56 protein-coding genes, 1 tRNA gene and 1 pseudogene (1 of these 58 running past the window's edge) are annotated in these 57,671 nt (G+C 38.6%); 39 read left to right on the top strand and 19 right to left on the bottom strand.

Annotation, left to right across the window (positions count from 1 at the left end; translation table 11 throughout):
* The 4 genes from kynU to M3206_RS10050 all read left to right on the top strand — a co-directional run.
* Nucleotides 1–1,207: the 3' portion of a kynureninase gene (kynU, locus tag M3206_RS10065; protein WP_251312393.1), read on the top strand. It extends 65 nt beyond the left edge of the window; the window shows 1,207 of its 1,272 coding nt (coding positions 66–1,272); the start codon falls outside the window, past its left edge; its stop codon occupies nt 1,205–1,207.
* A 10-nt stretch (nt 1,208–1,217) separates the two neighbouring features.
* Entirely contained in the window at nt 1,218–1,841 is a 624-nt protein-coding gene (gene kynB, locus M3206_RS10060) for an arylformamidase (RefSeq protein WP_251312392.1), read from the top strand.
* Between the two features lie 140 nt (nt 1,842–1,981).
* Nucleotides 1,982–2,287: a hypothetical protein gene (locus M3206_RS10055; RefSeq protein ID WP_251312391.1), complete on the top strand. Its 306-nt coding sequence runs from the start codon at nt 1,982–1,984 to the stop codon at nt 2,285–2,287.
* Between the two features lie 7 nt (nt 2,288–2,294).
* Complete coding sequence (locus M3206_RS10050) at nt 2,295–3,422, top strand: conserved virulence factor C family protein (protein WP_251312390.1); 1,128 nt, start codon at nt 2,295–2,297, stop codon at nt 3,420–3,422.
* Between the two features lie 42 nt (nt 3,423–3,464).
* On the opposite strand, the gene M3206_RS10045 is transcribed toward M3206_RS10050, so the two are convergent.
* The 4 genes from M3206_RS10045 to M3206_RS10030 are packed head-to-tail and all read right to left on the bottom strand — an operon-like array spanning nt 3,465 to nt 7,959.
* Nucleotides 3,465–4,529 carry a Ger(x)C family spore germination protein gene (locus tag M3206_RS10045; RefSeq protein ID WP_251312389.1) on the bottom strand — a complete coding sequence of 355 codons (1,065 nt, stop codon included), beginning with the start codon at nt 4,527–4,529 and terminating at the stop codon, nt 3,465–3,467.
* Nucleotides 4,526–5,632, bottom strand: coding sequence for a GerAB/ArcD/ProY family transporter (locus M3206_RS10040; RefSeq protein ID WP_251312388.1), 1,107 nt, complete (start codon nt 5,630–5,632; stop codon nt 4,526–4,528). Before M3206_RS10040 ends, M3206_RS10045 begins: the two co-directional genes overlap by 4 nt.
* A complete protein-coding gene (locus M3206_RS10035) occupies nt 5,619–7,100 on the bottom strand; it encodes a spore germination protein (protein ID WP_251312387.1) in 1,482 nt (493 codons plus the stop codon). Before M3206_RS10035 ends, M3206_RS10040 begins: the two co-directional genes overlap by 14 nt.
* Nucleotides 7,087–7,959, bottom strand: a complete 873-nt coding sequence (locus M3206_RS10030; RefSeq protein WP_251312386.1) for an alpha/beta fold hydrolase — start codon at nt 7,957–7,959, stop codon at nt 7,087–7,089. Before M3206_RS10030 ends, M3206_RS10035 begins: the two co-directional genes overlap by 14 nt.
* Nucleotides 7,960–8,989: 1,030 nt before the next feature.
* Between M3206_RS10030 and M3206_RS10020 the strand changes: the two genes are divergently transcribed.
* The 3 genes from M3206_RS10020 (at nt 8,990) to yugI (ending at nt 13,078) form a co-directional block, all read left to right on the top strand.
* Complete coding sequence (locus tag M3206_RS10020) at nt 8,990–10,372, top strand: class II fumarate hydratase (RefSeq protein ID WP_251312384.1); 1,383 nt, start codon at nt 8,990–8,992, stop codon at nt 10,370–10,372.
* A 300-nt stretch (nt 10,373–10,672) separates the two neighbouring features.
* Entirely contained in the window at nt 10,673–12,589 is a 1,917-nt protein-coding gene (gene asnB / locus M3206_RS10015) for an asparagine synthase (glutamine-hydrolyzing) (protein ID WP_251312383.1), read from the top strand.
* 78 nt (nt 12,590–12,667) lie between these two features.
* Complete coding sequence (gene yugI / locus M3206_RS10010; protein WP_251312382.1) at nt 12,668–13,078, top strand: S1 domain-containing post-transcriptional regulator GSP13; 411 nt, start codon at nt 12,668–12,670, stop codon at nt 13,076–13,078.
* A gap of 46 nt (nt 13,079–13,124) precedes the next feature.
* Here yugI and M3206_RS10005 read toward each other — a convergent pair whose 3' ends face one another.
* Nucleotides 13,125–13,361, bottom strand: coding sequence for a DUF378 domain-containing protein (locus tag M3206_RS10005; RefSeq protein ID WP_251312381.1), 237 nt, complete (start codon nt 13,359–13,361; stop codon nt 13,125–13,127).
* Nucleotides 13,362–13,555: 194 nt separating this feature from the next.
* Here M3206_RS10005 and M3206_RS10000 point away from each other — a divergent pair, with 194 nt between their 5' ends.
* The 3 genes from M3206_RS10000 to M3206_RS09990 all read left to right on the top strand — a co-directional run bounded on the left by M3206_RS10000 (nt 13,556) and on the right by M3206_RS09990 (nt 16,942).
* Nucleotides 13,556–14,719 carry an iron-containing alcohol dehydrogenase gene (locus M3206_RS10000; protein ID WP_251312380.1) on the top strand — a complete coding sequence of 388 codons (1,164 nt, stop codon included), beginning with the start codon at nt 13,556–13,558 and terminating at the stop codon, nt 14,717–14,719.
* A gap of 321 nt (nt 14,720–15,040) precedes the next feature.
* Complete coding sequence (locus M3206_RS09995; RefSeq protein WP_251312379.1) at nt 15,041–16,390, top strand: glucose-6-phosphate isomerase; 1,350 nt, start codon at nt 15,041–15,043, stop codon at nt 16,388–16,390.
* 147 nt (nt 16,391–16,537) lie between these two features.
* A complete protein-coding gene (locus M3206_RS09990) occupies nt 16,538–16,942 on the top strand; it encodes a YugN-like family protein (protein ID WP_251312378.1) in 405 nt (134 codons plus the stop codon).
* Between the two features lie 26 nt (nt 16,943–16,968).
* On the opposite strand, the gene M3206_RS09985 is transcribed toward M3206_RS09990, so the two are convergent.
* From M3206_RS09985 to M3206_RS09975, 3 genes are all read right to left on the bottom strand, one after another.
* Nucleotides 16,969–17,742, bottom strand: coding sequence for a potassium channel family protein (locus M3206_RS09985; protein ID WP_251312377.1), 774 nt, complete (start codon nt 17,740–17,742; stop codon nt 16,969–16,971).
* Between the two features lie 104 nt (nt 17,743–17,846).
* Nucleotides 17,847–19,403, bottom strand: a complete 1,557-nt coding sequence (locus tag M3206_RS09980) for an anti-sigma-I factor RsgI family protein (protein WP_251312376.1) — start codon at nt 19,401–19,403, stop codon at nt 17,847–17,849.
* A complete protein-coding gene (locus M3206_RS09975) occupies nt 19,403–19,831 on the bottom strand; it encodes a hypothetical protein (protein WP_251312375.1) in 429 nt (142 codons plus the stop codon). Before M3206_RS09975 ends, M3206_RS09980 begins: the two co-directional genes overlap by 1 nt.
* A gap of 132 nt (nt 19,832–19,963) precedes the next feature.
* Between M3206_RS09975 and M3206_RS09970 the strand changes: the two genes are divergently transcribed.
* Nucleotides 19,964–20,269: a hypothetical protein gene (locus tag M3206_RS09970; protein WP_251312374.1), complete on the top strand. Its 306-nt coding sequence runs from the start codon at nt 19,964–19,966 to the stop codon at nt 20,267–20,269.
* 140 nt (nt 20,270–20,409) lie between these two features.
* On the opposite strand, the gene M3206_RS09965 is transcribed toward M3206_RS09970, so the two are convergent.
* Nucleotides 20,410–20,760 (bottom strand): hypothetical protein, encoded by a 351-nt coding sequence (locus M3206_RS09965; RefSeq protein ID WP_251312373.1) that lies wholly within the window; start codon nt 20,758–20,760, stop codon nt 20,410–20,412.
* A gap of 189 nt (nt 20,761–20,949) precedes the next feature.
* Between M3206_RS09965 and M3206_RS18990 the strand changes: the two are divergent.
* The 4 genes and pseudogenes from M3206_RS18990 to M3206_RS09945 form a co-directional block, all read left to right on the top strand.
* A pseudogene (locus M3206_RS18990) lies at nt 20,950–21,225 on the top strand (ATP-binding protein); the annotation flags it as partial.
* A 213-nt stretch (nt 21,226–21,438) separates the two neighbouring features.
* Nucleotides 21,439–22,224: a transporter substrate-binding domain-containing protein gene (locus tag M3206_RS09955; protein ID WP_251312372.1), complete on the top strand. Its 786-nt coding sequence runs from the start codon at nt 21,439–21,441 to the stop codon at nt 22,222–22,224.
* Nucleotides 22,225–22,306: 82 nt separating this feature from the next.
* Nucleotides 22,307–22,966: an amino acid ABC transporter permease gene (locus M3206_RS09950; RefSeq protein ID WP_251312371.1), complete on the top strand. Its 660-nt coding sequence runs from the start codon at nt 22,307–22,309 to the stop codon at nt 22,964–22,966.
* A gap of 11 nt (nt 22,967–22,977) precedes the next feature.
* Entirely contained in the window at nt 22,978–23,712 is a 735-nt protein-coding gene (locus tag M3206_RS09945) for an amino acid ABC transporter ATP-binding protein (protein ID WP_285876886.1), read from the top strand.
* Between the two features lie 50 nt (nt 23,713–23,762).
* Here M3206_RS09945 and M3206_RS09940 read toward each other — a convergent pair whose 3' ends face one another.
* Complete coding sequence (locus M3206_RS09940) at nt 23,763–24,668, bottom strand: DMT family transporter (RefSeq protein WP_251312370.1); 906 nt, start codon at nt 24,666–24,668, stop codon at nt 23,763–23,765.
* A 98-nt stretch (nt 24,669–24,766) separates the two neighbouring features.
* On the bottom strand, nt 24,767–25,651 hold the full coding sequence (locus tag M3206_RS09935; RefSeq protein ID WP_251312369.1) for a formate/nitrite transporter family protein: 885 nt from the start codon (nt 25,649–25,651) through the stop codon (nt 24,767–24,769).
* Between the two features lie 131 nt (nt 25,652–25,782).
* Here M3206_RS09935 and M3206_RS09930 point away from each other — a divergent pair, with 131 nt between their 5' ends.
* On the top strand, nt 25,783–25,968 hold the full coding sequence (locus M3206_RS09930) for a hypothetical protein (RefSeq protein WP_251312368.1): 186 nt from the start codon (nt 25,783–25,785) through the stop codon (nt 25,966–25,968).
* A gap of 86 nt (nt 25,969–26,054) precedes the next feature.
* Here M3206_RS09930 and M3206_RS09925 read toward each other — a convergent pair whose 3' ends face one another.
* Nucleotides 26,055–26,414 (bottom strand): DUF4383 domain-containing protein, encoded by a 360-nt coding sequence (locus tag M3206_RS09925; RefSeq protein ID WP_251312367.1) that lies wholly within the window; start codon nt 26,412–26,414, stop codon nt 26,055–26,057.
* A gap of 300 nt (nt 26,415–26,714) precedes the next feature.
* Between M3206_RS09925 and M3206_RS09920 the strand changes: the two genes are divergently transcribed.
* From M3206_RS09920 to M3206_RS09905, 4 genes are all read left to right on the top strand, one after another.
* Nucleotides 26,715–27,905: a M14 family metallopeptidase gene (locus tag M3206_RS09920; RefSeq protein WP_251312366.1), complete on the top strand. Its 1,191-nt coding sequence runs from the start codon at nt 26,715–26,717 to the stop codon at nt 27,903–27,905.
* 444 nt (nt 27,906–28,349) lie between these two features.
* Nucleotides 28,350–28,649: a hypothetical protein gene (locus tag M3206_RS09915; protein WP_251312365.1), complete on the top strand. Its 300-nt coding sequence runs from the start codon at nt 28,350–28,352 to the stop codon at nt 28,647–28,649.
* Between the two features lie 16 nt (nt 28,650–28,665).
* Nucleotides 28,666–29,001 carry a spore coat protein gene (locus M3206_RS09910; RefSeq protein ID WP_251312364.1) on the top strand — a complete coding sequence of 112 codons (336 nt, stop codon included), beginning with the start codon at nt 28,666–28,668 and terminating at the stop codon, nt 28,999–29,001.
* Nucleotides 29,002–29,226: 225 nt separating this feature from the next.
* On the top strand, nt 29,227–31,347 hold the full coding sequence (locus M3206_RS09905) for a YhgE/Pip domain-containing protein (protein ID WP_251312363.1): 2,121 nt from the start codon (nt 29,227–29,229) through the stop codon (nt 31,345–31,347).
* 58 nt (nt 31,348–31,405) lie between these two features.
* Here the strand turns inward: M3206_RS09905 and M3206_RS09900 are convergent, their stop codons facing one another.
* Together M3206_RS09900 and M3206_RS09895 are read right to left on the bottom strand one after the other, a co-directional pair.
* On the bottom strand, nt 31,406–32,677 hold the full coding sequence (locus tag M3206_RS09900; RefSeq protein WP_251312362.1) for an MFS transporter: 1,272 nt from the start codon (nt 32,675–32,677) through the stop codon (nt 31,406–31,408).
* 27 nt (nt 32,678–32,704) lie between these two features.
* Nucleotides 32,705–34,015: an ectonucleotide pyrophosphatase/phosphodiesterase gene (locus M3206_RS09895; RefSeq protein ID WP_251312361.1), complete on the bottom strand. Its 1,311-nt coding sequence runs from the start codon at nt 34,013–34,015 to the stop codon at nt 32,705–32,707.
* Nucleotides 34,016–34,208: 193 nt separating this feature from the next.
* On the opposite strand from M3206_RS09895, the gene M3206_RS09890 reads away from it, so the two are divergent.
* Nucleotides 34,209–34,601 (top strand): hypothetical protein, encoded by a 393-nt coding sequence (locus M3206_RS09890; RefSeq protein ID WP_251312360.1) that lies wholly within the window; start codon nt 34,209–34,211, stop codon nt 34,599–34,601.
* Nucleotides 34,602–34,621: 20 nt separating this feature from the next.
* Here the strand turns inward: M3206_RS09890 and M3206_RS09885 are convergent, their stop codons facing one another.
* The gene (locus M3206_RS09885; protein ID WP_251312359.1) at nt 34,622–35,362 is read right to left on the bottom strand and encodes a hypothetical protein; all 741 of its coding nucleotides are present in this window, start codon (nt 35,360–35,362) and stop codon (nt 34,622–34,624) included.
* A 196-nt stretch (nt 35,363–35,558) separates the two neighbouring features.
* Here M3206_RS09885 and M3206_RS09880 point away from each other — a divergent pair, with 196 nt between their 5' ends.
* The 3 genes from M3206_RS09880 (at nt 35,559) to M3206_RS09870 (ending at nt 37,869) form a co-directional block, all read left to right on the top strand.
* Nucleotides 35,559–35,747 (top strand): hypothetical protein, encoded by a 189-nt coding sequence (locus tag M3206_RS09880; protein WP_251312358.1) that lies wholly within the window; start codon nt 35,559–35,561, stop codon nt 35,745–35,747.
* Nucleotides 35,744–37,339, top strand: coding sequence for a sodium:solute symporter family protein (locus tag M3206_RS09875; protein ID WP_251312357.1), 1,596 nt, complete (start codon nt 35,744–35,746; stop codon nt 37,337–37,339). Before M3206_RS09880 ends, M3206_RS09875 begins: the two co-directional genes overlap by 4 nt.
* Before the next feature lie 80 nt (nt 37,340–37,419).
* A complete protein-coding gene (locus M3206_RS09870; protein WP_251312356.1) occupies nt 37,420–37,869 on the top strand; it encodes a YndM family protein in 450 nt (149 codons plus the stop codon).
* Nucleotides 37,870–37,929: 60 nt separating this feature from the next.
* Here M3206_RS09870 and M3206_RS09865 read toward each other — a convergent pair whose 3' ends face one another.
* Nucleotides 37,930–38,202: a hypothetical protein gene (locus tag M3206_RS09865; protein ID WP_251312355.1), complete on the bottom strand. Its 273-nt coding sequence runs from the start codon at nt 38,200–38,202 to the stop codon at nt 37,930–37,932.
* Nucleotides 38,203–39,296: 1,094 nt separating this feature from the next.
* On the opposite strand from M3206_RS09865, the gene M3206_RS09860 reads away from it, so the two are divergent.
* The 4 genes from M3206_RS09860 (at nt 39,297) to M3206_RS09845 (ending at nt 43,555) form a co-directional block, all read left to right on the top strand.
* Nucleotides 39,297–39,968, top strand: a complete 672-nt coding sequence (locus M3206_RS09860; RefSeq protein ID WP_251312354.1) for a response regulator transcription factor — start codon at nt 39,297–39,299, stop codon at nt 39,966–39,968.
* Nucleotides 39,956–41,065, top strand: coding sequence for a HAMP domain-containing sensor histidine kinase (locus tag M3206_RS09855; RefSeq protein WP_251312353.1), 1,110 nt, complete (start codon nt 39,956–39,958; stop codon nt 41,063–41,065). Before M3206_RS09860 ends, M3206_RS09855 begins: the two co-directional genes overlap by 13 nt.
* A 47-nt stretch (nt 41,066–41,112) precedes the next feature.
* Nucleotides 41,113–42,600: a serine hydrolase domain-containing protein gene (locus M3206_RS09850; protein ID WP_251312352.1), complete on the top strand. Its 1,488-nt coding sequence runs from the start codon at nt 41,113–41,115 to the stop codon at nt 42,598–42,600.
* Nucleotides 42,601–43,162: 562 nt separating this feature from the next.
* Complete coding sequence (locus M3206_RS09845) at nt 43,163–43,555, top strand: hypothetical protein (RefSeq protein ID WP_251312351.1); 393 nt, start codon at nt 43,163–43,165, stop codon at nt 43,553–43,555.
* A gap of 28 nt (nt 43,556–43,583) precedes the next feature.
* Here M3206_RS09845 and M3206_RS09840 read toward each other — a convergent pair.
* Nucleotides 43,584–43,659: transfer RNA gene (locus tag M3206_RS09840), tRNA-Ala, on the bottom strand.
* A gap of 318 nt (nt 43,660–43,977) precedes the next feature.
* Between M3206_RS09840 and nagZ the strand changes: the two genes are divergently transcribed.
* From nagZ to nagE, 9 genes are all read left to right on the top strand, one after another.
* On the top strand, nt 43,978–46,056 hold the full coding sequence (gene nagZ, locus M3206_RS09835; protein ID WP_425590724.1) for a beta-N-acetylhexosaminidase: 2,079 nt from the start codon (nt 43,978–43,980) through the stop codon (nt 46,054–46,056).
* Nucleotides 46,057–46,069: 13 nt separating this feature from the next.
* On the top strand, nt 46,070–47,332 hold the full coding sequence (locus tag M3206_RS09830; RefSeq protein WP_251312350.1) for an exo-beta-N-acetylmuramidase NamZ family protein: 1,263 nt from the start codon (nt 46,070–46,072) through the stop codon (nt 47,330–47,332).
* Nucleotides 47,333–47,450: 118 nt separating this feature from the next.
* Nucleotides 47,451–48,638, top strand: a complete 1,188-nt coding sequence (nagA, locus tag M3206_RS09825; RefSeq protein WP_251312349.1) for an N-acetylglucosamine-6-phosphate deacetylase — start codon at nt 47,451–47,453, stop codon at nt 48,636–48,638.
* Complete coding sequence (gene nagB / locus M3206_RS09820) at nt 48,635–49,354, top strand: glucosamine-6-phosphate deaminase (RefSeq protein WP_251312348.1); 720 nt, start codon at nt 48,635–48,637, stop codon at nt 49,352–49,354. The genes nagA and nagB overlap by 4 nt, the downstream gene beginning before the upstream one ends.
* 8 nt (nt 49,355–49,362) lie before the next feature.
* Nucleotides 49,363–50,082 carry a GntR family transcriptional regulator gene (locus M3206_RS09815; protein WP_251312347.1) on the top strand — a complete coding sequence of 240 codons (720 nt, stop codon included), beginning with the start codon at nt 49,363–49,365 and terminating at the stop codon, nt 50,080–50,082.
* Between the two features lie 53 nt (nt 50,083–50,135).
* Nucleotides 50,136–51,515, top strand: coding sequence for a PTS transporter subunit EIIC (locus tag M3206_RS09810; RefSeq protein ID WP_251312346.1), 1,380 nt, complete (start codon nt 50,136–50,138; stop codon nt 51,513–51,515).
* Between the two features lie 17 nt (nt 51,516–51,532).
* On the top strand, nt 51,533–52,579 hold the full coding sequence (locus tag M3206_RS09805; protein WP_251312345.1) for a DUF871 domain-containing protein: 1,047 nt from the start codon (nt 51,533–51,535) through the stop codon (nt 52,577–52,579).
* Nucleotides 52,580–52,621: 42 nt separating this feature from the next.
* Entirely contained in the window at nt 52,622–53,527 is a 906-nt protein-coding gene (gene murQ, locus M3206_RS09800; RefSeq protein ID WP_251312344.1) for an N-acetylmuramic acid 6-phosphate etherase, read from the top strand.
* Between the two features lie 15 nt (nt 53,528–53,542).
* Nucleotides 53,543–54,952 (top strand): N-acetylglucosamine-specific PTS transporter subunit IIBC, encoded by a 1,410-nt coding sequence (gene nagE / locus M3206_RS09795; protein ID WP_251312343.1) that lies wholly within the window; start codon nt 53,543–53,545, stop codon nt 54,950–54,952.
* 46 nt (nt 54,953–54,998) lie between these two features.
* Here nagE and M3206_RS09790 read toward each other — a convergent pair whose 3' ends face one another.
* Together M3206_RS09790 and M3206_RS09785 are read right to left on the bottom strand one after the other, a co-directional pair.
* Nucleotides 54,999–55,175, bottom strand: a complete 177-nt coding sequence (locus M3206_RS09790) for a YjcZ family sporulation protein (RefSeq protein WP_251312342.1) — start codon at nt 55,173–55,175, stop codon at nt 54,999–55,001.
* Nucleotides 55,176–55,300: 125 nt separating this feature from the next.
* Nucleotides 55,301–55,972 (bottom strand): hypothetical protein, encoded by a 672-nt coding sequence (locus M3206_RS09785; RefSeq protein ID WP_251312341.1) that lies wholly within the window; start codon nt 55,970–55,972, stop codon nt 55,301–55,303.
* 335 nt (nt 55,973–56,307) lie between these two features.
* On the opposite strand from M3206_RS09785, the gene M3206_RS09780 reads away from it, so the two are divergent.
* Entirely contained in the window at nt 56,308–56,952 is a 645-nt protein-coding gene (locus M3206_RS09780) for a 3'-5' exonuclease (protein WP_251312340.1), read from the top strand.
* A gap of 219 nt (nt 56,953–57,171) precedes the next feature.
* Nucleotides 57,172–57,399 (top strand): hypothetical protein, encoded by a 228-nt coding sequence (locus M3206_RS09775; protein WP_251312339.1) that lies wholly within the window; start codon nt 57,172–57,174, stop codon nt 57,397–57,399.
* Nucleotides 57,400–57,671: the final 272 nt, after the last annotated feature.

Here is a 57,671-nt window from a genome sequence, read left to right as displayed (position 1 = left end):
AAATGAGTTTTATGTAAAAAATGATTCAATATACTTAGATGGGAATTCATTAGGGTTATTATCTAGACGCGCGGAACAATCCTTACTAGAAGTGCTTGATGATTGGAAAACCCATGGAATCGATGGATGGATGAGTGGTAAATATCCTTGGTTCACGTTGAGCGAGAAGTTAGGAGAGAAGTTAGCCGTTCTAGTAGGTGCAGAGGCGAAAGAAGTGATCGTGACCGGATCAACAACCGTGAACCTGCATCAGCTCGTGGGAACTTTTTTTGATCCAAAACCAGGCAAGACCAAAATTTTAGCGGATGAACTGACTTTTCCTTCAGATATCTATGCTCTTCAAAGTCAGCTGAAGCTTAAAGGGCTTAATCCTGAAACAGAATTGATCCGAGTGAAGAGCAAGGACGGAATGACTTTAGATGAACAAGATATTATTGATGCGATGACAGATGACGTAGCGCTTATCGTGCTGCCTTCTGTTCTGTACCGCAGTGGTCAGCTGCTTGATTTAGAACGTTTGACGAAAGAAGCACACAAACGAAACATTCCGATCGGGTTTGATCTATGTCATTCAATTGGTGCGATTCCTCATGAATTATCCAAGTGGGACGTTGATTTTGCCTTATGGTGCAACTATAAATACGTAAATGCAGGACCTGGAGGAGTAGCTGGTATCTATGTAAACAAAAAGCATTTCACAAAGACACCTGGACTTTCAGGATGGTTCGGCAGCAAAAAAGAATCACAGTTTGATATGGATCATACTTTTGATGCTGAAGAGTCAGCTGGCGGGTTTCAAATTGGCACCCCTCATATGCTTAGTACGGCACCATTGATCGGCTCTCTTTCCATTTTTGAAGAAGCGAAGATCGAGCGAATCAGAAGTAAATCCTTACAATTAACAAAATTATTGATGGATCTCTTAGAACAAGAATTGAAAGATGTATTTAAGATTGTTAACCCAATAGACGACACAAAGCGAGGCGGGCATGTAGCATTGATGCATAACGATGCAGCTAGAATTTGTAAAGCGTTAAAGGATAATGGCATCGTACCGGACTTCCGTGCTCCAAATGTGATCCGACTTGCTCCCGTAGCACTTTATAATTCATTCCGTGACGTTTATGATGCTGTACACATCTTAGCCAAAATCATGAACACGCGGGAATATGAGAAATATGAAAATAAACGGGAAGTCATTGCTTAGGGAGATGAATATGAAAATATATGATATTTCTATGCCGCTATATAACGGGGTTCCAAATTGGCCAGGTGACACTCCTTATGCATTTGACCTGCCTTGGACGAAGGAGCAATCAGGCTCTGTTAACGTTGGCAGACTAGAGATGAGTACGCATACCGGTACACATATCGATGCCCCTTTTCATTTTGATAATGAAGGAAAAAGAGTCATTGACTTGCCTTTAGATCTATACACAGGTCCTGCTTTAGTTATTGACGTTACAGGAAGCAAGGAGATTACAGCTGAATCAATCGACGGGCGACTTACAAACGGCACAAAACGTGTGATTTTTAAGACGAGTTGCTGGAGTGACCGCACTACATTCCCTGATCAAATTGTCCCAATATCTTCAGAAGTCGTTCCGCTTTTAAAAGTGCAGGGAGTTGGCTTGATTGGCGTGGATATGCCGTCCGTAGACCCTCTCGACAGCAAGGAACTGCAAGCACACCATGCGCTTCATCAGCATAACATCCATATTTTAGAAGGCTTGCTGCTGGATGACGTACCAGAGGGGGAGTATGAACTCATTGCACTTCCCCTTCCGCTACAAGAGGGAGACGGCAGCCCTGTGCGTGCTATTCTTAAAGAACGGAGCTAATCTTCAAATCTTGTTAAAGCTTAAGCAAAGATTAAAAACAAGCACATCTTTATGTGTTTGTTTTTTTGTTAAACAGCATCTTTTGAGATTTGATGGGTTGTTCCTTATAATAGGAAAGAGATGCTTATTGGAGGAAAATGATGTTTAAGTATGGATTTACAAATTACTTTGAAGGAATACTCAACTTTACAGGCTATGAAATAAACAAAGTTGGCCCGTGGTTAAATGTATATCTATCATTCGAGATTGAAAATGTAGAAATTCTTCCTGAAGGATTAAATGAGCCAAGTGCTCTAGTTGTGTATGATCATGAAGGGGAGCTTCAGGATATTATCGCACAGGATGAAGGTGTAGATTGTGAATACAAGTTTACAGATAAAGAGAAAGAACAAATCCAAACCTATTTAGAACGAATAAATGAAAAACACCCCATCAAAGGAGAGTGAAAGATAAATGAAGATCACAGGAATCGAACCAACACCGAGCCCCAACTCCATGAAAATAAACTTAGATGAGACATTGCCGGGAACAGAGCGTCATAATTATACGAAAGACAACGCGGAGAACGCTCCTGAATTCATTCGAGAAATCTTGAAAGTAGAAGGCGTAAAGAGCATCTATCATGTTGCTGATTTTATGGCTCTCGATCGGAATCCTCGTTCAAAATGGGAAGATATTTTAGCTGGAGTCCGAAAAGTATTTGGACAGGAAGAAGAAGCTGCAGAAGAACAAAGTGAGGAAAAGGAAGAGGAGATTACTGAGATTACAGTTCTCATTCAAATATTCCGTGGACTTCCAATGCAGATTAAACTTAAAACAGAAAAAGAAGAAAAACGTGTTGGACTTCCTGAACGATTTGCAAAAGCCGCATTAAAGGCACAGGATGCTTCCGATAACCTTGTAATGGAGCGGCAATGGGAAGAGCAAGGTGTTCGTTATGGAACGTTTGAGCAAGTAGGAAATGAAGTAGCAGAAGAAATTTCAGCTGTCTATCCGCAAGAAAGGCTTGATCAGCTAGTAGAACAGGCTTTTAGCTCAAATAAGGGCCAAGATGTAGAAGAAGAAACCGTTTCTACTTCTGAGGTAGCGGAGAAACTCTGCGATAGTGACTGGCAGACCCGTTATGCCGCACTTGAAAGAATGAATCCTACCCTTGATGATGTCATGGTATTAAAACAAGCATTAAAGGATGAAAAGCCATCCATCAGACGTTTAGCTGTTGTATATTTAGGAATGATTGAAGACGAAGCGGTTCTTCCGTTATTATATCTTGCCTTGCAGGATAAAAATGTATCTGTAAGACGTACAGCAGGTGATGCCTTGTCTGATCTGGGGAACCCAAAAGCGATACCAGTCATGTGTGATGCACTATCAGATAAAAACAAATTAGTTCGCTGGCGTGCAGCACGTTTCCTTTTTGAAGTTGGTGATGAGACAGCAATTCCGGCATTGAAAGCTGCACAGGATGATCCAGAATTTGAAGTAGCCTTACAGGTAAAAATCGCTTTGGAACGAATTCAAAGCGGTGAAGAAGCAGCAGGAACGGTTTGGCAACAGATGACGAAGAGCAGAGAACAATAAGCATGATAGGATGAGCCCGCTGAACATTCAGCTGGCTCATTTTTATTGGGATACACCCGATTCAGTAATCTTAAGATGATAGACAACCTCAATATCCATATCTTGATATTGATCCTTATACTGTTTCAGATTAAAACCTCTCGTTTGGGAGCGGACATGCTCTCCAATTCCGAGCGGATCGATATTCAGCTTTTGAAATTTCCTTGTTAACTTTTGAGCATTATGTTCAAGTTCTTTTTTGATGGTTTTTTCAATACTTTTTACTACTTTCGGGTCACCTGCATTTACTTTGGTATATTCGGTTAACCGTCCTTTAACATCTACAGTGATCCTAACCCTTTTATAAGGTTTTTCTATAATTTTAATATCTAAATGACTTTTTAAAATTTCAAGATTTCCTTTATATGCTTTATTAGAAAATTGAAAGCTTCCTTCTTTAAAATCTTGAAACAGGGTCTTAAATATTAGGATTTGTTGTTCGTCTATGGTTCCAACCATCTTATCCTTTTTAAAGATAGCGAGTCCTATTATTTTTACGGCATCCTTTTGTTTTGATAAATAAGGCAGGACAGGATCCATACTATCTGCGAAATACGCGTACAAAAACGTATGGAAATTTAATAAAGGGAGATTAGAAAAGTTTTCATTTTGTTTGATTAAGTTACTAAAATAGTTGCCGTCGGAATTTGTATAGTTATAATCATCAGATAAAATATGCTTAGCGCTTTGTTTTGTAATCCCTAAATATATGGCTCTTCCCACACCTGGATCCCTTTGGAGCGTATCCAATGTTTCCATGATTCCTTCTTTTGCAAGCTTCTCGCTAAATAATATGGTATTTAATTTCCCGATAAAGATCGGTTTCGCCGTCATTTCGTTTAGTTCGTTTCTGATTTCTTTTGATGTTTCCCCTGATGCCGTTAAGTATTTCATTTTAAACGTTTGTTCGTTGATAAAAATCGGATAATTGATTGTTCCTTTTATTTCATTCTTTTTTGATGCTTTATCGAATCCAAGTGTTCTTACGATTGTAATATCATCTAAAATCTCTTTTTCTGCACATGCACTTAATAAGAGACACATAAAAAGGAGTAGTAATTTCTTCATTTTTTCGCTCCTTTTTTGAATATACTTATGATGAAAAGCAGTGGTATGTAGGCGTAGAGGAAATAGAATCCTATTTTTCCTGTATAATTGTTTAGTTCATCGACTTGAAAACGGGTTGTAAAAAAAGCTGGAGCAAGGAACAGTATAAGAGAAACAGGAATAACAGATAATCGGATGTTAATGTCAAATATACGGTTTAACGCGCGACAGGATGCCCAGATTGCGAGTACCAGGTTGATTAGGATTACGATACAGAAAAAGGATATTCCTATATATTCAAACCGCTCAACAAAAGGGAATGTAACGATTTTCCATTCTTGAAGTGTCGGCCACGTTAAACTTTGCAGTTGCTTAGGACTAAAGTACATAAGTGTTGAGATGGTTGTAATCAGGTAAATAATTGTTGTTGATGCAGAACCATAGTGAGCCCATTTTTGTGCTTTTTTAGGATCTTGAATATGAGGATAATAAGCAAGTAAATATTCAAATCCAATAAAACTTAAAACCATTACTTTAAAGGCTTGATAAAATTCTCCTAATTTATGGTCAATAAAAGGCATAAGATTAATGAAATACCCATGCTTTATAGGAAAGTAATGGGTAAACACAATCCATACGGTTAAGACAAAAGAAAAAAATGCGATTCCGGTAATAACGCGGAATCCTTTCGTAACAATATAAAGCGTTAACACTGCGAAAAATAAAGAAAGTGTCCATGTAGGTATACCTGGAAACATCCAGTTTTGCACAGCCTCAATAAATGTACGCAGAATGACAATAGCTGTACCTAAGTAATAGATAGAAAGCAGAGAACTTAGAGGGATAGACAGCCACTTTCCAAAGAATTGATGATGGATATTAAAAATATCTCCACCATGTTTGTTCAGAATAGAAAACATCATCCAAATGATAAGATGGACACCTATACCTCCTGCAAGAACAACGAGCCAGCTGTCTTGATTAACAAAAATTGCAATATATCTGACGAAACCAAGAATCCCCACTCCGATTTGCGCACCAATCACTAAAAAGAAAACAAGTTGTGGTGCAATTTTAGCCTTTTCATGAACTTGAGGAGGAAATTTACTTTTATTCAAATTCATCGATATCCCTCTTTTTCCACCAGCTCATTTTTTGTTTTTCTTTGACCATTAATTGTTTAGGTCTCTTTTTTTGTACATAAAAAGGAAGCCTTATGAACGAATCTTTCCAATCTGAAAGTATTGGGGGATAAATTGGTGCTAGATAGGGTCTTCCTAAAGATGTTAGCCCCAGCAAATGTGAAATAATCATCATCAATCCAAGTGCTAAACTTAGGAGTCCCCAAAAACCAGAAAGAATAATCATTGGAAACCGAACAAGCCGAATTGCATTGCTCATTCGATATACAGGAGTCGTAAAAGAAGCCAGTGCAGATAAAGAAACAATAATTAATAGAACATTACTGGTTAACCCTGCTTCTACTGAGGCTGTCCCGATTACGATCCCCCCAACGATACCAATCGTTTGACCGACTTTTGTAGGCAGTCGAGCTCCGGCTTCTCTTAATAATTCAATCGTCAGTTCCAGGAACAATGCTTCAAGCACTGGTGGAAAGGGGATGTCGGTCCTGGAAGTAGTAAGCGTTGATAAGAGGTCATCTGGGATCAATTCAGGGTGAAAGGTGATGACTGACACATATATAGGTGTAGCAAAAATAGAAAAAAAGACAGCAAACATCCTCATTAACCGGAAAAGAGAAGCGATGTGCCAAGATAAAAAATAATCGTCAAACGCAGCAAAGAATTCTAAGATCGATACAGGTCCATACACACCATGTGGAGAACCTTGCGTAAGGAAAGCAACCTTGCCTTCGATTAAGGAGGCTACAATTCGGTCCGGTCTTTCTGTGTCTATGAATTGCGGAAAAATAGACATCTTATTGTCTTCTATCATCTGAATCAAGTAAGAGCTGTCCAAAATGTGGTCATATTCAATCCCTGCTAACCTTTTTTTCAGCGTTTCCACATTTTCTTCATTCGCGATATCTTTTAAATAAAGAACAGCTACCTTCGTTTTTGTTCTTAACCCAATCTCAATAAATTCAATCTGTAAGGCGGATGTAGGAAGTCTTTTTTGAATCAATAGCAGATTGGTTTCTAATTCTTCATTAAACGCTTCTTTTGGACCGATTACGCTAAATTCGATTTCAGGGACATTTATGGATCTTGCCATTTCTTCCTTCATGATGTGAATGAAAAGCATCCCTGATGATGAACGCTTTTTCAGGGCAACGCACCCTTGCAGAATCATCTCATTGATCGTTTTGTTATCAGGCTCATCTTCCCAATATTTATTTCCGAAAGGAAGTTGTTCAAACATTTCTTTGCTGGAGAGCTGTTGATGGTCTTGTAAAAAACGAAGCACCTCTTTATTAAACCGTTCCTGTGAAATCAAAGACTCAATATAGCCGGATTCCCAGTCCGAGATACCGGTTTCTTGCCACAGAATATTTGTATCTAAATGTTTATTCTCTTTTTGTTCTACAGCAGGGTTAGATTTTACCGATTTTTCTGTTTTAAAGAATCTCATATGTCATCCTTTCCGGCTGTCCGATAAAACGAAGAATTTCGTTTGTGATTTCCTTGGGTTTTTCTTCCATAACAAGATGGCCACATTTTTCATATACCACTAGTTCTGCGTTTGGAAGATCGTGTTTAAGCTTATAACCGGTCTTCAAAGGAATCACTTTGTCTTCCTTCCCCCAAATCATCAAGACAGGCTGAGTAATTTTTTTTAACTCTTCTGAACTCATATCCCCCTCCCGGTGCCTTAAAAGCCGGACGAGACAATGAATGAATGCTGCTTCGTTTAAGGGTTTGCTGTAGCCGTCAATCATTTCTTGGGTGACTAATTTTGAATCGTGCAACACAGCCAATAAGTTTTGTTTTACATCCTTTTTTTTAATCCAGCTTTTCATGCCCCACGTAAACAATGGTAGATACGAGCAGGCGATCAAAGAACGGCTGGCACGTTTTACATAGGAACAGCAACCAAGAAGGATCAATTTCTTAATCCGTTCTGGTGCTATTTTGGCCGCATGCAACGAAATTTGGCCTCCCATGGAATGACCAATCAATATAGCTTCTTGAACGTTTAGCTTATCTAAAAAATCGATGATGAGTTGTCCATAGTTACTAAGTTTATAGATAAAAGTTGTAGACTTTTCACTTTGACCGAATCCTGGCAAATCGAGCGCAATCACTTTAAATTCTTTTGTGAGATCGGGAAGTAATTTTCTAAAACTGATCGTAGATGATAAGAACCCATGAACGAGCACAATTACTTTTGCATCAGGGTTTTCATGATCGAAGTATTCGTAATAGACGTCGACATTGTTTACATTCAGTCGATATCCCGGTACAAAAGGATGCTGATTATTTACCGCCATGAAAGTCCACCTCCGTCCGCAAAAATCATATTCGTAGTTTTACCAAACCAAACTCAGATACAATGTGTAATTATTTCCTGTACTTGTAAGGTTGTTTTATCCCGGAAATACTGGATTCCCATCAAAATTTGTGCGTTTGTCTCTATTCCTCTTTACATACTTCGTACATATTTTAATAAGGAGTAAGAACGCATTAGAAAAGAAATGAAGGAGGTAGCAGGATGGCATTTCCATATTATCCTTACTATTATCCCTATGCTTACGGTGGCTATGGCTACGGTTGGGTATGGGCCGTAATAATAATCTTGTTTATTCTCATCTTGATATTTGGTGGCTGGTGGTGGTGGAACACCAGAGATTGAGGGATGAAGGCTTGGAGGTAGGGTCTTCAGGCCTTTTTCGCTTCAAGTATGAATGAAAGGCTATGCGGGGATAATGAAGTAAAAAATGGAGAGATGATATGCACAGTCGTCAAACAGTTCGCTATATTTGTGAAGAGTATACTAGCGGAAACTGTTACTATTACAAAAGTGAAATTATTACTCATGATAATTGGAAAAATCTTGACTCCCTTTCCTGGTCAAGGCCCCGTCCAATATCAAAGAGAACCTTCATGAAACAAAAAAAAGCAGGCTATAAAACAGAGCATAAGTTTATAAAAAAAGAACCTGCTGTGGTGATAGCCTTGCCTCATTCTTAAAACCGCCTGATTCATGGCGGTTTTGTTCTGTTCAGAAGCGTAAAATGCTGTTTTGTTTCTAAGAAATGGTCACCTTGAGCGGAAAATGGAGATTTTGAGCGAAACAAGGGTAATTTTGAGCGTAGCGAGAGAATCTTGAGCGTAACTCGGCGTTTTTGAGCGTAACTCAAGAAATCTCAGCGAACGTGTAATAAATAAAAGAACACGTACCGTATACAATCTAAAAACAAAGTTCATGACAAGGCTAGTCAATAAATTGAAAATAGGATTACATACATTCGGCTGATGGGAATACAAGTCATAAGAGGCTATTAAAAAGGAGTGAAGGACGTGGATGAATTTCGAATTGCTAAAGACACATTGGGTGAAGTAAAAGTACCTAAAGAGGTTTATTATGGCGCTCAAACACAAAGAGCGGTTAATAATTTTCCGATAAGCGGTCTTAGACTGCCTTTTTCTTTTATTAAAGCACAGGCGATCATCAAAGCTAGTGCAGCTGCAGCCAATAAAGCATGCGGTGTGTTAGACACGAAAAAAGCAGACAGTATTATTCAAGCCGCAGAAGAAATCATCGATGGGAAATGGAAGGATCAATTTGTAGTGGACGTCTATCAAGCGGGTGCGGGCACCTCACAAAATATGAACGTTAATGAAGTGATTGCCTCAAGAGCAGCTGAAATTTTGGGTGGGGAAAAAGGAGATTGGAGCCTCGTTCATCCAAACGATGATGTAAATATGTCACAGTCTACAAACGACACCATTCCAACTGCTATAAACCTCTCAATCGCAGACCAGCTGTATGCAACTCTGTATCCTGCAATTGACCACTTATTAGAAGTCTTGGGACAAAAAGAAAAAGAGTTTCATTCTGTTGTCAAAGCAGGTCGGACTCATTTGCAGGATGCCGTGCCAATCAGGCTAGGGAGTGAATTTAAAGGATATAAAGGAGCCGTTCTCTCAGTAAAAAAATCGTTAAATGACGCTAAAAAGCATTTGTTTGAACTCGGTCTGGGTGGAAATGCCGTTGGGACGGGAATTAATGCGCATGAAAAATATGCCGCTGTTGCCATTAAGGAGATTGCGAAACGGACAAACCTACCATTCACACAAAGCGAGAACACCTATATGTTCATGCAAAATACGAATGCTGCCATCCGTATTAGCAGTCATTTGAGAGAACTAGCAATTCATCTCATCAAAATCTCTAGCGACCTGCGTCTGTTGAGCAGCGGACCGAAAACGGGGCTTGCAGAAATAACATTACCGGCAGTCCAGCCAGGTTCATCAATCATGCCAGGAAAAATCAACCCGGTTATTTTAGAAAATCTATATATGATTTGTTCACAGGTTATTGGCAACGATTCCTGTGTGACGACGGCTGCGATAGGAAGCCAGCTTGAAATCAATCCGATGATGCCTGTAATTGGTTACAATGTGCTGCAATCGATTACGATCATAAGCAATGGGATGAATGTGTTTACAGATAAATGCTTGAAGGATATCAAAGCTAATGAGGAGAGGATCAAAGGTTGGCTTGAGCAAAGTCTTTCTCTTGTCACAGCATTAAACCCTCATATTGGCTATGAAAAAGCGGCAGCTCTAGCAAAGGAAAGTTTTGAGACAGGAAAAACATTGAAAGATCTTTTGATTGAAAAAGAAGGGTTTACACCAGAAGAAGCAGAACGAGTTTTAGATCCTAACTTAATGATTTAATCTTTAAAAGTGGTATTCTGCTCCCAACAACATATCAGATATATTTTAAAAGCTGCAATCATTTAAAAAAAGATTTTTCTAATTCATGTAACCTTTTTTTGTTTTTCTCGACAAATATAGTACAGATTCCTTGTTTTTCATTTATTTAACAAAAATGTAGTGAATAGTTAAAAAAAGGCGTTATAATTAAGAGGTAATTCTCAAATAAAGGTAATTGTTTAATATACTGGTAAACCTTTTTGCCTTGGGGAACTATGAAAAACTTTAACTTGGAACTGCAGGTTTGGGAGGAACGTTAAAATGTGCGGCTTTATTGGATATATGTTAAATACACCTGAAACGGTTGAGCAGCAGGAAACTGAAAAATTAATACAGATGACAAATATCATCAAACATAGGGGTCCGGATGATAGTGGGCACTTTGTTGATCAATATGTCCGTTTTGGTTTTCGCCGCCTAAGTATCATCGACTTAGAAAGCGGGAAACAGCCTTTATCGTATGAAGATGACCGCTATTGGATCATCTTTAATGGGGAAATTTATAATTATGTTGAAATAAGAAAAGACCTCGAAGAAAAAGGTTTTGAGTTTAAAACTCATTCAGATACGGAAGTCATACTCGCGCTTTTTAGTGAAAGACGCGAAGAGGCGATGAAAGAACTTCGAGGGATGTTCGGATTTTTAATCTGGGATAAAGAAACGAAAGAGCTTTTTGGCGCACGCGATCCCTTTGGAATCAAGCCTTTCTTTTACTTAGAAGATGAAGATGGTCTGTACTGCGCTTCTGAAAAGAAGAGCATCACGCTCGTGGAACAAGAGCAGGAAATTGATGCTGAAGCACTCCATCATTATTTAACCTATCAATTCGTACCTGAACCGATGACCTTAACGAAGGGAATCAAAAAACTCGAACCCGGCCATTATTTTGTTAAAAAAGCAGGCAGACCTTTAAAGATCAAATCTTATTGGAAGCCAAAATTCAGTCCGAAAAATATGGCACTAGCAGAAGCGAAAGATGAAATTCGCTCAGTCCTGCGCGATTCAGTCAAAGTACACATGCGTTCAGACGTGCCGGTTGGGGCTTTTTTATCTGGCGGTATAGATTCAAGTGCCATTGTAGCACTGGCAAGCGAACTTCATCCATCATTAAAAACCTTTACAGTAGGATTTGAAAGAAAAGGTTTCAGTGAGATCGATGTGGCCGTCCAAACAGCAGCAGCACTAAACGTCGAGAACATCCACTATATTGTAAAACCTGATGAGTATATAAGAGAGCTTCCGAAAATCATCTGGCATATGGATGATCCAGTTGCCGATCCAGCAGCGGTTCCTTTGTATTTTGTCGCACGTGAAGCAGCTAAACACGTAACGGTTGTATTATCAGGTGAGGGAGCTGACGAGCTTTTTGGGGGTTATAACATCTACCATGAACCGCACTCTTTACGTCACTTGTCTTCCATGCCAAAAGGAATCTCAAAAGGACTAGCGGCTATTGCAAGTATATTTCCTGAAGGGATCAAAGGAAAAAGCTACTTAGAGCGGGGCAGCATGTCGATTGAAGAACGTTATATCGGTAACGCAAAAATGTTCTCGGAAAGCGAAAAGAGTAAACTTTTAAAAGAGTATCGATCCGCTTATAAATATAAAAATGTAACGAGACCTCTATATGATCAAATCGTGGAGTACCATGATGTACACAAAATGCAATATATCGACCTCCATACGTGGATGAGAGGAGATATACTTGTAAAAGCAGATAAGATGACCATGGCTCATTCCTTGGAACTGCGAGTACCCTTTTTAGATAAAGAAGTTTTCAAGGTGGCTTCAAGGCTTCATCCTGATTTAACGGTAACAAATGGAACGACGAAGTATGCCTTGAGAGAAGCGATGCAGGGTATCGTACCTGATTCAGTTCTACACCGAAGAAAATTAGGATTTCCTGTTCCAATCCGTCATTGGCTGAAAAATGAATTGTATGATTGGGCTAAACAATTGATCCATTCGAGTGAGACCGATCAATATCTTAATAAAGATTTGGTGATTCAGCTGCTTGAAGGACATGTAGCGGGAAGAGGAGATTACAGTAGAAAGATATGGACTGTATTGATGTTCATGCTATGGCATCAAATCAATATTGAAAAAAGATACGATTTTGAAAAGAACGAAAAGGTCCATTCAAATATCGAGCAAGAATTAACATTAACTGGACGATAACACTCCATTTATTAGTTTTGCTTGTCCTGTATAGTTATGTTATACTTAACAGGTTAAAAAATAGTTAGGAGTGTTTTCATGAATTTTGAAGTAGGTAGCATTGTTGAAGGTAAAGTTACAGGCATTAAGCCTTTTGGTGCGTTCGTTGCATTAGATGATAATGTACAAGGTCTTGTGCACATTTCTGAAGTTTCTCATGGCTTTGTTAAAGATATTAATGACGCTTTAAGTGTTGGCGACGTTGTGTCAGTAAAGATTCTTTCTGTTGATGAAGACAGCAAGAAAATTTCACTTTCCATCCGACAAACACAAGAAGCACCAGCACCGAAAAAAGAACGCCGTCCTGGTGGTTTCAACAACAAGAAAAATACAAGCAACAACAATCAAGATGCTAACAAAGGTTTCAACACACTTGAAGCTAAGCTTAAAGACTGGTTGAAAGAGTCAACAGATCGTCAAGCTCAACTTAACAAGCGTCTTAAGAAGTAATTTTTAAAAACCTCTCATTTTGAGAGGTTTTTTTTATAGGTCATGATTACACGCGAGTATGTTCAGGAGTTCTTTCGTCGCTTAATTCCCCTGACGGTTTAAATAATAGAGTTAAGCAGTACAAACCAGAAAGACCAACCAGGCCGTAAACAATGCGTGCTAAAGCAGAGTCTTGCCCGCCGAATATAGCTGCAACAAGGTCAAATTGGAAAAATCCGATTAAGCCCCAATTAATAGCTCCAATGATCACTAAGGCTAACGCAAATCGCTGTAATCCACTCATTTGAATTCCTCCAATTCATTGATAAATACTACCTTATCTTGCCAAATTTTAACTATATTTATACATACCCTGACATGCAAGGGATGAAACCAGCCATGTTGATACATCCTAATATTCGGTAAGCGGATTACTTTACTTTTGTTAGCAAAGTCAACCATAATACGGATTAAGCACTGTAAGGAGGAGATAGGATAATGAACGAATTTATATACTATAACCCTACCCGACTAGTATTCGGTAAGAATCAAATCAAGGCATTAAAAGAGGAACTTGGCCGTTACGGTAATAAAGTACTCGTCGTATATGGCGGAGGAAGCATAAAACGAAACGGTTTATATGATGATGTGATGAGTGAGTTAAACGAGATAGGAATGGAAGTCAGTGAGTTATCTGGAGTAGAACCTAACCCCCGGCTTTCCACTGTAAAAAGAGGCGTAGAACTTTGTAAAGAAAATAACATTGATTGCTTATTGGCTGTAGGTGGCGGTAGTGTTATTGATTGCACCAAAGCAATTGCAGCAGGAGCTAAATATGACGGTGATGTTTGGGATCTCATTACTCTAAAAGCTCAGCCGCAGGAAGCCCTTCCTTTTGGGACGGTTCTTACATTGGCTGCTACAGGTTCAGAGATGAACTCAGGATCTGTGATCACTAATTGGGAAACCCAAGAGAAGTATGGCTGGGGAAGCCCATTAGTGTTCCCGAAATTCTCCATATTGGATCCAACTTACACGTTCTCTGTTCCAAAAGATCAAACAGTTTACGGAATTGTGGATATGATGTCACATGTGTTAGAGCAATACTTCCATAATACTGAGAATACACCTTTGCAAGACCGTTTTGCGGAATCTATTCTAATAACAGTTATGGAAGCGGCACCTCGCCTTTTAGAAGACCTGGAAAATTACAAGCTCCGTGAGACCATTCTTTATAATGGAACCATGGCGCTAAACGGAACACTGCAAATGGGTCTTCGAGGAGACTGGGGCAGCCATAATATTGAGCATGCTGTTTCTGCTGTCTATGACATTCCCCATGCTGGCGGTTTAGCTATTCTTTTCCCAAATTGGATGAGACACAATATAGGTACGAATGTAAAAAGATTTAAGCAACTAGCTGTTCGGGTACTTAACGTTGAAACAGAAGGGAAATCAGATAAAGAGGTCGCTTTAGAAGGAATCGACCGTTTATCAGCTTTCTGGACATCATTAGGTGCACCAAACAAACTAGCGGACTACGACATCGATGACTCGAAACTTGACCTAATAGCCGATAAAGCAATGGCTAGAGGCGAGTTTGGAAACTTCAAAAAACAAAACAAAGAAGACGTATTAAACATTTTAAAAATGTCATTATAAAAGAAGGGGATATGTCCCTTCTTTTTTATTAGGATGTTTGTTAATTTAAAGTTAGTGGTTGATTTCCGCTCCAGGTTGCAGGCTTCTGCGGGGCGGGCAGTGAGCCTCCTTTCGCTTTGCGCCATTAGGCGTCTCACCTGTCCCACTCGGCCGCAGGACAAGGATATCTCCGGCAGCAAAACAACTAAAAAATATCCGTATAAAAGTATAGAATATTTCGTCTTTTATAACGAAACCGTTTACATAGATGAGGTTTCTTGATTTGATGAGTAGCTAAGTATAAAGTGAAAGAATAAATGATTGATTTTAGGAGGCGTACATATGACAAAGAAACTTAGTTTTGATTATAGCAAAGCCCTTTCTTTTATTGGGCAGCATGAAGTAGATTACCTCGCGGGAGCTGTGAAATCAGCACATGAGGCAATTCACGAAAAGACAGGTGCAGGCAATGACTTTTTAGGTTGGGTCGATCTGCCTGAGAATTATGACCGCGAAGAGTTCAGCCGAATTGTTAAAAGTGCTGAAAAAATCAAGAGTGATTCTGATGTATTGATCGTTGTTGGAATCGGTGGCTCTTATCTTGGAGCACGAGCAGCGATTGAAATGTTAAATCATTCTTTCTATAACCTGTTATCAAAAGAAGATCGTAAGACTCCACAAGTGTTCTTTGCTGGACAAAACATCTCCTCTACTTATGTAAAAGAACTTTTTGATGTCCTAAAAGATAAAGATGTTTCTGTTAATGTGATCTCTAAATCTGGTACAACGACAGAGCCTGCTATCGCGTTCCGTATCTTTAGAAAGTTCCTAGAAGAAAAATACGGAAAAGAAGAAGCTCGCAAACGCATTTATGCAACGACAGATAAAGCAAAAGGCGCATTAAAAACATTAGCAAACGAAGAAGGTTATGAATCATTTGTTATTCCCGATGATGTTGGCGGACGTTATTCCGTATTAACAGCTGTTGGTCTTTTACCGATCGCTGTAAGCGGAGTTAACATTGAGGAAATGATGAAAGGTGCTAAAGATGCCTCTGTAGATTTTAATAATCCGAACCTTTCAGAAAACATCGCTTACCAATATGCTGCCGTTCGAAATGCCTTATACAACAAAGGGAAAACCATTGAGCTTATGGTTAACTATGAGCCGGGTCTTCACTATGTTTCTGAATGGTGGAAACAGCTTTATGGAGAGAGTGAAGGGAAGGATTACAAAGGAATCTATCCTGCATCGGTTGACTTTACAACAGATCTCCATTCCATGGGACAATATGTGCAAGAAGGGCGCCGTGATCTTTTTGAAACCGTTCTTTATGTAGATTCCGCACGTGAAGAAATATCGATTGAAGAAGATGATCAAAACTTGGACAAACTAAACTTCCTAGCAGATCAAACGATGGACTTTGTTAATAAGAAAGCTTTCCAAGGTACACTGCTTGCACATACAGACGGTGGAGTGCCTAACTTAATTGTGAACATTCCAGAAATGTCTCCGTACCACTTTGGCTACATGGTATATTTCTTTGAAAAAGCATGTGCGATCAGCGGATATCTTTTAGGTGTAAATCCATTTGACCAGCCGGGTGTAGAAGCTTATAAGAAAAATATGTTTGCTTTATTAGGTAAACCTGGATTTGAAAAAGAAAAAGAAGAACTCGAAAAGCGTTTATAAGAATGAAAAGTCTGGTCAAACGGCCAGGCTTTTTTTGTTGTGATAAAAGAGTTTTCTTCATACTCATATATATGAGAAACACGATGATTTTTTATAATCTATCTATAATTTGGAAAGGCTAAGCATTAGAAAAGAAGGAGGGTGAATATGAAACCGATAAAAAGCAAACTTGAAAATGAATTCATTGCCTTGAATGAAGCGGAAGATGTTCTTAAGAAAATGGGCTTTTCGTATGGAGGCAATTGGGATTATGACCATGGATATTTTGATTATAAACTTGATGATGAAGTAGGTTATACCTTTCTAAGAATTCCATTTATAGCTGTTGAAGGGGAGTTGGATAGAAGAGATACAACGATTCAAATGGGTGAGCCGTTCTTGTTGGCCCATAAATATCAGATCGGTCTGGATGATCATGCTGAGGCAGGGAATATATCTGGAAGTGTTAATCAATTTGCAGAGCCCCAAGATCCTGATGCTACCATTGATAAAAAGTGGATCGGCATCGCGAAAGAACTCGTTCAAAAAGTGGAAGCACAGTTATTAAAGTAAAAAATAGATGGGCAAAGTTTGCCTATCTATTTTTGCATGAGTTTATTACATAAACAATTAACCATCTCGTTAGCGGCCAGGTTGGAAGTTTGTATGATATGATCGGCTCCCGCTCTTATTGCATTAGATGATTGTTCAGAAGTTAGTATTTCCGCATGAATCAGAACTTTTTCATTTAATCCGCGGGCCGTTAGAATCGATAGGATCGTGTTCATATCCGCATCACTTTCTCTTAAATTAGCGTCTGCCGTAATAAGAACGATCTGTGCATGCTGAATATTAGCTTTCATCCAACTACCATCTTCACTAGCTTTTCCTTGAATAAAATGAACCCCTTCTTTATATAACGGATTCGAGTATAAGGAGTCATCCATTAAAACCACTTCATTCATTTCATTATTCTCCAAAAGGGCATAGATCGTATTCCGTGCACGTTCGTTCCATCCAACAACGATATAATGGTTTTTACTTTTAGTCATATTTTTCCCCTCAAAATAACGATTTTCTTTTTTTACGACAGCACTTGCAAAGTGTACAGTCGTGAAAGCTAAAAAGGACCCGCCTGTAAACACAAGAAATATCGAAAGCACTCTTACGACTGATGAATGGGGAGTATAATCGCCATAACCTACTGTTCCTGCAGTCATAACAGCCCAATAAAAGCCTTCAAAAATGGTTGGGAAAGTCTCTTTTTCTAAGAAGTGGGCTAAGATTGCGCTCAAATATAAGATCAGCATCAGTATGATGACTAATCGAACCAACATAGGCAGTCTTAAATAGGTCTGATACATTTTGGGCATGTGCACCCTCCTTCTATTATCACTATTGCCAATATGGAGAGCCTTATACGAATAATCCAACGGAAAAAAAGAAAACTCCGGAGATGATCCGGAGTTTTCTTTCATTACGATGCTTTATGGAAAGTGCAATCAGAAATGGCTTCTTCTGATTCAGTTTGTTTTTCCTCTGAAGCGGTCTTCGTAATCGTTTGATCGTTGATGGATGAATTTTTTACTTCCTCAGTGGAAGCGATCAAAGGATGATTTTGTAGTGCTAAATGATTTTGATTAATAATAGCTAAAATTTCTTTCTTTATCTCGTCTTTTACTACATGAGCATCACTTTTGATCCTTACTGTAATCACCAAGTTATCAAGGACGATTTCAATATAGATCCATTCTGTTGTTCCTGGTTTTGTTGTTGGTTCTGGTTTCTCAGGAACAGTTTCTTTTGGCTCAGATGGCTGCGGCTCAGCTTTAGGCTTTTCTTCAACCGGTTTCTCTTCTTTAGGTTTTTCCTTATGTGGCTTTTCTTCAACAACTGGTTTTTCCTGTTTTGGAAGTACAGCTGCCGGAGGAACATCTTTAGGTGCAACCGGTCGCTGTACGGTGTTTTCTTTTCCAGGTGCTGTTGCCGTTAACGGTGGATTCTTTGGCTTTTCTTCCTTTTTTGCAGGATCTTGTTTAGCAGGTTCTTGAGCTTGTTTTTCTTTTTTAGGTTCCGCTGCAACAACAGAACGAGCATTCTGAGGTTTTGCTGATGACTGATCTTTACGGATGGTCTTTTCTTTTTCCTGTACCGGTAAAACAGACGTTTCTTTTTCTGCTTTCGCTTCTTTCTTGTCATCTAGAATAGGAAGTAGCGGTTCGTATACTTGATTGATTTCTTCAGTGTGAGTTGAAGCTGTAATCGTTTCAGCGTTTTCTTCTAAGAGTTCCTTGATCGGTCCAACCTTTTCAGAGATTTCTTTTATGGTTTTAGTGGATACCTCTTTTGCACTGATTTTAATGCCAGACTTCTTTGCTGCTGTATAAATAGCATAACGGCCTGGTGAGATATTCATTTTTTTTGCTTTTTTACGTTCCTCTGAACTCATAACGATTGTTGTCATTTCAACGGATTTCTTTTTTGCTGTAACGTTCATGACTTCATTGACTCGTTTTTTCATTTCCTTTTCCTTATCCTCTGGAATATCTTCAGAAAGAGTTGTTGTGATAAGAACTTCCTCTTGTGCTTTTAGATAGCCGAGGTTTTCACAAGCTTCAAAGATAAGGTTGGTCACATAGCCAATCTCTTTATTCTTCCATTCACCCATGTGTTCAAGAACATTTTTACCTTGTTCATTGTAGGTAGAAATATCAAGAACCTTCATGGCTTCGTTTATTTCAAGTTCGAGGCTTGGGTCCATTTCCATTCCTACATAAGCATATGCTCCTGATCCTGGTAAAGGAGAAAATACTTGGAAGAATAATAAGAAGATGGCTAAAGCAGTTGCGGTTACCGTTTTCCAATTAATAAATACAGAGAAGAAAGAACTTTTCTCCTCTTGTAAAACAGGAATTGAGATCTCTTGACCGACTGTATAATTTTGATTCGTATTCTTGATTTTTTTGAATTCTCCGCCTTCAGCCAGAACAATGAGGTGGCGGCTGTTCACTTCTACAATAATCGCTTTGTTCATTAGTGTTTTCCTCCCGTGCCTGGCACATATTGCATTAACACTTGGTAATTTTCAATGAAAATTAAGGTTAGTGCGGTTATGTATTCACGCTGCCTTTTCATGGTGAGTTTTTGAACTTGTGATTGCTCATCATGAAGTAGGGGCAAACGTTTCCATGTTAAAAAGTAGTTTCTCATTTCAGGATCTGCTGCGATTTCTTCTGCGACTTGAATCGCTTGAAGCCTATTTTCAGTTTCTTTAGGTGTACTAACTGCTAACTGGCTAAATTCAATACCGAAATCCTTTAATCTGCTTTTAAAATGAGTGATCTCACTAACAGGGTCTGGGTTTGCAGCTTTTGTGCATAAACCTGCCGCTACTTCAGCGGTGTGAACGTCCTGTATAGGCTGCGGGGATTTCTGCTTTTTGGTAAACCATCGGCGAATCAACTTTGCCCCTCCTTCCTTTACATTTTATTTATGTAAAATAATATATTTCAAGATAATAATAACCAAATTATTATAGTATACTTTTGCGAGAAAAAATAGAGAAAAAAGTCACGTCTCTCAAATATTAGGAGTTTGATAGTAATAAGAGATGGAGAAACTGATGAGTGGGTGATAAACGTGAAATATAATAAAGAAGACCGAGAAAAATACAGTGATGCCATCGATCGAATGCAAGAAGGGCTCGACAGCATGATTGACTTATATAATGAAGCAGAAGATGATGAAGAACTTATTGAATATGAGGAAGAGGTCATCGCGGCTATTAAGGAAGCAAAAGAAACCTTCGGAAGCGACTTCATCGACCAAAAGATCAACACCATCGTCAAAGAAGTCCTCTCACTGATGCAGGGGGGACAGACCCCAGACAAAGACAAATAACCATTTTGTGCATTTGGAGCGCACACTATCTAGATATCAAAACGATAAAAGCACCTGATGGATTAGTAATCCATCAGGTGCTTGTTTATCTGCCTCTATACATCAGCTTAATATCCTTCAAATGCAATTACCAACCAAGTTTAAAAAATATACATAACGATCGGAAAGATGTGCCAACAGAACCACAGGGTTACAACGAAAAGAAGAGATACAGGTATAGAAACGGTGTACTTAACCCACGCAGGCATGTTTTTGTTTTGCTCCCAAAGCTTTCGTACTACGAGGATCAAGACAGGTGCTGAAAGGAGAAGAAAGAATAACTGTATCCAGAATACGTATGTAGGAGTGTCTGGTTGTATCGAAAGAAATCCTATTAAAAAGGTTACATCGATGACCCCATAGGCTGACCAGGTGATCTGTTTAAACCGTAATGTGTCTTCTCTGGTCAATAGATAAAAAGCTGTTAAACAAATAATAGTAAAAAGGAACATCATAAAACCTCCATTAAGCCGTTTTTATTAAACTATTAACTTCTTATGTATTTCATACCGAATCCCTTCTTAAATAACACTATACTTGCTTTTACCTCTATTTCAATAAAACAAATCAGAACTACAAAAATAATACTTGAAATTTAATTGTATTTAATAGAAGAATAGAGAAAATACAATTCTTGTAAATCTATGTCGCATAGTGGAACAATTACGATTGAAACCGGAACGTTTGATGAGGGTTATGTATTTGTAAAAGTAACAGACGAAGGAGCTGGAATCAGTGAAGAGCGACTTGCAAGATTAGGAGAACCCTTTTATTCAAATAAAGAAAAAGGAATTGGTTTAGGGTTGATGGTAAGCTTAAAAATAATCGAGAACCATCAGGGGAATATCACATTTGAAAGTATGCTGGACTTTGGCACTACCGTCACAGTTTTGCTGCCTACTAAACTATTACCATAAAAAAACCGCTCTTCAGCCGAGGCTAAGAGCGGTTTTTTTGCTTGCTAACTAGGTGTTTAAGTCTATTTTGAAATGGGTAAATAACGCATAGGAGCTTGGGAGGAATTACATTATTATCGCTGTAAATTTGCGGAAAATTGAGAAATATCACTTTTCATGCTACCATTGTCATGTAGGGGCAACCTATTAAACGGGATTTCAAGGAGGATAAGAATGAAAGATATCAAAAAGAAAATTAGTATTTTAGCAGTCATTTTTTCAATGATGGTACTGGCTGCATGCGGCAGCGGTGAATCAAGTGACGGTGGCCCAGAGTTGAAGAATGAAGGAGAATTTAATTTTATTGTATCGGGAGAGTTTCCTCCATTCAGTTCAGTTGATAAGAACGGTGAATTAACCGGATTTGATGTTGCAGTAGGTAAAGCAGTTGCTAAGGAACTAGGATTAAAGGCTGTTCCTGAAAAGTTCAAGTTTCATGGTGCTGTTTCTGCAATAAAGGCAGATCGTTTTGACGCAGCAGTGGCGAGTCATACAATCACTGACGAACGTAAAAAAGCAGTGAATTTCAGCGAGCCATATTATTATTCAGGTCCTGTCATTTTTACGAGACCGGACAGTGATATTAAGACGAAAGAAGATTTAAAAGGAAAAGAAGTTGCTGTTTCAAAAGGTTCTACCTATGAAAAATCTGCGCAGGATTTTACAAATCAGATTAAAAACTATGATAGTGATGCAACCGCATTACGTGCATTGAGTGAAGGAAAACATGATGCCGTAATTACGGATGCAGTTACGGGTAAACAAGCGATTGAAAAAGGATTTAAAATCGTAGAGAAAGAACAGTTAGGAACAAGTGAACAAGCGATTGCTGTTAAAAAAGAAGATAAAGAACTCTTAAAAGCTATTGATAAAGCGTTAAAGAAGCTCAAAGAAAATGGAGAGCTTAAAAAGCTTAGTGAGAAATACGTCGGTGCTGATATCACACAAAAGCCTGAATAACCTATGTGAGCCGTCCGCATGACAATAGTGCAGGACGGTTTTCTTTTAAAAGAGAATAGAGATAAGAAGGGGAGAAAACTGCATGTTTGATATAGCACATATTCTAGATGTTCTAATAGAAAGCTATCCTCTCTTCATGAAGGGGCTATGGATAACTTTAAAACTAACCGTTATTTCCATCCTGATTGGAACTGGAATCGGACTCATTTTTGCTCTATTTAAAATATCAGGAATCAAGGTACTCAATTGGATCGCGAACATTTATATCGCACTAATCCGCGGAACACCACTAATCGTACAGATCTTTATTTTTTATTTTGGTTTAGCTGAACTAGGAATTTCCGCATTCTGGTCGGCAGCTTTTGGTCTGGCTATGCATAATGGTGCTTATATAGCAGAGATATTCAGAGGATCAATCCAATCTGTAGACAAAGGACAGATGGAAGCCGGCCGTTCTTTAGGAATGCCGTATGGTTTAACAATGCGCAGAATCATTTTGCCGCAAGCCTTCAAACGTGCACTTCCTCCTCTTGGAAATCAATTCATCATCGGACTTAAAGATTCTTCCTTGGCTTCGTTTATCGCTCTATCTGAGCTATTCAGTATTGCGACTACACAAGGGTCGAGAACGTTTGATGAGATGACTTATTTAATCATTGTTGGTTTATATTATCTAGTCCTAGTCCTTCTTTTCACTCTTCTCGTTAATATGTTGGAAAAGAAACTTTCAGCTGGGGAATAGGAGGAGACAATATGAAAAGAGAAATGATTCGAATCGAGAACCTAAAAAAGAGCTTCGGTGACTTAGAAGTTTTAAAAGAAGTTAATCTACATGTTAATGAGAGTGATGTTGTCGTATTGATCGGTGCTAGTGGATCCGGGAAAAGTACGCTATTACGTTGTATTAACTTTTTGGAAATTAAGAACGGCGGTAAAATTGTGATCGAAGGAGAAGAAATTGATCCGAAAACACATAATTTAAATGAGGTACGCCAAAAAGTAGGAATGGTATTTCAACATTTCAACCTTTTTCCTCATAAAACCGTCCTTGAAAACGTAATGGAAGCGCCAATTATGGTGAAAAATGAAGATAAGAAAGAAGCTGAAAAAAATGCCAGAAACTTGCTTGGTAAAGTAGGTTTATCGGATAAAGCAGATGTCTATCCTGCTAAGCTGTCCGGGGGGCAGAAGCAGCGGGTAGCTATTGCTAGAGCACTTGCCATGAAACCCGACATCATGCTATTTGACGAACCAACATCAGCTCTAGACCCTGAACTAGTCGGTGAAGTATTAGCTACGATGAAAGAACTTGCTCAAGAAGGAATGACAATGGTTGTTGTGACTCATGAGATGGGCTTTGCCAAAGAAGTAGCGGATGAAGTGGTTTACATGCATGACGGTCAAATTTGGGAAAGAGGAATACCATCTGAACTGTTTAATCATCCAAAAGAGGAACGAACAAAAGACTTCTTAAGTTCCATTCTTTAATAGAAAAGGGTGCAGCATTGTGCTGCACCCTTTTCGTTTGCCAACCGAGTTTATAAGGAAGTATTCATCACTGGCTTCGTTTTTCTTTCTTGTATAAGCAGTACGGCACTTAGTACAAGCAAAATACCTGTAACCTGAATCAATGTCACGGATTCTTGATAAAGGAATAGTCCCATGATAGTTGCAACAACGGGTTCTACAGTCGAAACGATTGACGCTTTACTCGCTTCCACTTGATTTAACCCTTGTGTATAGAACCAATAAGCCAGAACCGTTGGAAATAACCCAAGTCCTGCTGTGTATAAGAGTGCATGTGAATGAAAAGCAACCGTTTCCGACGAAGTTATCCCGCTTATAGGAAATAATGCGATCATCGCAAACAAAAAGGTGTAAAAACTGATCGTTAAGGTTTTGTACGTCTTCGATGCCAGTTTCCCAAAAATACTATAGAGGGAATAACCGAATCCCGCTCCGAGTCCCGTTAGTAATCCTGTCCAAGAAAGCTCGGAAAAATTTCCTGAAAAAATACCGGAAACAAACATACAACCTAAAAAAGTAATGAACAACGCCGTTATCTTTTGCCATGTTAACCGTTCCTTAAAAACAAAAAGAGAGATCAACAAAACAAAAACTGGAGCTGTGTATAACAGGATTGCTGCGATGGCCAAAGAAGAATGTTGAATCGTTGTAAAGTAGCACCAGTTAAAAAAGGAAACACTCAGCACACCTGTACCGAAAAAATACCATATATCTTTTAATTGTAATTTTAAAAGTCCAGGGCGGTAAAAGATAATCCATAAAAAAAAGAAAATAAATGCACTGATGGCACGTAAAAAAACAATTTGTAAAGGGGTATATCCGATCTCAGCGAGCTCTTTAACGAAATATCCAATGATTCCCCATAAAGACGCCCCGATTGCCACAAATAGAAATGCAATTTTAGTTTGATATGACATCCTAATAAAACATCCTTTGAATGATAAAATAGTATCTATTTGAACTTTAACAAAAAACACCTTCACTGTATATGACAGTGAAGGTGCGTTCTGGTATGCTACTTATGAACTTTCTCAGAAATTTTTTCAGTTTCATTATCATCTTGAATGATATCTTCATCAATATCATCCTTGAAAGCAAAAGATAAGAGAAGTGATACTAGTATTCCGCCACCGATTAGGTTTCCAATGGTAGCTGGAACCAGATTGAGCAAGATGAACTCATACCAGCTGTACTCAAACCCTTCAAGGACCGAGATACTGAAGTAACCCATATTTGCTACAGCATGCTGAAAGTTTCCTGCTTCAAAAATGATGACCGGTAATAAAATGCCAAAGATTTTTCCTGTCACATCCCGAGCAGCGGTCGCGAGTACAGCCGCTATACCGATAAGCCAGTTTGCGAGTATTCCAGAGAAAAGAACCTGAAACCATCCCCACGTTCCCCGCTCTGTAAATTCCATCTTCTTTTCCATGAATTTAAGAAGTCCGTCGTAAAAGTCCTTATCAAGAGAGCCGGATAAATTCAGTAATAATCCCACAAAAAGTGCGCCCAAGAAATTTCCAATATAACAAATTCCCCAGAAACGCAAAACTTTTCTGCTGAGCCAATATTTGCTCTGTAAAATGTAACTTGGAAGCAGAACATTAATTTCCGTAAATAAGATGGAGCCAGATAAGAATATCATGGCGTACCCAATGGCAAATCCAACGCCAGATAACAAATTATAAGGTCCATGTGAATGAACCTCCATAGATAAAAGAACGGAACCAAGGGCTCCAAATGCAATGAATGCACCCGCCATAAAAGATAAAATAAATTGCGCTAAGTTCGTTATCTTTAAGGATTCTTTACCTTCTTCGATAAAATACTCAATAATTTGAGCAGGAAAAAAATACTGCCGATCGGGTACATCTGGTGTCTTCTTTTTGTTTATTCTCATTATTTTCCCTCATATTTCATCATACTTATTTTATTACTCTTCCCAAAACGAGAGGACCAGAAACTATTTTAAATCTAATCTAATGCTCATCCATGATTTATGGTAGAATAGAGAGGAAGGGAAGTGCTCACTTGAAAGGATCAGGGAACATTTTTAATCAAGGGGATACAGTAACCGTTTTAAAAACAGGTGAATCCTTAACGATCTCGAAATTTCAATATGTAAAACATATGAAGAAATATTGCTACAAAGTTAGTGAACATCCTAGTACTTTTTTCTTTGAAGAAGAATTCAAAACGGATAAAAAGAAACGTTGAACTTAGTTGAACTTATATGATTCGATATATAGAAAAGAGGAGTCCGCTTTAGTATGCGGACTCCTCTTTTTCTTGCAATAAAATCGTTATCTGGATGCTGTATGCCCAGCAGCTGCCGATGCATGAGGTCTAAATCCAACATATAAAGATGAAAAAGCAATTGCGAAATGCAGAATGTTGGTTGCGACCATAAACATGATTCCTGCAAATTCGTGTGTGAATAAACCTATTATAGCTACTAAAAGGTAAACAACACCAAAGATTCTGGCATAGAGGATGCTTTTTGCTTCACTCGTACTCATAACTAGAGCCATAATACCAGAAACAAGGTGGATCACATTATGGATCGGTGTCAGATGAAATAATCCTTCCATAGGAAATACGAAACCAATAACACCTAAAATAAGAAATACGATACCTAAAACTTTTACAAACTTATTTGCCATCTTAATTCCTCCTACTTTCAAATAGCATTATAAACATTTATTTCCACAAAGGTACCCTTTGTAAACCTAATGTATAATATTTGTTAAATGAATTTTTGAGAATGCAAACCTTATTATTCCAATGCGAACCTTATATTTTCATTTTTGTATGAATATTACCAATTATTCATGAGTATGGGCTTAGATTAAGTAAACAAATTGAAACATTAATGACGACTAAACTCATGCGCAGAATTTTCCTCTCCTCGATATAATTTTAATATATTCAAATAATTATAGATTTTGTAAGGAGATGAAGATTTGAAAAAGAGACTAAGTCTATTTATGGCTGTAATGTTAGCTGGAATAATAGTTATAAGCGATAAAGCCCAAGCGGAAAGCTATGTCAATCCGAACCAAACGTATACATATGAAACCATGACGAGTGACATTAAAACTCTTGCACAAAAATATCCAGGCTTGGTTCAATACCGTTCCATTGGTAAAACACCATATGGAAGAGACATATGGGCAGTAAAGCTTGGCAGAGGGGATGCAACTGTCCTGTATAACGCTTCACACCATGCTCGGGAATGGCTCACCACGAATATTGTGATGGAGATGATCGATCAGTACAGTGAGAAGTATGAATTAAATGGAACGATGGACGGATACAATGTTTCACATGTTTTGAACAACACTTCCATATGGTTCGTTCCGATGACGAATCCAGATGGCGTCACTCTTCAACAAAAAGGATTGTCAGCCTTCCCGTCTTCAGCACATGCCAACTTGATAAAAATGAACGGTGGAAGCAAAAACTTCAAACGCTGGAAATCAAATGCGCAAGGCATCGATTTAAATCGTCAGTATCCAGCGCGATGGGAAGAAATCGAAAATAATGCAAAAGCTCCATATTACAAAGACTATAAAGGCAAAACTCCACTTCAGACGAATGAAACAAAAGCGATCACGGCTCTTACAACTCTAGTCGATCCTGAAATTACAACCTCTTATCATACTGCAGGAAGAATTTTATATTATCATTTTAACTATGGCACCAATACATACGAAGGGGATAAAACATTAGGGACAACACTTTCGGGAATGACAGGATACCGATTAATTCCACCTGACACGAATTTATCGAGTGGAGGCGGATATAAAGATTGGTTCATTCAAACATACAACCGCCCTGGTTTTACATTCGAACTTGCTCCATATCCTGGTGAAACGAATCCACCGCTCTCAGTTTTTTCAGAAGAATGGAACCGTAATAAAAAAGCAGGTCTTTATATGGCGATCGAAGGGGATAAGAGATGGGAAAAGCGAATCACTTCACTTTCGAAAACCATTACGCTAACACAAAAAGTACCGCTTCATGACCGCCCAAACAATAATCATAAAATGGCCGCCGCGAGTCTGTATCCAGGAACATATAAAGTGAATGCTTCCTTCGGGAACTTTTATCGCATACAAACCATACTTGGGCCTAAGTGGATTTTAAAATAAAAACAAGCTAAAACAAGCAGCTGATGGCTGCTTGTTTTTTGTGGATGAAGAGATCAAGTAGTGGTTATAAGTGCGAGAAACTTTTCGATGTGTGTGATGTGCATAGAACCATTCAAACGGTGCATAGAAGTCAAGTTTATATGCATAGAAAAGCGTTCTGTGCATAGCGCTTTATTTTAAGTGCATAGACTTATCCTTTTTGTGCATAGAAGTCGAACATTTATCCATAGACCTTATCAGAACAGTGCATAGAATTTTCTTTCATACTACCCAAAGGCTAAATGCGTACAACTTGGCATCAGCCAAGTTTCATTATAGGTAAGAATTCCCGCTTTTTTAGAGAAAAACGGAGCAAAAAATCTTGGCCAGTTCTACAAAACATGAATAATCTCAAGGAAGTAGAGAAATCTAATATGGTAAAAATATGAAGGAGGTTATTTGTTCATGCAGCAACAGAATCAAAATCAGAATCAGATGCAAAATCAGCAGCAACAGCCTGTATATCAAAACCCGCCGCAGGTGATCACAGGAAAAGATCTTAATTATGTAAGGGATATGCTTTCATGGAATCTGCTTGGAATGAAAAAAGCCCATTTTATGGCATCTCAATGTCAAGATCCTGAAGTGAAAATGACATTAGAAAAAGTATGCCGTATGCATGAAAGTCACTATCAAAAAATCATTGGACATATCTCCCCTCAACAGTCAGCTATGAATCAGACTCAATCTAATTTACAAAGCTAGAAAGGAGCTAAAAAGAATGAATCAGCCTAATAAAATTCAAAATCCTGAGTCTCCGGTTCCCAAAACGCCAGAAATGAATGACCGGGATTTTATAAATGATGTATTGTCTTATGAAAAGTATATGACAGATTCGTATTCAGTCGCTTTGAATGAAGCGAGCCATGAAGCTCTCTATCAGGATCTGCTTGCGGTTTTTAATGAAACGCAAAATATGCAAAGAGAACTTTACAATATGATGTTCAAAAAGGGTTGGTATGCACTTGAAGCAGCGGATGCACAAAAAATGCAACAAACCTATCAGCAATTTACAAATTATATGAATCAGTTTCCGCATCAAGGCCCAACTCAATAATATAATGAACCGGTAGGATGATCTTAGGAGATCGTCCTTTTTTTATACTTTTTGCCTACATGAGTTGTCCTTTAAGATACTACTTTCTGTTTAGGATTAACTAGTAAAGAATAAGTGTTTTTTTCAATGGACTAGCTTTCTAATCATTATTTGAATATTATGATAATTAAATGAATGGTGACTCATTCATTTTTATGTCTTACATCCACTTGGAGGGGATTCTAAATGAATATATTGAAGTTGCTTTCCGCAGAGTTCAGTAAAATTGCTGCCAATAAAGCTATTCTTTTTTCCGTGATCGCAGCTTTACTGGTGCCAGTTGTTTATGGCGGAATTCTTTTATCGGCAACTTGGGGACCGTATGACAACCTTTCTAACTTGCCTGTTGCAGTAGTTAATAATGATAGAGGGGCTTTATCAGGTGATCAGCCGATCAATGTGGGCAGTGATCTAGTAGCGAACATGAAAGAAGGAAAAGACCTTGGCTGGAAATTCGTTGATTCAGCGGAAGCCATGAAAGGGATTCAAAGGAACGATTACTATATGGCCGTTATCATCCCTGAGGATTTTTCTAAAAGAGTCACAACCGTAACGGGTTCAAATCCCAAAAAGCTTGAATTAGAGTATATCCAGAATGAAGGGCTAAATTTCTTGGCTTCGAAAGTAACGGAAACGGCTGCGCAAAAAATGCGTGAAAAACTGGCAGATACGATCACTGAAAGCTATGCTGCGAATATATTAGGTGAAGTCTCGGATGGATTCGGAGAGGCTGCAGATGGTTCATCACAGCTCGCTGCCGGAACCGATCAGCTACATAAAGGAACGAATGAGCTCTTAAACTCTGTAACCTCCAAACAATCAGATATTACAAAACTTGCAAATGGAACAAAGGATTTAAAAAGTGGAACAGAACTATTATTAAATACGCTTAATGAAAAATCTGGTGATATAAACAAATTAGCAGATGGTTCAAAACAGCTGCACGAAGGGACGATCAGTCTAAAGGATGGATCATCACAAATCCTTGCCGGCCTTCAAAAAGCGGAAAGCGGCAGTGAAGAACTTAAGAATGGTGTGGCGGAACGACTAGTTCCCGGAAGCAGAAAGGTCGCAGACGGGACAGGCAGGCTTAAGAATGGTTCTGCGGAACTTGCAGCTGGTGCACAAAAGTTAGTGGCAGGACTTGAAGAATATAAGAAAGCTAATCCAACTGTAAATATCGGACCCTATTATCAGCAAATTATTGATGGAGCAAAAAAGATATCAAGCGGATTAGATAATCTTTCCACAAAATCAGTCGCTTTGAATGAAGGGGCAGAATCGGTAGCGGATGGTATAGCTAACAAGGTCGCACCAGGTACCGTAGCCCTGAATGATGGACTTAATCAGCTAGTGGCAGGGCAGACAAAACTTAATCAAGGAGCAGGAAAGCTTGAATCTGGAGCGGCTCAGATTGCAGATGGAAATGCAAAGGTAGATAAAGGATGGAATGAATTAATAGCGGGAGTCACAAGATTAGATGATGGAGCAGGTAAAATATCAGATGGAAATGCGAAGGTGGATGAGGGATGGAAGAAGCTGTCCCAAGGTGCGACTAAGCTCAATGATGGAGCTGGAAAAATTAACGATGGAAGTGAGAAACTCTCATCTGGTCTTAAATCAGGTGCGGATAAAACAGGAGGGATGAATGACAAAGATAATATCAATATGCTTGCCTCTCCTGTGAAGTTAAAGAGCAAAACGGTAAATGGATATGAACACTATCGAGACTCTACGGCGCCTTATGTAATGACACTTGCGTTATTTGTAGGAATCTTGATCATGTCTCTGTTTATTGATTTTAAAAGACCGCCGTTTATCTCAAGTTTTAAATGGTTTACAGTAAAGTTTCTACATCTAGCATCCCTTTCTGTTGTTCAGGCAACCTTGCTTTTAATCGTAGTCTTACTTTTAAAAGTCAATGTAACTAATTTTGGTGGATTGATTTTCATGACACTTATTGCTAGTTTAACTTTCTCTGCCATCGTTCTATTCTTAACAGCGTTAGGCGGAAACTTAGGACGGTTTATCGCATTAGGATTTGTCATCATGCAGCTTTCCATAACAGGAGCAAACCTTCCGATCGAGATGCTTCCAGAAAATTATAGAAGTCTTAGTCAATTCCTGCCATTTACTTATTCAATCGCAGGTTTCAAATCGGTCATTTCGTTAAACGATTTTGGAGCTGCTGTATCCAACATGAGTATCTTATTAACATTCCTCATCGTTTCTGCTCTGCTATCATTTGTGGTGTTTATCTTCAAAAGAGACAGAGCACAAAGTCAGGATACAGGTGTAACAGCATAGAAAACAAAAAGGAAGCCAGACCAACAAATTGTTAGGTCTGGCTTCTTTTTTGAAAGGATTATGCACTGATTGAATGATTAGTATCTATTTTAGGTTCGGGAACAAAGAACAAAATCGTAATGCCGATGATAAACAGAACAACAAGGCTGAATACAGCACTCGCTGAGTTCCCGGTAACTTGTGCTGTAACGGCAACCAGTAAAGGTCCCATAATAGAAGCGAACTTACCGAAAATGTTATAGAAACCAAAAAACTCATTTGCGTTTTTCTTCGGTACCAACTTAGCAAAGTAAGCACGGCTTAATGCTTGGATGCCTCCTTGTGAAGTGGCTACAAGCATCGCTAAGATCCAAAAGTCGAGTGTCGTTTTTAAAAAATAAGCATAGATACATACGATGATATAAACGCCGATCCCTACATACAGCATCGTTTTTCCGGTAAATCTTTCTGCTAATCTACCATACAGAATAGCAAACGGGGCGGCGACAACTTGTGTCACAAACAGGATAATCAACAGGTTCGTCGAAGTGATGCCTAAATCTGAACCATAAGCTGTAGACATGGTAATGATGGTACCTACACCATCAATATAAAAGAAATAAGCGAGTAAGAATAAGAACAGTGCACGGTATTTTCGGACTTCTTTTAACGTATTTCCAAGACGTTTAAAACTGTTTAAAATCGGTTTAGGCTCCCGTTCGATACCGTATCGCTGATATACATTTTTCAGCATGGGGATGGTAAAGACACCCCACCATATGGCAGTAATAAGAAACGCTATCTTACTAGCAACCGTGGTCGAAAACGGCAACACTTCATTTTGAGCTAAAATGATGATCGCAATGCTGATAATAAAAGGAATCGTACTTCCGATATAGCCAAGACCAAAACCTCTTGACGATACTCTGTTCATTCTGTCTTCCGTCGTTACATCTGTAATAAATGCATCATAGAAGACGTTTGCTCCGCTAGATCCTATAGCTGTCAGTGTATAAAAAATTAATAATAAGAGCCATTGATCACTTGGTATGAATGCTAGCGCAGCTGTAGAGACCAATCCTAGAATAAAAAAGAATGTAAAAAATCGTTTTTTTAGTCCCTTATAATCCGCTATCGTACCTAGTATTGGACTAAGCATGGCCAGAATAAAAGTGGCAACAGCAATCGTATAACCGAGATAGGCTGTGGAATCGGAAGCACTAATTCCGGCTTTCATGGCTGCAGCCTTATAAAATAAAGGGAATACGGCTGTCGTAATAATGATGGAGTATGCAGAATTCGCCCAATCATAGAACATCCAGCTATTCTCTTCTTTCGTAAACCGTTCCATTAGGTTGATCCTCTCTATAACGATTTTTTACTTTTCCATTATAAGTTCTTCAATGACAGAACCGTCTGTACTACCTAAATCAAGTCCAAGAAGTCTAGCGAAAGTGGGTCCTTCATCAACAAGATGCATGGATGGAACGACAACATTTGGGCGAATGCCTCTACCTGCTGCCATAATAACCGTTGTGTAATTTTCTTTTTCAGGTGAATACCCATGTGATGCTAATGTATAGCGTTTTGCTCTTACATCTCTGTCGGTAATAGAATCGATAAACTCTCCCTCTATCTGTTCCTTGATGTAAAAGCCGTATCTAGCCTCTACCATAAAAGCACAATTCTCATCTGCTCCCATAGCTGCTGCTTCCTCCTTATTGATGACTTTTTCGATACCGCTAGATTCGTCTCCTACTAGATTCTTCAAAAGCTCTTCGACTACCTCCCTTGTAAGATGATCTGTTGGGTCATTTAAGTAAATATATGCGGATCCATCACAACTCTTGCAATAGGCTTTCCAGTTTTTCACCTTTCCACGTTTATCAACATCTATCAACCCTTTTTCTTTAAACAACACATTGAGTTTTACCGCTTTGGATTCATCAAGGGCACTATGATCGCCTAAAGCCACGACGGTCGCACTTTCATAGATCCCGCTGTCTTTGAGTGCTTGGATAATTCGTCCCAAACGAACGTCATGTCTTTTGATAGCAGCCATTGCTTCTTCCGATGAAAAACCATGGTAATGACGCTGTGAATCCAAATCTACAAAATGAACGAGAAGCAATCCAGGTTTTTTCGTGATAATCGTATGAACCGTGGATTCCAGAACGAAATCATCGAGTTCAGGTTGATTAAGTCCGTTTCGAAGATGACCAAACCGTTTGTTCATCTCTAATTGATAGCGGAAACTTCCATTTGAAAGAGAAACAGGGATCTGATGGTGCCAAGAACGGTTAGCAAATATTTCAGGCATATTGTAATCGATGTTAGCCCTTGCTGTTACCGGCCATAATAAGGCAGCTGTCTTCATACCGGCTATTTTTGCTTCATCATACAAAGTGGTACCTTTTATATGTTTTCGATGCCAATACCAGTCTGGAGATAATCTGCCAGGCTGAAGAAAGGTATTATTAACGATTCCATGACGCTTTGGGTAATTTCCCGTCACAATGGTAGCGTGGCATGGATAAGTAACAGAAGGATAGATGGTTTGAACTTGATTACAGTAGGAACCTCTGTGTAAAAGTTCTTTAAAATTTGGAAGTTCCTGAAGTAGAGGAAAATCCAGTGAAGATAAGCAATCAAAAGAGATGACGATTAAATGATCAGTGAGACGCGACATAATGACCTCCAGCTTAAAAAGAATCTACTCTTATGGTAAATAATAGCATACTAGAATGAAGCGAATAGAAAAGGAAAACAATCTTTTATAAATCTAGCGTTCTGCTTTCCAATCCATGGAAATTATGTTATGAATAAAATATCTAATAGAAGTTGGTGATAAAATGCTTTAGTGGTGGCTAGGTGTAGTACTTATGTTTTTTATAGCAGTGGGTGTAATTAGTTATGTATCTGTTATGGACTATGCTTCTGAAAAAGCAATGAGCCAGATTTTTAAAGAGTTATCTACCAATGAAGATGAGATTAATAAACTTCTTGAAGACCCTGAGATTAGAAAACACATAGAAACGGGAGAAAAGAATTCCAAAAACCTTCCATTTACCTCAAGAAAGGAAGCGGTACAGCTTATCTCTGAAAAATATTCGGTAACTGAATTGGCTAGAACAAGAGAACAAGTTAGCGCGAGCCTAACTGAAGAAGAGAAAGAAGTTGTCTATGAAAAACTACTAGAAAAATTCACAGAAAAAGAATTGCTTGCTTTTAAAGTTGTTGCTCTTAAAGAAATTAACAAAAAAAAGGCCCTCTAGATGGGGCCGCTTCTTATAGATTAAAAAGAAAGATATATTTTTCCGTTCTTATTTGAAATATGGTAGCTTTGGAATTCACCAAGTTCAATAGTTGTTTCCTTACCAGTCTCTACCACGTCTTTAATCTGATCTTTAATTTCAGGATGCATGTCATAAAGGATAGCTGCATGCTCAACAGGAACAGATCTTATACCTGTGCTGAACATGATCAACATCTCACCAGTTGTATTTGAAAACATGGCAAATGAGTCACTATATTCAATCGCATATAAAGCGGCATTATGCTTTTTGGCTATTTGAACTAAATGCGTTATATTTTCTTCTTTAGAATCTGTGATATTTATATATGTAGAACCACCAATCACCCTAGTTTCAGGATTAATCGATGCAGTTTCTTTTTCTGCTTGCTTGATTTCCTCTTTCTCCACTTTCGCTGGTTTTGAACGGATCACTTTTTCATTCCCAGGAACCGTTTCGCTACGTTTTGTTTGTGGATCAGTGTCTTTTTCTACTGGTACAACTAAATTTTCATTTGAACGATCTGGGAGCTTTATTTCATTATTTTCTTTCACGGAAACATTTGAAGCTACTTTGGGTTTGCTTTCATCATTCATTTTTTCTACGGGTACGACCGAGTTAGTCTCTTTCATACCAACATCCGACGTAGCTTTTGCTGTGCTTCCAAAGTCATTATAAGTCCATACACCCGCTGTTACTAGTACTGAAAGAGTAATCATTCCTATACGCGTTCTTTTCTTCATTTTTAATTCCTCCCTTAAATGCTTGTTCACTTATTAGACGACGTCCTCCTTACATAGGTTTCAATTATTACAAATATATTTCAAAAATGTTACATAAATAGATAACAAGAGGGATATCGTGGCCTTAAAAGAAATCTAAAAATTATGACATTTTACGATAAAAAAATCAGAAGGAGGAAAATGGAGGCGCTGTAAAATGAAAGCGTTAACATTGTTTGGGGTCCTATGGAAAACTTGTACGCAAATTAAAACAAAGGAGGAGATGGGGTTGTTAGGGATGGAAGACGGAATCATTACGTTTGTTTGGATCGCAACTGTAGTTTCTGCTGTAGGGTGTGCTATTTTTGGAGCAGTAATGTGGAATAAAGGGGGTGAGCCAAAATGAATTTTGCGATCTTAGTTCCAGTATTGATCGTTTACATGGGAATCATGTCCTGGCTCGCTTACTATGGTTACAAAAAAACGGTAACAGAATCTGACTATTTAGTGGGTGGACGAAACATTCATCCTTCGATTATGGCGCTTTCTTATGGAGCAACCTTTATCAGTACCTCCGCAATTGTTGGGTTTGGAGGAGTTGCAGCTGCACATGGATTCAGCTTACTATGGCTAGCCTTTTTAAATATTGTTTTAGGAATTTTTGTAGCCTTCGCTATTTTCGGAACGAGAATTAGAAAGCTTTCGTTGGAACTAAATGCAACCACGTTTCCTACACTTTTAGGTAAAAGATATAACTCAAAATTTATTACCGTATTTGCAGGAATTATGATCTTTGTTTTGATGCCCGCTTATACGAGTATTGTCTTGATTGGTGGAGGAAGGTTTCTGCAAGAATCGATGTCCATGAACTTTAACCTTGCGCTCATTATTTTAGCAGCAATCATCGCTATATATGTCGTCACAGGAGGCATCAAAGCAGTTATGTACACGGATGCTTTTGGTGCTGTTATCATGCTCATTGGTATGGCTATCTTCTTGTTCGTAACCTATAAAGCGGTGGGTGGTATCATTGACGGACATAGCGGATTAAGTGCAATGAAAGATCTTGTACCTCAAGCTCTTGTTGATCAAGGTCATCGAGGGTGGACAAGTATGCCGGAATTTGGTTCACCACTTTGGTGGACGATTGTCAGTACGATCATAATGGGGGTAGGTGTTGGAGTTCTAGCACAGCCACAGTTGGCGATGAGATGTATGACGGTAAAGGATGACCGTGCCTTATACCGATCTGTTCTTGTTGGAGGTATTTTTATCTTCTTCATGACGGGTGCAGCATTTGTCATTGGCCCTTTGAGCAACCTTTATTTTTACAATGGTTCAGGAGAAATATCATTAAGTGTAGCAAAAGGTAACGTTGATTTAATCATTCCCATTTTTATTAATCAGCTTATGCCGGAGTGGTTCATCTATTTATTTACGTTAACTCTTCTTTCAGCAACAATCTCAACAATCAGTTCATTAATCCACGTGCAAGCTACTGCTTTTGGACAGGACATCTTGAAGACACTGGGTGTGAACAAATTTTTGAAGATGAATCCTTCAAGAATCGGTGTATTAATAGGAGTAATTGCAGCTGTCATTCTGGCCTATCTTCTTCCAGCAGGAATTATTGCGCAAGCGACCGCGTTTTGGTTTGGAATCTGTGCTGCTGGCTTTTTACCCATATTGATCGGGGCCCTTTACTGGAAAAGATCCACAAAGAAAGCCGCTATAGCTAGTATGATCACAGGTTTTACTGTTAGTATTATCGGATTTTTATTTTTCCATCTAAAAGAAGCATCGGCTATCGGCCTTTCGCAGGCTATCTTTGGTAAAGCTACACTTTTACCGTTCCCTTGGACCCATGTTGACCCATTATTTTATGCTCTGCCTCTTTCAACATTTGTATTCATTGCTGTGACACTAATGGATAAGAGTGCAAACGTAAATAAACAGCAGCCTGAAAAGGCAAAGATAATTCCAGCAGTTTCTGAATAAAAAATACGTTATAAAATTTTCCATAAGTATAACCTTCTTATTTTGTAGCAAAATAGAACAGAATAAGGAGGTATTTTTCATTGGAAAAAGCTAAAGGCATCTTAATCAAATTTATTGTTTCATTAATCGCGTTTTCTGTTGGGTTAGATTTGTTTTTTGACGCCACAATCAGTGATATTCTATCATTTGCTGTAGCCGCTACGGCTATTTCTTATATCTTAGCAGACCGGATTCTTTTACCACGGTTTGGTAAAAAGAATACCCTAATGGCGGAATTTATTTTAATCTATATGATTGTATGGATTTTTGGTTCTATCCTTTTAGATGGGTATCTTCAAATTGCGTGGGGAAGCTTAATTTCTGCCGGTATTATTACAGCTGGCGAAGTTTTCGTTCATCAATACTTACTCAAACATATGCCAGAACGAAAAAAAGGAAAACATCAGCATAGAAGATTTCGACAACCACGTTTAAGGTATGCAACTGAATTTGCTGAAGAAAAAGACCCGAGAGATCATAAGAAAAAATAAAACGTTTGATTAGACAGCTTGTACAAAAAGATACCATGAGAAACTCATGGTATCTTTTATTTATCTTCTGTTAGTTAGATAAGCAGGTGGAGCCACTCTTCTTAACCAAGGGCCATTAGTTCCTGAAGTTAATGTTCTGCCTCCTACTAAACCTTGTCCTTCTCCCGCGATCGTGTCCGTTACACTATTAATATGAATCGTAATCGGTGTGATAATTGTACTTTGCTGGATAAGCGAATTGGTAATATCTACGGTTGTGAGATTGTGGTTTCCATTTAGAATATCTTGAGCGATTGATGTATTACCTGCAACAATTGGTTGTTGGATTTTCATAAAAAAATAACCCTTTCTACCCAAATTATGAAGCATAGAGCTTCATTTAATATAGTATGTATTACAACATTTTTCGGAAGAGTCAATAGACTATCAATTTATAAAATTTGTTTGATAGAGACTTTGTTAAGAATGGAAACTTTTTGTGTAATATTGTGCCATCCTTTTAAAAAATGATTTGCTATCATTTTAAGGAAGTACACACAAAAGAAAAAACCCTTGAATCCTCAAGGGTTTTCGACTGTTATGCATGGTGGAGACTAGCGGGATCGAACCGCTGACCTTTTGGCTGCCAGAGGAAATCATGTATAAAAATTGAGTTAAATAAGATTATTTAAAATTAAATAAGTCTTATTTTTATAAGTATTGTTGAATGTTCGCGGACAATCTAGGTCAATCTAATTCAATGAAATTAATTAAGACTGTGCACTAATTCGTGCACTCCTTTGTCCTTCTTTTTGGTATTTTTAATTTACTTAAGTTAACCGCCTTAAGGAATTTTTTGCCACCAAGAGTGAGTATGATTGTATTTACTATGTCCGATTATTGGAGAACAATTTCTTATATATGCTTTGCAATATCTAAGAGTACTGCTCATTTTACCTAAAGTAGAATCAGAGGCACAGAGCCACCAGTCAATAATTGCTTTATAGCAATCTGATGTAATGAAGTCTTGATATCTATAACCGTTGTCATCTAAGCAATAAGGCCATCCTCCACCTGAAATCTTTCCATCTTGTGAAATCATTTGAATGATCAATATAAATTTGAGATTTATTTAGGAATTTTAACAGCTGCTTCAATTTCTATTTTCTTTGCTATCGGATGATTGCTTTTTCCTAATTCCTGAAAAGCTAATAATAAGTTATCAAAATCACTTTTTTGTACTTTTGTTTAATTTTATTCAAATCATCTTCACTAATTCCGAAGTCCTTCGCTTCAGAGTTTAAAATTTCATCTGCTGAATAAAATTTTTCACCTTTTGAATCGGGCCAGATTGTGGAATAAGACTTTTAATAAGAAAATGGATATTTATGTTATCATAAATAGAAAAAAGTGTAAAAAAGAAAAGTTTCGGGAAGCAGGGAAAGTATATGAAAAGGATACTTATAATAGATGATGAAGGCGACCTTCGTAAACTACTAACGGACTATTTTGAAATTAACGGATATTTTGTAATAACTGCGAAGAACGGGAAAGAGGCGTTGCTGCAAATTGAAAAGCAACCTGATCTCGTCTTGTTGGATATCAATATGCCAGAAATAAATGGTCTTGAATTATGCAGAAAAATTCGGGGCTTTGTGTCCTGCCCGATTTTATTTCTAACAGCACGTATAGAGGAAACCGACAAAATATCAGGGTTTAAAGCTGGAGGGGATGACTATATCCTAAAACCGTTCAGTATCCATGAACTTGGTGCAAGAGTAGAAGCTCATTTAAAGAGGGAAATGAGAATTCTAAATAGATCTGAAATAAAGTTTAGGGGTGACTTGGTTATTGATTATTCGGAACGCACCCTTCGTTACCGTGAAGTGGAAATTACTTTAACAAAAAAGGAATTCGATATCGTAGAGCTGTTGTCTTCCCATCCCGGGATGGTTTTCGATAAAGAACATATATATGAAAAAATTTGGGGATTGGATAATGACGGGGACAGCACTGTGATTGCTGAACATATCCGGAGAATTCGTTTCAAAATGAAAAAGTATGACTGTGAAAACAGAATAGAGACTGCTTGGGGAGTAGGTTACAAATGGAGAAAATGATAGGTTGGCTGAGACTAAAGAATATGACCTTACTACAGTCTTTTATTTTCTTATGCAGCTTTATGCTACTCATGGTTCTCTCGGTCATCGTGTTAGAATTTAAATGGGCGGAAAGCATAAGACAACAGTATCCAGATCATCCTTTGGTAAACAAATGGGCATTGCCTTCACTTGTTGCCATCGTAATGATAACTGTTGCCGTTAGTATTCTATTAATGGCCAGCCTCTTTTATAGATGGAAGTTGAAAAAACCACTTGAAATACTGATGAAAGCTTCTAATAAAATTTCTGCGAACGAATTAGATTTTCATATATATTATGATGGCAAGGATGAGTTTGGCGAACTATGCCTAGTATTTGAAAAAATGCGCAGTCAGTTGGAAAAGAATTTTAAGACGCTTTGGCGATCAGTTGAGGAACGTAAACAAGTGAATGCGATTTTTGCCCATGATCTGAGGACACCACTATCTGTACTGAAGGGATATTCCGAGTTATTAACTACTTATTTGCCCCGTAATAACATATCCGAAGAAAAACTTTTAGATATGATTCAAACGATGAAAGTCCACATTATTCGTCTTGAAAGCTACACGGAGGCTATGAATTCGATTCAGAAGCTAGAAGACATGCCGGTTCAAAGACAAGCGATAGCCTTGGAAGAGATTACTTCCTTGCTGAATGATAGCGCGCAACAAATAATGAGACAATGTGACAAGAGGTTCGTCTCTACTATTAATGCAGATTCGAATAATATACGCGTCGATTTAAATTTGGTTATGCAGGTTTTTGAAAATGTAATCGCTAATGGAGCACGTTATGCTACTAGCCAAGTCCGAATTGATTACAGCGTCTCCAAAGATTTTTTTTCCATAACAATCATGGATGACGGAGCTGGTTTTTCTGAAACAGATCTACAAAAGGCTGTTCTTCCCTTTTATCGGGGAGAGGTATGGGATACAAATGGTCATCATGGGTTGGGACTTTATATTTGCAAAATACTATGCGAAAAGCATGATGGAAGCTTGCATGTGGAAAACGGCTCTCATGGTGGCGCGAAAATAACAGCAAGTTTCTTTACGAAGTTGATAAAAAGTTGAGAATTATCAATTAGCATTGCCTTATCAAGTGATTAAGGAGTGCTAATATGAAAAGCGTGCAAAAGATATTATGTTTATGTATGAGTTTTTTACTCATGTTGTCAATCTGGTTAAAACCTGTTTCTGCCATTGAAGTTCGAAAAAAAACTGAAATCCTACAAAAAATCGATGATTATGTCAAAAGTAATATGAAAGTAAATCATATAAAGGGTGCTGCTCTTGCAATATCCAATAAAGATGGGGTGTTTTATACAAAAGGTTACGGTTCATCTTCAGATGGCCGCGCTATCACAAGTAGAACCCCATTTCCTATTGCTTCTTTAAGTAAATCTTTTACGGCACTCGCCGTCTTGCAGCTGGTGGATAAAGGACTAATTGACCTTGATGCACCATACACATCATATTTTCCCGAGATCTCACCTAAAGACGAACGTGTTTACAGTATTAAAGTCAGGGATTTGTTGAATCAGACAAGCGGCCTTAATGATAAAGTTGATCCTGACATGACGAATTTCCCTCAGTATGTATCGCTCCAAGAGATTAACCAAACGTTGAATAAGGTTCGGCTTTCTAGTAATCCTGGAACATCTTATAGCTACCACAATCCTAATTATCAATATTTAGCTCTTCTCGTGGAGAAAGTTAGTGGACAGAGTTTCTCCAGTTACTTGGAAAATAATATCTTTTACAAACTAGGGATGAGCCATTCCTTCAACCTCAATAATTCACAACAAATCAATGAGAATTCTGCCATACCGCGTGGGCATTTTATAATGTTCGGCCATGCTGTAAGTAAATCCGAGCCATCTTGGTTTATTGAGGGTCCTGCCGGGATAATTTCAACTGCAGATGACATGGCAAAATGGATGTTTGCCCAATATAATGACCATCTTCTTAGCCCAGAGCTTATGGGAAAATATCATTCATCTGGACCTGTCAGCCAATATGGAATTGGATGGATGGCAAAAGATAATAAAGAGTGGGGTCGAACGATTTCGCATAGCGGAATTTTTTGGACGTACAAATCGGAAGAAACAATATATTTGGATCAACATTTGGGCATCACAATGATGTTTAACTCTGGTTTAAATGCTTTTGTCGATTATGCAGCTTTTATTGATGGGATCGCTCGGATTATAAACGGTAAAACGGTCGAAAGTTCTTATTTTAATAGTAGAAACATGGAGATTGTTATGATTCTACTGGTGATTACTACCTCATTTTGGGGTGTAAGATCTGTGTTCCGTATCAATAGGATTAAAAAAAGCATCACCTTTGGAAAATTGATTCTTTCATCGGTCATTAGACTGCTACCTATTTGGATTCTCTTATTCCTTTCACCAATTACTACATTTATTGGTGCTGGAAGGGTTGTACCTTGGTTTGGACTATGGACTACCATGCCATCTATAATCATATGGCTTGCAGTATTATCGCTAATAAATGTAACGTATTTGGTTAACAGTTTCAGAGTATTTTACAGATCTTCAAAGAGGAACTTTTTATCTCCATCACTTTCTGAATTGACGGACTAAATGGCTAGCATTCCTGTATTGAAGTTTTTTCAGGACCGAGTGCATTTCTTCAGAAGGAGAAGTGCACTTTTTTATTGGCGTGCCCAGGCAAGCCGTTAATTGCTAACTGGTGAAAGTCCAGTCTAGGTAAGAACCAAGTCGCCTAGTAGCTAACAGGCAACTGGTGGAGAAATCCTAAGGTTGAAGTCCTGTGATGCAACTTTACAGGTTGTAACATAAAGTGAATCCTGCCGTCACGACAAAGGCAACCTGGAAACAGGACAAAGAGAAGTCGAACCTTGCGATAAAGGGTGAAGACCATGGAAGGTGTACAGAACTTGGAACAACACCGAAGAATCTCTCGGGGTATGGGGAGCGACATGTAAAGAAAGTAGTTAACGGAACTGGGGAGACCCTTCTTTACCCTCACTGAGGAGAGAGAAAGCCTATAAGCATTAGCGAAATGGTGGAATGTAAAGAGGGAGTCGGAGGAGGTCATAGTACTAATGATTATCATGACAACACAACATGACATAGGGAAGGACCTCTAATTTGTTCATGTGTTCGAAGGAGGTAAGAGTGAGTGAATGCTATCAAATTAGCTAACTACACCGATGTAAAAGCTCAAGAACTTTGGAAGACACTATATCTTTGTGCCAAGGATAATCCGAAACGTAAGTTTCATGCATTATATGATAAAGTATATCGTCCCGATATATTGCTAGAAGCATGGAAACGTGTGAAAAGGAAGAAAGGTAGTGGGGGAATAGATGGTCAAACGATTGAAGAAATCGTTATGAACTACGGAGAAAAGGAATTCTTAAACGAGTTATATACTCAGTTAAAAGAAAATAGGTACAATCCAAGTCCCGTAAAGAGAACATATATCCCAAAAGAAAATGGAAAGGTGAACCTATACTATTTAACAATTTTATTCAATAAAAGTTTGCCCATTATAAAAAAACAAAACCCTTGATTCCTCAAGGGTTTTTGACTGTTATGCATGGTGGAGACTAGCGGGATCGAACCGCTGACCTTTTGGCTGCCAGCCAAACGCTCTCCCAGCTGAGCTAAGCCCCCATAAATGTGCTAACAAATAGAATTATATATGGTTGAAAAATAGGCCGCAAGCTTTTTCACTAATATTGAATAAATATATTTTCATTTCTAACAATATATTAAAATGACTTACTAAAAGCTTTGTCCATAGAGGAGGGAGCTTTAACATGAGGCTATTTTACCTAAGAAAAAGTATATTTAAAATTGGTATAGACAACTAGTCCTAGTAATTAAAAGGACTTAAGTTCTGTTTTTACATCAAGTGACAGGAACCTCCTTTTTTCTACCGAAAAGTGTCAAAGAAAGAAAGCGCTACCAAAATTAGAGGAGGCTAGGAAAGTGAACACATATAAAACAATTCGTTTTTTAGTTTTAGTGGCTGTATTGCTCATTCCTTTGTTTAGAGGATTAGGGGTAAACGACTCTGTTTCTGCGAAAAAAGGGAATAACGGCTGTTTGATCATTGCACAAAATTTGCCACAGCTGGATGATGAAATTAAAGGGAATACCCTGGATCTCTCAGCATTATTTGCTTACGAAAACGGTAAATATGTTGAGGTGAAAGAAAATCTACATTGGAAATCATTGAATAAAAATGTAGCAACGGTTTCAAAGGATGGAGTTGTTACATTGACCGGGAAAAATGGTAAAACATTTGTTGTTGTCACAAATGGAAAAACATACGACAAAATAGGTATTCATGTTAAGCACGGCAAAGCAAAAATTGAAAAACAAAAGAATCGCAAATATGATCTGATTTCTAAAGCTATTAAATCAATGACAGTTAAAGAAAAAGTGGGACAGATGCTGATGCCTGACTTCCGTAACTGGAATGGACAGCCTGTTACAGAAATGAATGATGAGATAAGAGATCTAATTAAGAAATATCATCTTGGTGGAGTCATTTTATTCAGTGAAAATGTGGTAACAACAGAACAGACTGTTAGACTTGTCGATGAATATAAAAAGGCTAACGAGGACTATGGTTTACTCCTTTCAATCGACCAAGAGGGAGGAATTGTGACACGTTTGCAGAGCGGTACCGATTTCCCAGGAAATATGGCGCTTGGTGCAACAAGATCAACGGAACTGGCGGAATCTGTCGGACATGCAATCGGGTCAGAGTTGCATGCATTAGGAATTAATATGAACTTAGCACCTGTTTTAGATGTAAATAACAACCCTGATAACCCGGTTATTGGAGTTCGTTCGTTTGGTGAAGACCCGCAGCTTGTTGCGGACTTAGGAACCTCTTATACAAAAGGTCTGCAAAACTCAGGTATGGCAGCAACTGCAAAGCACTTTCCTGGTCACGGTGATACGGCAACAGATTCACATTTAGGCTTGCCTTCTGTTCCGCATGATAAAGAGCGTCTTTTAGAAGTTGAACTTTATCCTTTCCAACAGGTCATGAATGAAGGTATAGATGCGATCATGACAGCACATGTTACGTTCCCTAAGATTGATCCGACAACTGTTATTTCCAAAAAGGACGGAACAGAAATCGCGCTTCCTGCAACATTGTCTTATGAAGTCCTTACAAACCTAATGAGAAATGAAATGGGATTTGATGGTGTCATTTCTACGGATGCGTTAAATATGAAGGCGATTGCTGATCACTTTGGTCCAATCGATGCAGTCATCCGGGCAGTAAATGCGGGAACAGATATTATCTTAATGCCTGTAGGTTTAGAAGAAGTAGCATCTGGATTATATGAAGCAGTAGAACGAGGTGAAATTACGGAACAAAGATTAGACCAGTCTGTTGAAAGGCTTTTGACATTAAAAGCGAAGCGTGGAATTTACAAACAAGTGAAAGAGACTCCAATAGAAGAAAAGATTGAACATGCTGAAGAAGTCGTTGGAAACCTACAGCATAAAGAAATTGAACAAGAAGTAGCTCGGAAATCAGTTACTTTAGTTCAAAACAATGGGTTGTTGCCTGTAGATAAAACAAACCTAGATTCCATTATAATAATCGGATACACCTATAGTGAAAATCTAAGAGACGCCCTTGCTGCTCATCACTCATCTGTTGAATTAATCAAAGCCGATAAACCACTAAATCAAGAACAGTTAACAAAAGTAATAAATGCTGATTTAGTCGTGCTTGGAACATATACATCCAATGTATCTGGCCGTTTACCATCGTCTCCTCAAATGCAGATGGTAAATCAGGTTATACAGGCTGCGCCTGATAAGACGGTTGCTGTAGGAATTAGAAATCCATATGACATTATGGCTTTCCCTGATGTTACGGCTTATATCACACAATATGGTTTCAGAGATGCTAGCTTCAAAGCTACGACAGAAACGATTTTTGGTTTAAATAATCCGTCAGGAAAGCTACCGGTAACGATTTATAGAGATGCTGATTCGGTACTTTATCCGTTTGGACATGGTTTAGGTTATGAATAGAGGAGGAGAAAAGATGAAAAAATGGGGATTGTTTTTCGCAGTACTTCTTTTGTTTTCAAGTATTTTCCCTGGAACGCAAATACTTAACGCAACAAAAGGTGAAAACTTGAAACATAGACAAAATTTTAAGACGGGTCTTGAAGTACTTATGAGGGATCAGGTATCTCTTTTAGAAGGGAAAAATGTAGGTTTGATCACAAATCCAACAGGTGTTGATCGTGATTTGAACAGTATCGTGGATGTTCTGTACAATCACCCGGATATCGAATTAAAGGCGTTATACGGCCCGGAACACGGTGTTAGAGGAAGTGAGCAAGCTGGTCAGTATGTAGAATTCTATATCGACCCTAAAACAGGCCTTCCTGTATATAGTTTATACGGTGAGACGAAGAAACCTACCCCTGAGATGCTTGAAGGAATCGATGTATTAGTTTTTGATATCCAAGATGTAGGTACTCGATTCTACACTTATATCTATACCATGGCTTATGCAATGGAAGCTGCTAAAGAAAACAATATTCAATTTGTAGTGTTAGATAGACCTAATCCACTTGGAGGGGAACAAGTGGATGGACCAGTATTGGATCCAAACTATTCATCATTCGTAGGGCTTTACCCTATTCCGTTAAGACACGGGATGACAGTAGGTGAACTTGCAAAATTATTTAATAAAGAGTTCAACATCGGAGCTGATTTAAAAGTAGTAAAAATGAAAGGCTGGAAGAGATCTTGGAACTATGAGGACAGCGGACTTGAGTGGGTACTCCCATCTCCAAATATGCCAACAAAAGATACAGCGCTCGTTTATCCTGGTTCCGCTTTAATTGAAGGGACGAATGTTTCAGAAGGTCGTGGTACAACCAAACCTTTCGAATTGATCGGTGCTCCTTTTATCAATGGGGATGCTCTTGCTCAGGCGTTAAACGAACAGGCACTTCCGGGTGTGAAGTTTCGTTCTGCTTCTTTCATACCATCAATCTCTAAGCATGCCGGAACCCTTTCTCATGGAGTCGAAATACATGTAACAGATGAAAATTTATTTCAACCTGTGTTAACAGGAATTACATTAGTAAAAGCAATTCATGACATGTATCCTCAAGATTTTGCTTTCCGTGCAGAAGACAGTGCAGGTAAATCTTTCTTTGATCTTCTTATTGGAAACGGATGGGTTAGAGAGGCTATTGAATCCGGAAACTCTGTCGAAGAGATCGTTGATCGTTATCAAGATGAATTAAGAGATTTTAAAAAGGTAAGAAAGAAATACTTGCTTTATTAGGGAAGGGAGCTAAGGTCGAAATTGGGGCCTTAGCTTTTTAATTGAATCTTCTGACTGGTATAGACAACTAGTCATAACAATGATACGCTTGACATAAAGTGATAAAAGGGGAGTGGACATGAAATCACAAGTTTTATTGCAGGGAGATTATATAGATGAGAATGGCTCACTGGTAGAACAGGGCTATCTTCTGATCGCTAATGGACAGATTGAATACGTGGGAAGAGAAAACCCTTTAACGGAAGAGCAAGAGGCAGAGACGTATAAGATGCCTACAGGCTCAATAATAATGCCAGGTATGATTGATGTCCATATTCATGGAGCGTCAGGTGCAGATGTGATGGATGGAACGGATGAAGTATTATCCATTATGGCAAAAGCATTGCCTGCTGAAGGTACAACGTCATTTTTAGCGACAACGATGACGGAAAACCCTCTTCATATTGAGAATGCTCTATCACAAACTGCTTTTTTTATAGAAAAACAAAAGCCTGGTTCAGCTGAGATCGTGGGAATCCATTTGGAAGGACCATTTATCTGTCCAAAGCGTGCGGGTGCACAGCCAAAAGAATTTATTGAAACCCCGAATATAAAATTATTTAAACAGTGGCAAGAAAAAGCTCAGAATCAGATCAGGTTAGTGACGCTGGCTCCTGAGATGGAGAATGGATATGAACTAGCTTCTTATCTATCTAGTAATGGCATTATCGCTTCAATTGGTCATAGTGACAGTACTTTTGAAGAAGTTAAGGAAGGGATTAGATCGGGTATCTCACATGTTACGCACTTATTTAATGGTATGAGAGGGATGCATCATAGAGACCCTGGAGTTGCAGGTGCAGCACTCATTCAGAAGGAATTAAACGTTGAGATGATAGTTGACGGAGTGCATGCGAGCCCTGAAATGATAAACCTCGCTTATCAGTCTACGGGATCAAACCGTACAATACTAATTACTGATTCCATGCGCGCGAAAGGATTAGGTGCAGGGTCGTATACATTAGGCGGTCAACAAGTTACGGTGGAAAACGGTAGAGCTTACTTAGAAGATGGAACACTTGCAGGCAGTATTTTAAGCATGAAAGATGCAGTGAAGAACATGATGGATTATACAGGTTGTTCCATAGCCGATATTGTTAAAATGACAAGCGTAAACGCTGCTAAAGAATTAAACATCTATGACAAAAAGGGAAGTCTGACAAAAGGAAAAGATGCGGATATCACGGTTTTAACAGAAGATCATGAGGTATTTATGACTTTTTGTCGAGGAGAACTTGCGTACCAAAGAAAGGAGGAGCAAGTTTGAAACTACTATCTGTTTCAAATGAAGAGGAGCTTAGCAGAATAGCGGCAGAAATCTTATTTGCAAAGATAAAATCAGCTAAAAAGCTCGTTCTTGGTCTCGCTACCGGTAAAACGCCTCTAGGCATGTACCGTTACCTTTCAAAATATAGTAAAGAGAGCAATCAAACTTTCCGTCATATACACACTGTTAACCTTGATGAATATGTGGGCTCTATAACATACCATGAATACATGGAGGAGAACTTATTCCAGCATATTGATATTCCTAAAGATCAAACACATATTCCAGACGGAGAAGCTGAAAATTTAACAGAAGAGTGCAGGAGATATGAACAATTGATCAAAGAGATCGGCGGTATCGATCTGCAAGTGTTAGGGATCGGTGAGAACGGTCATATCGGTTTTAATGAACCAGGTACCAGTTTTGATGCTAGAACACACGTTGTTGAGCTAACAGAATCCACGCTTAAAGCGAATGCTAAATATTTTGTGGACAGTGAACAGCCTAAACAAGCGATTACGATGGGGATTGGAACCATATTGGAAAGCAGGGAAATACTCCTGCTCGCAATAGGTGAGAGAAAAGCGAATGCTGTAAAAGAGCTATTTAAAGGCTCGTTAAATAAAGATATTCCTGCAACAGCCTTAATCAATCATCCACATGTTACTGTGCTTGCGGATAAAGGTGCCAGAAAGCTTTTAGATAAGGAGAGTTGACTATTTTTATGATAGATAAAACATCACCCTTGCCCCTTTACTATCAAATCGAAGAGGCGATCAAACAGAAGATCGATAAAGGAGAATGGGAGTCCGGCAGCATGATCTCCTCTGAAAGAGAATTTGCAGAGAATTATGAAGTAAGCCGAATGACAGTTCGTCAAGCCATCAACAACCTGGTTAATGATGGCTATTTAACAAGACGTAAAGGCAAAGGTACTTTTGTTTCCGGTAAAAAAATTGAGCAGAAGCTATTGGGGCTTACGAGCTTTACAGAAGATATGAAAGCAAGAGGGTATAAACCTGCGTCAAAACTCGTATCCTTTCAAAAGATTGAAGCGAATCACAAACTTGCGAAGACACTGGAAATTTCACAACATGATGTAGTTTACGAGATTAAGCGTGTTCGACTCGCCGACGAAATTCCGATGGCGATTGAAACGACGTTTGTGCCTGCAGAACTGATCCCATTGAATGGGACTCATATTAAAGAAGGCTCCTTGTATTCACAAGTCGAGAATGCAGGATTCCATATAGATTATGCCACTCAAAGTTTAGAAGCTTCGATTGCCCGTGAGGCAGAAAGTGAGATTTTAGAGATTGCAAAGGGAGCACCCGTGCTGTTGATTCAAAGACAGACATTCTTAACAACTGGAAAACCGCTAGAATTGGTGCATTCTGTATACCGTGGGGACCGCTACAAATTTATGATTGATATGAAGCGCTAAAAGGAGCGTTTTATATAAAAAAATGAAAGCGTTTACGTGAAGGGGGAAGGAAAATGGGGAAAGAGCAGCAAATGGCTCACAGTATCATTGATAAATTGGGTGGCGCCTCAAACATCCAGACATTGATGCATTGTATGACAAGAATAAGGGTGACTCTGCATGATTCGTCAAAAGCAGATCTAGCAGGATTGAAAGAGGTTGACGGGGTTTTGGGTGTCGTAAAAGACGATACACTCCAAATCATCGTCGGACCTGGAATCGTTAACCGAGTCACGCTAGCTATTAGTGAAGAAACGGGTCTGAACATTCATTCGGTAGAGGATGAGGAATCTAACCCGATGGATCTTGAGCAGATGGCTCGTATGAACAAAGACGCGATCAATAAAAAGAATGCTACGCCTTTTAAAAACTTTTTAAGAAAGATAGCAAGTATCTTCATTCCATTAATTCCTGCAATCGTCGCTTCAGGTTTGATTGCTGGGATTACAAACGTAGCGATCAGAATGGATGCGAATCCAGAGTCAGCGTTCATTCAAATGTTGAGCTTGATCGGATGGGGTGTTTTTAGTTACCTAGCTGTTTTTGTTGGGATTAACACCGCTAAAGAATTTGGTGGTACACCTGCATTAGGTGGAGCAGCAGGGATTTTACTTATCAACCCTGGTCTTGAAAACATTACCCTCTTTGGCGATCCACTTGTTGTAGGACGCGGTGGTTTGATCGGAGTCATGCTTGCAGCTGTGTTGATCGCTTTCTTAGAAAAACGGATCAGAAAGTTTGTACATCCATCCGTTGATATCATCGTCACACCTACACTTGCATTATTGATTACTGGTTTTGCTACATTGTTCGTTCTTCAGCCTGTTGGTGGTTTTTTATCAGATCTCATCACAAAAGGGTTGCTAAACTTAATTGATATTGGCGGTATTTTCTCTGGACTTATTTTAGCAGGTACATTCTTGCCGTTAGTTGTAACAGGGCTTCATCAAGGTTTAACACCTGTACACATGGAGCTGATCAACTCGATTGGAGATGACCCATTGTTGCCGATTCTTGCTATGGGTGGTGCGGGTCAAGTAGGTGCAGCGTTTGCGATTTACTTTAAAACGAAGAACCAAAGACTTCGTAAGGTTATTAAAGGCGGACTGCCAGTTGGTATGCTAGGTATCGGTGAGCCATTGATCTTTGGTGTTACACTTCCACTCGGACGTCCGTTCTTAACGGCTTGTTTAGGGGCTGCAGTTGGAGGAGCATTCCAAGCATTCTATGAAGTCGCTACGATTGCGATCGGTGTTTCTGGAATCCCGCTTGTATTCTTAGTGAATGCAAACGAAATGGTCCTTTATCTAGTAGGATTAGTCATTGCCTACATCTTCGGCTTCTTGTTCACATGGACGTTTGGATTCAAAGAAAGTATGGCAAAAGACATCTAACTAGGAGTGAATGATCTTTGTGTTATGGTATATCCATTTATTTAAGTGAACCGGATCACCTTAATAAGGACTGGATACAGAAGGCAGCGGAAAATGGTTTTCAATACATTTTTACCTCTCTTCATATTCCGGAAGAAAAGGGCTTCTCATTTGTTGAAAAGGTGAAATGGCTGGGTAAGACAGCTCAACACGTCCATATGGAAGTGATGGCGGATGTATCCCCAGCTTCCCTTGAACGGCTTGGTCTTACGTTTGAAGAGCTGCCGGTTATAAAAGAATGGGGCATTTCTGGGGTGAGGATGGATTATGGGTTTACAGCTAAGCAGGTAGCTTGGCTGTCCCATTCTTTAAAAATCGGATTAAATGCCAGTACAATGGATGAAGTTCAGTTGTCAGAACTTCTCCATGAGGGGCTTTTAGCAAACCGATCCGAGGCATGGCATAATTTTTATCCAAAACCGTTCACAGGTATTTCTAAAGAATCTTTAAAAGAGCGAAATGAAATGTTTCATCGATTTGGGATAAGAACAATGGGATTTGTTCAGGGAGACGATCGTTTAAGAGGTCCTTTACATGAAGGGCTTCCAACCATAGAAGACCATCGAAACAATCATCCATTAGAAGCTGCTTTAGAGCTTCGGGCACTTGGTACCGATAAGATTTGTATTGGGGACCCAAATCTTACAGAAGACACCGTAAGAGGATTCAGCTATTTAGCTGATGATATAGTTCCCCTTTATGTTTCTTTTAATGATGGGTATGAACACCTGCTAAACAGCATCCACACGAATCGGATGGATCCGGCAAAATATGTAATCCGGTCGGTTGAATCGAGGGGCTTAGATGCTGTCTATGAACAAGATTCTTTATCTGTGGAAACATTCGATCGAGGAACGATCACAGTAGATAATAAGCTGTATGGCAGATATGCAGGCGAGTTGCAAATTTGTTTAGAGCCACTTCCGGCCAGTCCAAAAGTGAATATAGCGGGATATGTAAAAAAGGAAAGTGAATCGCTGCTGAATGGGATCGGAAGCGGACAAAAGTATATTTTATTAGGTTAGAAAATTCGAGTTTTTTTCAACAAACACCGAAGGGAGAACATGATGGATTTAACAAAATTGGCTACAGAAAGAAGAAACCCAGACACGATAAACATTGATGAACTTTCAACTTTAGAAGTGGTCAAAAAAATACATGAGGCAGATCAAAGCGTAGCCAGCTGTATTACCCCGGCATTATCAGAGATAAGCAAGGTCGCAGAAAGAGTTGTTCAGGCTTTTGAAACCGGTGGCAGACTGATCTATATTGGTGCTGGTACGAGCGGCAGGCTGGGTGTATTAGATGCATCAGAATGTCCGCCGACATATGGAACGGACCCTAATTTGGTTGTCGGTCTCATTGCTGGAGGAGATTATGCGCTTCAGCATGCGATCGAAGGGGCAGAAGACGATTCAGATCTAGGTAAGAAAGATTTACAAAAAATTAATGTAACGAATAAAGATGTGGTCGTAGCGATCGCTGCATCAGGAAGAACTCCTTATTGCCTTGGTGCGATGGAATATGCAAAGAATCAAGGGGCTTATACAGCGGCAGTGGTCTGTTCTCTAAATTCTCCAATGGAAAGTGTTGCTGATACAAGCATCACGGTTGTAACAGGACCTGAAGTCGTAACAGGTTCTACACGAATGAAGGCAGGGACTGCACAAAAACTTGTCCTTAATATGATCAGTACAACGAGTATGATCAAATGGGGAAAAGTGTACAGCAATTTAATGGTGGATGTTCAGCCGACGAATGTAAAGCTGAAACAGCGTGCTCGAAATATTATTATGGAGGCGGCTGGCGTGTCTGAAAAGGAAGCTGAACAAGCATTAAAAGTACAGAATGGAAACACGAAAGCCGCTATTTTTCAGCTTGTAACCGGTGTTTCACCAGATGAAGTAAACATACATCTTGAAAAATATAATGGTAGATTAAAAGAAGCTATTAAAAACTACATGCAAAAGTGAAAGGGGTAGGTTTTGATGTTGGGATTTTTACAACGGATTGGCCGTGCACTCATGCTGCCGATTGCCGTACTTCCAGCTGCCGGACTGATCTTGCGTTTTGGGCAGGATGATTTACTAGGTATACCGTTTTTAGCTGCAGCAGGTAACGCCATTTTTGGACATTTGGCTTTAATTTTTGCTATTGGGGTGGCAGTAGGACTTGCGAAAGACAGTAACGGTGCGGCAGGACTTGCTGGTGCCATTGGATACTTTGTATTAACTGAAGGAGCTGTAAAGTTTGCAGAAACAAATCTTGGCTTTGAAGGCAAGTTTGATATGTCTGTTCTCGGTGGTATTCTGGCAGGGGTTGTAGCAGGGCTCTTATATAATAAATTTTCGGATATAAAACTTCCTGATTGGTTATCATTCTTTGGCGGTAAACGGTTTGTACCGATTGTCACAGCAGGAACAATGGTTGTTCTCGCATTAGTATTTGGCTTCATTTGGCCAACTATCCAAGGGATATTAGAAGATGTCGGTACATGGATTACAAGTGCTGGAGCGATCGGAGCTGGAATCTTCGGTTTCTTTAACCGTCTATTGATCCCACTTGGTCTTCATCATGTTCTTAATAGTTTCTTATGGTTTGTTTTTGGTGAGTTTACAGGTGAAAACGGAAAAGTTGTTACAGGAGACTTGTGGAGATTCTTTGCAGATGATCCAAAAGCTGGATTCTATATGGCAGGATTCTTCCCTGTTATGATGTTCGGGTTGCCTGCAGCATGTTTTGCGATGATTAGTACTGCCAAGAAGCATCGTAAGAAGGCAGTAGCAGGTATGTTGGGAAGTATGGCTCTTACATCTTTTGTTACGGGTATTACGGAACCGATCGAATTTGCTTTTATGTTCTTATCTCCACTTTTATATGTAATTCATGCTTTATTGACAGCGGTATCTATGTCAGTAGCCGTACTTTTTGATATCCATCATGGATTCACATTCTCCGCGGGAGCAATCGACTATTTCTTAAATATCGGTAAAGCTCAAAATGGCTGGTTGCTGCTGGCAATTGGAGCTGTTTACTTTGTCTTGTATTATGCAATCTTCCGTTATTTGATCGTAAAATTAGATCTTAAAACACCAGGAAGAGAAGATGAAGATACAATCGTTGCCGAAGCAGCAGCTACGGGTACGGCAGTAAACTCGAAATATGATCAGGCAGCAGGAGCATACCTTGCAGCATTGGGTGGCAAAGAAAACATCGTCCAGCTCGATAATTGCATCACAAGGTTGCGTCTGCAGATTAAAGATTTTGGAAAAGTGGATGAAGGTGCATTAAAAAAAGCAGGCTCAAAAGGATTAATAAAACTTAATAATCAAAACATACAAGTGGTAGTGGGAGCAGAGGTCGAGCCAATTGCAGATAGAATGAGAGAGAAGCTCTAAAATAAAGAAAACACCATTCTGTAACGAATGGTGTTTTTCTTCTCTATCAAACGTTCCAATAACCAGTTACAGGTACATTCGCTGCGGCTGCATATGGGTATGGACAAGGATATGGATACACGCAGCAATTTCCGCTAAACGAAACGGCTCCGACAATAATGAGTAGTACGAATAGTACCACGTAAAGCGTAAAGCTATCAGAACAGCACTTTCTCGATGACATGGTTTCACTCCTCTTCTTGCATGTGAGAAGCCGGTTTCTCTCCTCGTCTCATTTTATGCAAGAAGGATAAGCATAGAAACATGATAGATGCGGAATTATAGAAACCGAGATGTCAGTTTCAAAGACTACTTATAGGATTCGTCTAAAATGATATATAGATAGTCTGCAAAATCACCTTTAGAGAACATGGTAACTTCATAAACACCGCCAATATCATTCCATACAACAGCAGTATCTGTATCTGTTGTTTCTTCAACATCAGTAGGAAGTCCAGCTAATTCAAGTGCTTTTGTCTTATCATCATCATCAAATATGATCTCTTCATCAATTACCGAATAAACAAGACGAGCGGCTTTTCCTTCAACAAATGTAACAGCATACTTTTCATTTTGATAATAATGAACAACTGCCGGAACAAAGTCTGTCGTGCCAGAATAACGGAATTTAATTTCCTCCGTTCGTATAGGTTTACCCCAGAGCTTGCTGACTTCTTTTTCTGAAAGGTTTGTCAGTTCACTTGCAACAAATTGATGATGACTCGTTAAGTAATTTTTTTCTTCTTCTGTTTGTTCTTCGTTTGCAGCATTTTCCTCAGAAGTGTTTTCTTCATTGTTAGCTGCTGTTGTTTCTTCAGCTTCTTTCTTTTCATTTGAGGCAGCAGGCTTAGAAGATTCATTTTTTTCGTTCTCTGCTTTTGCTTCAGAAGTGGCTGGCTGATCTTTCGTTTTATCGTCCTTAGAACAAGCAGAAATGGTTAAAAGTACGGCACATCCTAATAAAATTATTGATTTTTTCATCATTGATCCCTCTTTATGAAATTCGATTTTTAGGCTTTTAATAAAAGTAAAGCTATTACTTAATTGACAACAATAATGGTAACAAAAGAAAAAGCAATTTGAAAATGAAAAGTTTGACAGATTACTAAACATTTAACGGATGGAAATGAATGACATGTAAGTCGATCCTAATCATAAAATAACAATAATAAAGAAGTTCAAACATTGGTCATCGCCATTATAACAGCTATTAGCGTATGAAAACTATGGGAATATTTCATTTTGTTAACAAATCATCTACAATACTAGTAGACATTCACCAAGAGCGAAACGATGAAAGGCAGGTGTGGTGGAGGATGCAATATATTGTTTATGATTTAGAAATGACGAACCGTTTGTCTGAAATTATTGAGATTGGTGCTATTCGTATGAAAGTGGTTAACGATGAACTTATACCTCTTGATTCGTTTCAATCCTTTGTTCAGCCGAAGATGGATAAATTAAATACACGCATTACCAACCTTACGGGTATAACGAAGAAGGATCTGATCTCTGCTCCTACTTACACAGAAGCCATTGAAAGCTTCAGAGCATGGATTGGCTTAGAAGAGTATTATTTATGCTCCTGGGGACCTGAGGATAAATGGGCTTTTATAACGGATTCTACATTCCATCAGACAGATATTGAATGGATTATTAATCACAATGATCTCCAGTTCCATTTTAGTATGCTGCATGATAGCGGAAAAGGGTTTCGCTACGGATTATCCCGTGCTCTACAAACATTGGACTTAACTTATGAAGGATCTAAACATCGTGCGTTAGACGACGCGATGAATACAGCTAAAATCCTTCAAAAGATATTCAAGCAAGTAGTTTTTACGAAGAACCCAGCTTCCTACATGGAATCCAAGCTCTTTGAACCTGAAAAACTCGTTTATAGAACCAAAGCAGAAGATGAGATTTCTCCGTTTGCTTCTTTATCAAAGTTATTTAACTAAAATAATTAAACTTATATGTGTAAACGTAAAAAAACCTTTAGTTTACAAATAAATTTATGGTAGGACTTTATTCCTGATAATGCGACTTTTTCCGACAAAAAATGTTAGGTATAATGGGTTGAAATCCATAAAAAGTAAGTTATGTCGTCATTTGACGAATTGTTTTAGTAGGAAAATTACCTTAGTTTCGATAATAATATTAGTAGGGGGTGTTTATTGGTGGACACTACATATTACATTACCAATAAAAATAATCAATTACTGGAACTTTTAAACACAATTGATTATTGCTTGAGTGATGCGCAGTTAGAAGAAGTAGATAGAATCATTCGCCTTAAAGAAGAATTATTAGCCAACGATGGAATACATATTACTCCGGAACAAATAAATAACATCATTTCTTTGCTATTATCATTTGTTCCAAAGAATGTACGAAAAGTAGGATAAAAAATTTAAAACCAGTACCAGAAAAAGGACCTTCCGTGAAGAGGTTCTTTTTTTTGAGTACGAATTACTTTTCGATTGATATTTGTTGATTTTGGGGGTCCTTTATTTAATTTATAAAAAAATAAAAAGAAGCTTATCAAGCTCCTTTCAGCTTGTAGACAAAGTCATGTCTACAAGCTTTTTTTATTGTACAATTAAAGTAGATAATGTTTGAGGGGAGAAATATACATGTTATCTAAGCATACTACTGAAGGACGTCACCAAGTAACTCT

It is taken from the genome of Fictibacillus phosphorivorans (genome assembly GCF_023715845.1).
Lineage (GTDB): Bacteria > Bacillota > Bacilli > Bacillales > Fictibacillaceae > Fictibacillus > Fictibacillus phosphorivorans_D.
The sequence above is the reverse complement of the archived record's forward strand: the minus strand, read 5'-3'. Positions and strand labels throughout refer to the sequence as shown.

What these genes read in the sequence shown, in the direction of transcription:
- kynB (WP_251312392.1), top strand. Translation starts at nt 1,218, where the DNA reads ATGAAAATATATGATATTTCTATGCCGCTATATAACGGGGTTCCAAAT.
- M3206_RS10055 (WP_251312391.1), top strand. Translation starts at nt 1,982, where the DNA reads ATGTTTAAGTATGGATTTACAAATTACTTTGAAGGAATACTCAACTTT.
- M3206_RS10050 (WP_251312390.1), top strand. Translation starts at nt 2,295, where the DNA reads ATGAAGATCACAGGAATCGAACCAACACCGAGCCCCAACTCCATGAAA.
- M3206_RS10045 (WP_251312389.1), bottom strand. Translation starts at nt 4,529, where the DNA reads ATGAAGAAATTACTACTCCTTTTTATGTGTCTCTTATTAAGTGCATGT.
- M3206_RS10040 (WP_251312388.1), bottom strand. Translation starts at nt 5,632, where the DNA reads ATGAATTTGAATAAAAGTAAATTTCCTCCTCAAGTTCATGAAAAGGCT.
- M3206_RS10035 (WP_251312387.1), bottom strand. Translation starts at nt 7,100, where the DNA reads ATGAGATTCTTTAAAACAGAAAAATCGGTAAAATCTAACCCTGCTGTA.
- M3206_RS10030 (WP_251312386.1), bottom strand. Translation starts at nt 7,959, where the DNA reads ATGGCGGTAAATAATCAGCATCCTTTTGTACCGGGATATCGACTGAAT.
- asnB (WP_251312383.1), top strand. Translation starts at nt 10,673, where the DNA reads ATGTGCGGCTTTATTGGATATATGTTAAATACACCTGAAACGGTTGAG.
- yugI (WP_251312382.1), top strand. Translation starts at nt 12,668, where the DNA reads ATGAATTTTGAAGTAGGTAGCATTGTTGAAGGTAAAGTTACAGGCATT.
- M3206_RS10005 (WP_251312381.1), bottom strand. Translation starts at nt 13,361, where the DNA reads ATGAGTGGATTACAGCGATTTGCGTTAGCCTTAGTGATCATTGGAGCT.
- M3206_RS10000 (WP_251312380.1), top strand. Translation starts at nt 13,556, where the DNA reads ATGAACGAATTTATATACTATAACCCTACCCGACTAGTATTCGGTAAG.
- M3206_RS09995 (WP_251312379.1), top strand. Translation starts at nt 15,041, where the DNA reads ATGACAAAGAAACTTAGTTTTGATTATAGCAAAGCCCTTTCTTTTATT.
- M3206_RS09990 (WP_251312378.1), top strand. Translation starts at nt 16,538, where the DNA reads ATGAAACCGATAAAAAGCAAACTTGAAAATGAATTCATTGCCTTGAAT.
- M3206_RS09985 (WP_251312377.1), bottom strand. Translation starts at nt 17,742, where the DNA reads ATGCCCAAAATGTATCAGACCTATTTAAGACTGCCTATGTTGGTTCGA.
- M3206_RS09980 (WP_251312376.1), bottom strand. Translation starts at nt 19,403, where the DNA reads ATGAACAAAGCGATTATTGTAGAAGTGAACAGCCGCCACCTCATTGTT.
- M3206_RS09965 (WP_251312373.1), bottom strand. Translation starts at nt 20,760, where the DNA reads ATGTTCCTTTTTACTATTATTTGTTTAACAGCTTTTTATCTATTGACC.
- M3206_RS09955 (WP_251312372.1), top strand. Translation starts at nt 21,439, where the DNA reads ATGAAAGATATCAAAAAGAAAATTAGTATTTTAGCAGTCATTTTTTCA.
- M3206_RS09950 (WP_251312371.1), top strand. Translation starts at nt 22,307, where the DNA reads ATGTTTGATATAGCACATATTCTAGATGTTCTAATAGAAAGCTATCCT.
- M3206_RS09945 (WP_285876886.1), top strand. Translation starts at nt 22,978, where the DNA reads ATGAAAAGAGAAATGATTCGAATCGAGAACCTAAAAAAGAGCTTCGGT.
- M3206_RS09940 (WP_251312370.1), bottom strand. Translation starts at nt 24,668, where the DNA reads ATGTCATATCAAACTAAAATTGCATTTCTATTTGTGGCAATCGGGGCG.
- M3206_RS09935 (WP_251312369.1), bottom strand. Translation starts at nt 25,651, where the DNA reads ATGAGAATAAACAAAAAGAAGACACCAGATGTACCCGATCGGCAGTAT.
- M3206_RS09925 (WP_251312367.1), bottom strand. Translation starts at nt 26,414, where the DNA reads ATGGCAAATAAGTTTGTAAAAGTTTTAGGTATCGTATTTCTTATTTTA.
- M3206_RS09915 (WP_251312365.1), top strand. Translation starts at nt 28,350, where the DNA reads ATGCAGCAACAGAATCAAAATCAGAATCAGATGCAAAATCAGCAGCAA.
- M3206_RS09910 (WP_251312364.1), top strand. Translation starts at nt 28,666, where the DNA reads ATGAATCAGCCTAATAAAATTCAAAATCCTGAGTCTCCGGTTCCCAAA.
- M3206_RS09905 (WP_251312363.1), top strand. Translation starts at nt 29,227, where the DNA reads ATGAATATATTGAAGTTGCTTTCCGCAGAGTTCAGTAAAATTGCTGCC.
- M3206_RS09900 (WP_251312362.1), bottom strand. Translation starts at nt 32,677, where the DNA reads ATGGAACGGTTTACGAAAGAAGAGAATAGCTGGATGTTCTATGATTGG.
- M3206_RS09895 (WP_251312361.1), bottom strand. Translation starts at nt 34,015, where the DNA reads ATGTCGCGTCTCACTGATCATTTAATCGTCATCTCTTTTGATTGCTTA.
- M3206_RS09890 (WP_251312360.1), top strand. Translation starts at nt 34,209, where the DNA reads ATGTTTTTTATAGCAGTGGGTGTAATTAGTTATGTATCTGTTATGGAC.
- M3206_RS09885 (WP_251312359.1), bottom strand. Translation starts at nt 35,362, where the DNA reads ATGAAGAAAAGAACGCGTATAGGAATGATTACTCTTTCAGTACTAGTA.
- M3206_RS09880 (WP_251312358.1), top strand. Translation starts at nt 35,559, where the DNA reads ATGAAAGCGTTAACATTGTTTGGGGTCCTATGGAAAACTTGTACGCAA.
- M3206_RS09875 (WP_251312357.1), top strand. Translation starts at nt 35,744, where the DNA reads ATGAATTTTGCGATCTTAGTTCCAGTATTGATCGTTTACATGGGAATC.
- M3206_RS09865 (WP_251312355.1), bottom strand. Translation starts at nt 38,202, where the DNA reads ATGAAAATCCAACAACCAATTGTTGCAGGTAATACATCAATCGCTCAA.
- M3206_RS09860 (WP_251312354.1), top strand. Translation starts at nt 39,297, where the DNA reads ATGAAAAGGATACTTATAATAGATGATGAAGGCGACCTTCGTAAACTA.
- M3206_RS09855 (WP_251312353.1), top strand. Translation starts at nt 39,956, where the DNA reads ATGGAGAAAATGATAGGTTGGCTGAGACTAAAGAATATGACCTTACTA.
- M3206_RS09850 (WP_251312352.1), top strand. Translation starts at nt 41,113, where the DNA reads ATGAAAAGCGTGCAAAAGATATTATGTTTATGTATGAGTTTTTTACTC.
- M3206_RS09830 (WP_251312350.1), top strand. Translation starts at nt 46,070, where the DNA reads ATGAAAAAATGGGGATTGTTTTTCGCAGTACTTCTTTTGTTTTCAAGT.
- nagA (WP_251312349.1), top strand. Translation starts at nt 47,451, where the DNA reads ATGAAATCACAAGTTTTATTGCAGGGAGATTATATAGATGAGAATGGC.
- M3206_RS09815 (WP_251312347.1), top strand. Translation starts at nt 49,363, where the DNA reads ATGATAGATAAAACATCACCCTTGCCCCTTTACTATCAAATCGAAGAG.
- M3206_RS09810 (WP_251312346.1), top strand. Translation starts at nt 50,136, where the DNA reads ATGGGGAAAGAGCAGCAAATGGCTCACAGTATCATTGATAAATTGGGT.
- murQ (WP_251312344.1), top strand. Translation starts at nt 52,622, where the DNA reads ATGGATTTAACAAAATTGGCTACAGAAAGAAGAAACCCAGACACGATA.
- nagE (WP_251312343.1), top strand. Translation starts at nt 53,543, where the DNA reads ATGTTGGGATTTTTACAACGGATTGGCCGTGCACTCATGCTGCCGATT.
- M3206_RS09790 (WP_251312342.1), bottom strand. Translation starts at nt 55,175, where the DNA reads ATGTCATCGAGAAAGTGCTGTTCTGATAGCTTTACGCTTTACGTGGTA.
- M3206_RS09785 (WP_251312341.1), bottom strand. Translation starts at nt 55,972, where the DNA reads ATGAAAAAATCAATAATTTTATTAGGATGTGCCGTACTTTTAACCATT.
- M3206_RS09780 (WP_251312340.1), top strand. Translation starts at nt 56,308, where the DNA reads ATGCAATATATTGTTTATGATTTAGAAATGACGAACCGTTTGTCTGAA.